Raw genomic sequence first — 57,382 nt, forward strand, 5'->3', positions numbered from 1 at the left:
TGTGTACCATTCAACCCAATGGGCGCAACAGGTACCACTCAGGCACAACTTGATTACATTTCAACAACAGCCACACGTTTTGCAAGACATGACCAAGCAGTATTTGGCGCAACGGTTGATGGTGTATTATTCGAGCTTCCAGCAGGTTACGTAAGCGCGGCATTCACAGCAGAACACCGTCGTGAAGTTGCAAAGATCCGTCCATCTGAAAACATGGAAAAGGGCTTAATCAAAGGTAACTCTAGCCTACCAATGGATGGCGAAATTGAAGTGAAAGAATTCTCTGCAGAGATCTCCGTACCACTTCTTATGGATGAATTCCTTGCAACTGACCTAACTCTTGAAGGTGCATACCGTTACATGGATTACTCTGTAACAGGTGGCGATGATGCTTGGAAACTAGCATTAAACTGGGGTGTAACAGACGAACTTCGTATTCGCCTTAACCGTTCTAAATCAGTGCGTGCACCAAACTTAGGTGACCTATACACGCCAAACTCTAAAACATTTAGTTCAGGCCGTGCGGACGTCTGTCGCGCAGACTCAATTGCTGAACTTAGCAGCGATTACAAGTACAGAGATAACATCATCAATAACTGTCAAGCGGCTGGCCTAGCAGCAGGCTGGATGCCTTCAGATGAATGGTTATCTGGCGGCAGCCTACCTGGCTACATACAGGGTAATACTGACCTTGACAATGAAGTATCAAATGACTACACAGTTGGTGTAATTTACACACCAGAGTTCGTTGATGGTTTAGATCTCACGGTTGATTACTGGTCATTTGAAATTGACGGTGCAATTGAATACTTTGGGCGTAACAGCGTTAAGCTATGTTACGAAGCATCTTCTTTAGACAATCCTTTCTGTGGTAACTTTGTGCGTAACAAAGAGACAGGTGAAATCGAAAACTACTATGCGCGTCCAATTAACGCCGCTCAGATCACGAAAAAAGGCATGGACTTTGAATCTGCATACAAGTTTGATGCGCTCAACGGTGAATTCGCCCTTAAGTTAACTGCAACTTACTTAATTGAAGATAACCAGAACTCAACTGGCCGTGCAGAAGACTTCCGCAATTATATGGGTGAAACTGATGATGCACCACGTTGGAAAGGTCGTTTTAGCGCACTATACAGCCATGATGATTCAGCGTATGTAGTTACGGTTAACTACCGTCACAGCACAGTTGATGACAACGAGTGGACGCCAGAAGATAACAACTTCAATGACGTTTCATCATATACAACGGTAGACTTTATGTATAAAACTTACCTACTTGAAGCGCTACAACTACGTGTTGGTGTAAATAACGTATTCGATAGAGAGCCACCACGTACTCCTGAAACGTACGATAACGGTGAATTCTTTGATGTGAAAGGCCGTCGTCTATCACTGGGTATGAAATATAACTTCTAATCAGTCGTTATTTATACTGTAAAAGCCTCCAACTGGAGGCTTTTGTCTTTTATCGTATTTTCAAGCGATTTAAACAAACTTGAGTATTCACCTCTCCCCGCTTATGATTTAATACTCCTAACAAATTTTCTGACGATAACATTGTGTGGCAGGGCAGCTAAGTATCCATGAAAACAAGCAAGTTAAGTATTCGACTCCTTTGGTATATCACCCCGTTGGTGATCTTACCCTTGCTATTTCTTGGTGGGTTCACTCTCACAAACGTCACCAGTTCAACGCAACAACAAGCAAAGCTTATTGTTAGTCGCTTCGTCGAGCAACAACAACAAAAGATGTTCAATTATATTGAGATCTATCAATCTACAACCAAGCTGCTTTCAACCTCTCCTGTACTCAGCGACTTTTTAAATTCAAGCCACCTTGAAAGGATGGAAAAAACCAAACGCTTGGGGGCATTGATGGATGTTTTTGCCAGTTACAGTGAAGCGTATCCCGATATCATCAGCATAAACTTGTTGGCTCCCAGCGGTCAAAGTGCCGCGTTTTATTCTAGCAACTTGGGGGAAGCGCCTCATGCTTATCCTTTCGCAAAACAAATCTTACAAAGCAACTTGCGCCAGCATCAATTTATGGTGGCCTCAAGCGCTGGTACCCAACTGTACTTTGTCCAACAAGTTTATGGTGTTGACTACGAGTTAAAACAGCCGCGGCAACAAGGTTATATTGTTGTTCAAGTTTCTCCCACTTTACTCAGCACCAGTATTCTTGAAGCGCCGTATGATAATACCTTAAACTTACTAGTCGGTATTGACGGTGAAATATTATTTAGCTCCGACACCCACCTTATTGGTAGCTATTTAAGCGCAACGGAAATAAATGAAATCAGCAATATCGCAGATTTAGGTCGGCTAGACTCGATGCAAATCAGCAGCATCGATAACTCTGAACGAATGACTTATAGCGCTCAGCTAAGTGGCGGCTACTTTTATATCTCTACGATCCCCAAATCTTTACTGTACCGTTCTGGCAAAACGATTAGCCTTATCACTGCACTTATCGTCATCTTATCCGTTGTCACTTTACCAATATTAATTTTTATCGTTGTACGCAACTTACTACTCAACCCTATTGAATTACTTGGTGAAGCCAGTCACCGAGTTGGTGATGGTGATTTAATGGTCGCGCTGCCAGAACACAACTCTGATGAAGTAGGTATTTTGTTTAAAGACTTCAATCACATGATTTATCAGATCCGTACCTTTCAGCGCGAATTAGAAGACTACAAAGAGCATCTAGAGGAAAAAGTTGAGAACCGTACCAAGGAGCTAGAAAAAACAAACAGCAAACTTGAAGCTGCCATTATTGAAGCCGAGCAAGCTAATCAGCTAAAAAGCCGATTTTTAGCTAATATGAGTCATGAAATACGCACGCCATTGACCGCCATCATGGGATTTACCGAGCAACTCATACAACACCCGGACTCTCCTACAGCAAAGCAGCATCTCAACACCATATTACGAAACTCCAAACACTTACTAGAGCTAATTAATAACATTTTAGACCTATCAAAAATAGAGGCTGAAAAACTGGATGTTGAGGAATCAGAAGTGCAACTGATGCCACTTATCAGTGATGTTGAATCTATTATTGAACCGATGACAAATGAAAAATTACTCAGCTTTTCAACAGAGTTTGCTCTGCCTCTTCCGGATAAGCTATACACTGATATCACTCGCCTCAAACAAATTTTATTAAATATTGCCACTAATGCGGTAAAGTTTACGGAGTATGGTGGCGTGCATCTAAAAGTTGAGTTTGAGCCAACAGCAGAAAAGTTTATTTTCAGTATTAGAGATACTGGGATTGGCATGTCCCGTAGTGAACTAGAACGCGCTTTTAAGCCCTTTGAACAAGCAGATACCACCACAACCCGGCGCTTTGGTGGCACCGGTCTTGGGCTTTGTATCTCTAAAAACTTAGCGCAATTGCTCGGTGGTGATGTCCGTGTACGTAGTCAACAAGGTAGTGGTAGCTTGTTTGCTATAGAAGTAGCCGGCAACTTTCATGGTAGAAATTATGATTGGCTTGATGCGCTTGAACGCACTCAACCACAAGAGCTAGATAAGACCCAAGTGGCTGCGGTAAAAGAAATCGATGCAAAAGTCTTAGTTGCAGAGGATAACCCTGATAATCAAGAGTTAATTACCCTACTCCTGTCGAATTGGGGGATCATCCCTGATATCGCCAGTAATGGAGCTGAAGCGGTAGAAATGGCGCTTGTTGAGGACTATCAACTTATTTTAATGGACATGCAAATGCCTGTAATGGGAGGAGAAGAAGCTACACAGATGCTCCGACATGCCGCCTATGATGGCCCAATCATTGCCTTAACGGCTAACGTCATGAAGCATGATATTGATAATCACGTTGAGGCAGGATGTGATGCTACCCTTGGTAAACCAATAGATAAAGATCAGCTAGGTAAATTATTAATCCAGTACCTAGAAATTCAAAATGATAAAGCCTCTTCTTGGGATGCGTTACTACAAACAGAAAAGTTTTTACAGATCAGTCGTAACTATGTAGAAAAGCTCCCTGCACAGCTTACAGAGCTGCAAGCGCTCTACGATGAGCATGAATGGGAATCGTTAAGAGCCTTAGCTCATAGTATTAAGGGCAGTGCGGGCTGTTTTGGTTTTATGAATATTCATGAGGCGGCAGGAGAGCTTGAAAGCAGCCTAAAAAATGTTAAAAGCGGTGATCATCACTATTACTTGCTCAAGCTAACGGAAGCCATACGTTATACATTGCTAATGGATAAAGCCACCAGTAACGGTTAAAGGGTTAGCATTGGTAACGCCATTAATACAGCATCCTCACGACCATCTGTGCTTGGGTAGTAGTGCTTTCTCAACCCCATCTCAACAAAGCCAAAGTGTTGATATAGAGAAATCGCAGCAACATTCGATGCCCTCACCTCAAGAAAGATATTTTCGGCTTGTAATGCGTCAGCTCGCGCTAATAGCGCTTCCATCAATAATTTCGCATAACCACGACCTTGATGCTCGGGATGAATACAAATGTCCATTAAAGTGAGATCTGGCCCTGCTCGTTCAGCAATATAAAAACCAATCAATGTTTGCTCATCAGCAAGGCAAGCATTAAAGTAACGACCATGAAGACAAGACTGCATCGTCTTTTCAGTCCAAGGAAACGCGTGACAGGCGCGCTCAACCTGCATGATTTTCTCAAGCGGAAACTGTAATAACCCACCTTGCTCAATTTGCATTCTGTTGGTTCCAAATTAATTGCCACAATACACGCTTTTGTGCACTACTAAGCTGCGTGCTTGGCAGGCTCAGACACCCTTCAGTAAACTGAATATCCTCTCCCACAACCACTTCCACCGTGGCACCAACAGCAATTTCAATATCTTGCAAAAGCCTTGCTGGGATTTTGAGCTGCTCTACACCTAAAGAGGTATTTAGTTCAGACTGTTTAGCGTCTAAATGGGCAAATACTGGATTTAACTTAAGTGGTACTATATCGAGAATATCTGCGTAAATTGGATTCATTGCTGTGCAGTTTACTTTTTAAATGGAGTTTACTTTGAAAGTGTACGAAGTGCAAAATAAGAAGTGGCAGGGGCGGCAGGACTCGAACCCGCAACCATCGGTTTTGGAGACCGCTGTTCTACCAATTGGAACTACGCCCCTGCAATGTCGACGCATTATAATGAGCTTTTTAAAAAGGTAAAGTGAAAAAACCACTTTTTTGGTTCAACTGCTTCTAAAATAAGCAAAAGGGCGAATATTTACCATATTCGCCCTTTCCTTTGGCTAAGTGTTAGCTCATTGTGGAAACATTATTCCCACTCGATTGTCGCTGGCGGCTTACCAGAAACATCGTAAACCACGCGAGAAATACCATCAATTTCGTTAATGATACGGTTTGAAACGTGGCCTAGTAGCTCGTATGGTAAATGCGACCAACGTGCTGTCATAAAGTCGATAGTTTCAACACAACGTAGTGAGATCACCCAGTCGTATTTACGTGCATCACCCATCACGCCAACAGAGCGTACCGGTAGGAATACGGCGAATGCTTGAGACACTTTGTGATATAGATCTGCTTTATGTAGCTCTTCAATGAAGATAGCGTCAGCACGGCGCAGTAAGTCGCAGTATTCTTTCTTGATTTCGCCAAGTACACGAACACCAAGACCTGGACCTGGGAACGGGTGACGATAAAGCATGTCATACGGTAGACCAAGCTCTAGGCCAATCTTGCGAACTTCATCTTTAAATAGTTCACGCAGTGGCTCAACCAGACCAAGCTCCATATCTTCAGGTAACCCACCGACATTGTGGTGAGATTTGATCACATGCGCTTTACCTGTTTTAGATGCTGCCGATTCGATAACATCAGGGTAAATCGTACCTTGTGCTAACCATTTCGCGTTTACGCGCTGGCTGGCTTGCTCATCGAATACTTCAATAAAGGTGTGGCCAATTGCTTTACGTTTGTCTTCAGGGTCATTTAAACCGTTCAGCGCGTTAAGGAAACGCTCTTCAGCTTCGACCTTGATGATGTTCAGACCAAACTTATCACCGAACATATCCATTACTTGCTGGCCTTCATTCAAACGCAGTAGGCCATTATCAACAAATACACAGGTTAGCTTGTCGCCAATTGCACGGTGAATAAGCATCGCAACCACTGATGAATCAACACCACCAGATAGACCGAGGATAACTTCGTCATCCCCTACTTTCTCTTTGATACGCTCAATTGCATCTTCAATGATTTGCTCAGGAGTCCATAACTTTTCACAACCACAGATATCAATTGCAAAACGCTCAAGTAAACGCAGACCTTGCTGAGTATGTGTCACCTCAGGGTGGAACTGTACACCGTAAAAACGCTTTTCTTCCCAAGACATTGCCGCATGTGGGCAAGTATCCGTTCTCGCTGAAGTTTTGAATGTATCTGGGATTTTAGCAACCTTATCGCCGTGGCTCATCCACACATCTAGATAACCTGCACCATCTTCGATATGATCTTCAATCGCTTCAAATAGCTTACAGTCACCCACTTTCTCTACTTTTGCGTAGCCGAATTCTTTTTTATCTGAGCTATGTACTTGACCACCAAGCTGCATTGCCATGGTCTGCATACCATAACAGATACCCAGTACTGGCACGCCCGCCTCGAATACGTAATCTGGTGCTTTCGGGCTACCTTCTAGTGTCGTTGACTCTGGGCCGCCTGAAAGAATGATACCTTGCGGGTTGAACTCACGGATCTGCTCTTCTGTCACATCCCAAGCCCATAGCTCACAGTAAACACCAATTTCACGTACACGACGTGCGATTAACTGAGTGTATTGTGAACCAAAGTCTAAGATCAAAATTCGGGAATCGTGGATATCTTTGCTCATTGATAATCTCGTTAGTTAGGAACTAAACAGGATAAAGCCGCATTGCGTCTCTATCAAAAGTAATAAGGGCTAGCAACTTGCTAGCCCAGAAACACGCCTTAAGGCTTAACCCATACGGTAGTTAGGTGCCTCTTTGGTGATCTGCACGTCATGTACGTGAGATTCACCCATACCCGCAGAAGTAACACGTACAAACTGCGGCTTAGTATTTAATTCAGTGATGGTTGCACAACCTGTTAGACCCATTGCACTGCGAATACCGCCGATTTGCTGATGGATAATCGTTGCGATTGGTCCTTTGTAAGCAACACGACCTTCGATACCTTCTGGTACCAGTTTGTCTGCTTCATTTGATTTTTGGAAGTAACGGTCAGAAGACCCTTCTTTTTGGTTCATCGCACCCAAGCTACCCATACCGCGGTAAGACTTGTAGTAACGGCCTTGGTATAGTTCAACTTCGCCAGGAGATTCTTCTGTACCCGCTAGCATTGAACCCACCATTACACATGCAGCACCAGCAACTAGCGCTTTTACGATGTCACCAGAGAAACGGATACCACCATCAGCAATAACAGGAATGTCACGGCCTTTTAAGCCTTCAACAGCATCAGAGATAGCAGTAATTTGCGGCACACCACAACCAGTCACGATGCGCGTGGTACAGATTGAGCCCGGACCAATACCCACTTTGACAGCGTCAGCACCAGCATCAGCAAGCGCTATTGCACCTTCCGCTGTTGCTACGTTACCTGCAACGATTTGTAGCTCAGGGTAAGCTTCACGGGTTGCTTTAACACGGTCAATTACACCTTGAGAATGGCCGTGAGAAGTATCGATTAGTAGTACATCAACACCCGCTTCAACCAAAGCTGCGATACGCTCGTCAGTACCAGCGCCAACACCAACCGCAGCCCCCACGCGAAGACGACCTTGCTCATCTTTACACGCGTTTGGTTTCTCTTGTGCTTTTTGGTAGTCCTTAACAGTGATCATGCCTTTTAGTGCAAATGCGTCATCAACCACAAGGATCTTTTCGATACGGTGTTCGTGCATTAGACCAAGGATCTCTTCGCGAGATGCCCCTTCTTTTACCGTAACTAAGTCATCTTTTTTCGTCATGACCGTTGAAACCGCTTTTTCAAGTTTAGTTTCAAAACGCATATCACGACTCGTCACGATGCCTTCAAGTTGATTGTTGGCACCAACGACAGGGAAACCTGAGAATCCTTTATCCTGAGCAAGCTCCATTGCTTCTGCAATTGTAAGATCAGAAGTTACTGTCACAGGGAAAGAGATAATACCCGCTTCATACGTTTTTACTTTACGTACGTTACGAGCTTGCTCTTCGATAGTCATGTTTTTGTGGATAAAACCAATACCACCTTCTTGTGCCAGAGCGATCGCTAAGCGCGCTTCTGTCACCGTATCCATTGAAGCGGAAACAAGCGGTAGATTTAATTCAATCCCACGAGTCAAACGCGTTTTCAGGTTTGCTGTGTGAGGAAGAACAGTTGAATGAGCTGGTACTAAAAGTACGTCGTCAAAGGTAAGGGCTTCTTTTGCAATTCTTAGCATGTTCGCGGCTTCTCTCAAGTGAACTGAGTATAAGGAATTGCGTGCGAATTTTATCAGCGTTCCTTATGCGAGTAAATAAAATTTAGCAAAAAATATGATAAAGTAACTGTGAATTTTTTATGGAGGCCAACATGGGATACCCCAATAATAATAAAACCTATTCTGTATCAAGACTTAACAGAGAAATACGCTCACTCTTAGAGCAAGGTTTTGCCTCTGTACAACTCACCGGAGAAATTTCAAACTTTGTTGCTCCGGCCTCAGGGCATTGGTATTTTTCTCTGAAAGATGAAAAAGCACAGATAAAAGCGGCCATGTGGAGAGGGAATAATCGCTATTGTAACCACCGCCCAAGCAACGGTCAGCAAGTAGTCGTACAAGCAAGAGTCTCCGTCTATGAGCCTCGAGGTGATTACCAATTAATTGTTGAACAGCTCGCGCCTGCTGGTGAAGGACTGTTAAAACAGCAGTTTGATGCACTTAAAATGCAGCTTGCTGCGCAGGGACTATTTTCAGCCAGTCACAAAAAGCCACTACCCAATATTATCAATCGCGTAGGTGTCATCACCTCTGCCACGGGTGCGGCCATTAAAGATATTTTAACGGTACTAAAACGCAGAGCGCCACAATTACAAGTTGTCATCTACCCAGCACTTGTACAAGGCGAGGAAGCCAAGCAACAAATTTGCAAACAAATTGCGCAAGCCAATGCAAGGCGCGAAGTCGATGTCTTGATAGTTGGCCGTGGTGGCGGCTCATTGGAAGACTTGTGGAGCTTTAACGAGGAATCCGTCGCACAAGCTATTTTTGCCAGCTCGCTCCCCATAATCAGTGCGGTAGGCCATGAAATCGATACGACAATTAGCGACTATGTTGCGGATGTAAGGGCTCCGACCCCCTCTGCAGCTGCTGAACTAGTAAGCCCTGATTCAGAAGCACTTAAGCAGCGTGCTCTACAGCTACTACAATACTTACAGCAAGCCTTTGATCGCCGACTTGAGCAAGCATCACAGCGATTAGCAAACTTCGAAGCACAACTACAATTGCAGCACCCCAAAAACCAGCTGATGCAGCAAGCGCAGCGTATTGATGAATTAGAGCAGCGGTTGACCCGTGCGCAAGGTCACCTGCTGCGCCAAAAACAATCCCAGTATCATTTACTCCAGCACCGTTTCGATAGGCTGCATCCGGAACAAAAAATTACTCACTATAAACAAGTGGTGGACTCGTTGAGTGACAAGCTTTATTCCGCTATGGAGCAAAAGCTTAACCTGCAAAGGCATCGACTTGCCGTTAGTAGCGCCAAGCTTGATAGCGTCAGCCCATTAGCCGTGCTTGCTCGTGGTTACAGCATCGCTAAACAAGCCGATACTGTCATAAAATCAGTAAAAGATGTCGACCCAGATAAGCCAATTACCACTCAGTTGGCAGATGGTGAAGTGATATCGCTGGTAAAGAAAATTCAATAAGCAGTTAGCAAGATGGGGAAATAACTCCCCATCTTATCGTGTGATAACCTTACAACATTGCTGAGGTGATTGACTCATTTTCGAGCCGGTCTTCATCTTCAAGGAAATTCTGATTCATACTTTCAGCAGGACATGGGCAAGAGGGCTTGCCAACAACCTTGGCAGGAATACCCACCACCGTCGTATGTGGTGCTACCGGACTTAATACTACAGAGCCTGCGCCAATGCGGGCTCCCTCTCCCACTTCGATATTGCCAAGCACTTTGGCACCTGCACCAATCAGTACACCTGCACGGATTTTAGGGTGACGATCACCTTGTTCGTTCCCTGTACCCCCTAAGGTTACAGATTGAAGAATAGACACATTATCTTCAATAACCGCAGTTTCACCAATAACTATACCAGTCGCATGGTCAAACATAATACCATGACCGACTTTACAAGCAGGATGGATGTCAACACCGAATACTTCAGAAGTTCTGCTTTGGATAAAACGAGCAAGTTCTTTTCTGTCTTGGCGCCAGAGGCAGTATGCAAGTCGATGTGCTTGGATTGCATGAAAACCTTTCAAATTTAAAATTACGTTGAGATAACTATCGGCAGCAGGGTCACGATCTTTAACTGCTTTTATGTCATGCGCAACATGAGTCAACATGGTATCGCAGTGTACAAAGGCCTGATCGAACAACTCTCGGATAGTAAACGCAGATACGACGGCATCGGCAAGTTTATTTGCAACAATAAAACTTAACGCTGCGCCAAGACACTCATGGTTTAAAATACTCGAGTATACGTGGCTTGCCAGTAATGGCTCTCGCGCAACTAGCTCATTGGCTTCTTCGCGTAACTTGTTCCAGATCTCATGTCTCATGTAATGTACTTCCGATAATACTGATGCTTAATATAGTGTAACGCTTAGATTGATTCAGTGTCATGTATTATAAAAAATCAGGCTTCAAACACTTGGTTATATCTAATAACCAACATATTTAAATGCGGTTTAGATATACCAAGTAGACCATAGATTCTTACAATTTAGTACTGTCGAGCTAGACAGTTCTTCGTATAATACGCCCCATTGCATACTACCAACGCAGGATCGAGAATATGTCGATAAAGATCAAGACCACGGATAGCAACAAACCAAATGGCACAGGGCTTGCCCGACTTATCAAAGCAACCCATTGCTCAGTGAAAGGGATGAAAGCGGCGTACAAAGAAGAGTCTGCATTTAGACAAGAAACTTGGTTGCTAATAGTGAGTATTCCTTTATCCATTGTGCTAGCGCAAAGCATTGCTCAATGGGCACTGTTAGTCGGTAGTGTGCTGTTAATATTAGTGATTGAACTTATCAACTCAGCAATTGAAGCACTTACAGACAGAGTGAGTACCGAACATCACTTATTATCTGGTCGTGCAAAAGATATGGCTTCAGCTGCCGTGACACTAACATTACTAATTGCATTTCTAATTTGGGTAACCGCAGCGATAGAGTGGTTCAACACCATTACCTAAAATTATCCGTGACTTTGACACAAAAAATGGCGGCTAAAAACTTAGCCGCCATTTTCATTACTCAGTGCACTGATTATTTAAACACTTTTTCTACATCTAGCGTTTTAATATTCTGACTTGGAATATTCAGTGGATACGTGGCAATTTCAGCATCTTCTGCCAACAGTGCTTCTGGCTTTTTCGTGTTATAGGTCATAGGTGATGACTGCTTATCACTTAAACGTTTTGCCATGTCTTTGGCGTCACCCGTGATAAATACATAGTGAATATTGTCGGTCTGCAAATTCTCTTTGATAACACGGTTGATGTCATCAACAGATAGAGACTGCAATTGCTCAGTCACATACTTCACAAATTCATCGGTATTGTAGAATTGACTATCTAACGCATAGCCTAGCTGCCTATCTTGGCTCGCTACCATTTGCGGCACAAAGTTAATTAAGAAGTTACGTGTCGCCTCAAAATCGGCTTTGCTCATCCCTTCTTTGATCAGCTTATCTAGCTCAAATAAGGCAGTACGTGTTGCAAAGTGTGCGTCATTATTAGAGCGCAGTGGGCGTAACCATACTTGGAAGATCTGCTCACTACGGCCTAAGTTTGCGTCAGGCTTGGTTTGGAACATCCCGCGAGGGAAGTATTCAATATACGCATAATCGCCATAGTTCATGCCACGAACTTGACGAATGCGTTGGTACAAGTGACTGTTAGCGCTGCGGTGCTCACCAAAGTATGAGCGCACCAACCAAAGTGCAGCCCAGTCTTTGTTGCTACGAATAGTGTCAATTGGGAAACCAAAAGAGACAGCTGTCGACTTGGCATTTTTCTCTACAATCGTCGCATGACGCCCTAACAATGTTGGCGCATCAGGCACTTGTAAACGTGCTTCTTGGCCTTTTGGCAGTGTCGCAAGATCACTGAACATTTCTTCTTTTAGCTGTTTATCAAGCGCACCTGTAATACCCACGTTAAGTTTTGCTTGGGTAAACTGCTGAGCATAAAACGCTTTCACATCATCCAATGTAATCGCTTCTAGGTCAGATAAATCACCAAAATTGTAGCTTTCGTATGGGTGACCTTGATACAACTCATGATATAGCACTTCTTTACCTAACTCTTCGTCATTCGATGCTTTTAGGCCAGCTTTGATGCTATCGATAAGCTCTTTTTTCAGTCGATTAAAGTCGTCCTCTCTAAAGCCTGGTGCCAGCAACTGCTGACTCACAATGCCATACCACTGCTCTGCATTGTCTTTGTGAATACGGCCTTGTAGAGAAATCATTTCTTTATCAATTTGATAGCCAAAACTACCCGCAATTGGATAAAGCGCTTTTTGAATCTCTTTGTAAGATTGTGATTCACTACCACCTTTGGCTATCATTGCAGCCGTCAACGCAGCAAGCCCTTTTTTGCCTTCAGGATCAGCGGCAGCACCGGTATAAAACAGGAAGTTTACATCCACCAGTGGAGAGTTATTGGTTTTATCTAGTACATTAAAATGACGTGTTGCAGGCTTGTCCATTTTTGCAACTAACTTGTCTAGCTCGACTTCTTTATCAAAGCCTGATACGGACTCAAGCGCCGACATAGTCACCGTAGTACGGCTACTATCGACAAAGTATTTATTGGCAATATCACGTATATCTTTTGCAGTTACTTGGTCAGCTGTCGCATACAGCTCATTGATAACCTCAGGATCTCGCTCAAAATGCACATAACGTGCAAGTGTAGAAGCAATTGCTTGCGATGAGTCAAGGCCGTTAATAAAGCTATACTTTGAGTTAGATTTAAGCGCTGCCAACTTATTTTCGTCGACTAATTCTGTGCGAGCTTTTGCATATGTATTGTTAATCGCATCACGTACTGTCGCTAAATCTTTTTCGTTTTCCACTTTAACAAATACATGCAAAAGCCCTGGATCTTTAGTCTCAGGGTTGTAGGTAAACATTTGACTTGCCAGCTGCTTGTCTACTACCAACTCCTGGTATAACTCAGAGTTACTAGAGAAATAAAGCTGCGAGATCAGATCAAGTGCTGCACGATCTTTTTTCTTCGGCTCCCATGCAGCTCCTTTATAAGAAACAAGCAACCAGTGCCCTGGCAAGCCGTCATATTTCTCGTGCACATAACGTGCTTGCTCTTGCTTTGGCTCAACTGGAATATCGGCTTGATAATCACCTCTTTTCCAGTTGCCCCAATGCTTTTTCACCATCGCTATGGTTGCTTTAGGGTCAACATCGCCCACGATCACCAGTGATACATATTCAGGCTTATAGAAGCGCTCAAAGAATGTTTTACCATAGGCCATTTGATCAGGCATTGCCTCAATGTCCTCAAAAAAGCCCATCGTGGTATGTTTATAAGTATGTTTGTCGAATGCTTCTTTTCTTACCGCAGAAAGTAACTTACGCACAGGACTTGCGTTGTTTTTAAGGTACTCTCCTTTGACAGTGAGCGCCTCGGTACGGAACTGCTCTTCACTGTACGTTAGGTTTTGGAAAATATCAGCTTCAATTTCCAACACTTTATCTAAGTGCTGTTTAGAGAAGTTTAAATGATAGTTGGTAAAATCATTGGTTGTATAAGCGCGATTATCAACACCTGAATTTTTCAAAATATCTGAGTACACATCTTGAGGATATTTTTCTGAGCCTTTAAACATCATGTGTTCAAAGAAATGAGCAAAGCCTGTTTTTCCGGCTTCAACTTCATTGCGAGAGCCAACTGATACTGGAATTTGTAGTGATACTACATCAGGGTAATTGGTTTTTACTACCATGACACGAAGACCGTTTTCTAACTCTTCGAGTACGTAATCTTGGGCAAATACTTTATTTGACTGAGCGGCTTGAGCACCAGCAGCTGCATTCTGTGTACTATCGGCATTAGTCATAGCACAACCACTAAGCGCTAGGCTCACGGCAAAACTAGTTGCTAGTAATTTGAATTTCATGGATTGGTTCCTAATCATATTTTTATTCTAAATAAGTAGTGATCACTTACTTCAGCAAACTTCTTGATTATGCCCCAAAGCGATACTCATTCGCTAATTTACGAGATGATTTACCCTCTTAATATGTAAACAATTATGACATTTTACCTTTGGCACTTGAGAGAAATTCATAATTATTGAAATTCTTTCATTAAAAAAATCTATCTAGACGTCTAAATGGCTGCTATATTAGTAAAGAGATACTGAAATGCTTTTGTGGACGCAGATTATGGCTTTAACGCTTCAAGAGAAAATCATTGACCCTAACCAAGGGGTATATTTAATTGGTACCACACCACCAAAGATAGGCACCACACCCGAGCAGCTCAAAGCAATCGCAGCTAAGTTGCTAGGACGTTTACATGAAATCGAATACGATGGTGTGATAATTTACGATATTCAAGATGAAAGCAGCCGCACTCAGGTACCGCGCCCATTCCCATTCAAGCACACCGTTGACCCTTGTGAGTATAGTCAGTTGATCCGTGAATTATCGCACCTTGATGTTATTACCTATAAAAGCGTAGCACAGCGTGACGGAGAAGCATTCAGTAATTGGCTTAACAGCACTAAACGACAACATGGATTGAACAATCTGGTGTTAGTTGGAAGCCCTTCTTCAACAGGCGATATTAAGCTGCCATTATCAGAAGCTTATAAGGTGTTAAAGCACCATCAAGAGGAGTTTTTCTTAGGTGGTGTAACCATCGCGGAGCGTCATGCTAGTAAGCGTAATGAGCACGAAAGATTGATTGATAAAACAGTCCAAGGCTGCCAGTTTTTTGTCTCTCAAGCTGTCTATGATGCCCAAGCAACCATAGATCTGATCACAAGCTATGCTCGTACTTGTAAGCAACAGGGCACGACACCAAAACGTATTATTTTAACTTTTACTCCTTGTGGTGGAGAGAAGACTTTACAGTTTATGCAGTGGCTGGGTATATCCGTACCAGAGGCGACTAAGTGGCGTATGTTAGATGCAGAAAATACACTGAGCGAGTCCATTAGAATTTGTAGAGAAAATCTAGATCAAATCTTAAAAAGTTGTTCACACTTAGATATTTCTCTTGGTTTGAATATTGAGAGTTTAACGAACCGTAAAGAAGAAATTGATGCCTCTATCAACCTGTATCGCCTACTCAAAGCAACCATGGAATTGAGCCTTGCAGAAAAACAAATTGCTTAATCATTATATAAATGAAAAAGCCAGCTTGACTCCACAAACTGGCTTTTACCTAACCGGACTAGAAAGATTAGCTAAAACTTAAGAAAGCGATTAGCCCTACTCCAAGTAATAAACGATATATAACAAATGGCATCATACCCATACGTTCGATAATTTTTAGAAAGAAGAATATACACGCATAAGCTGAAACAAACGACAATACCGCGCCACTTAGGAGGGCATTCCAATCAACCACTTCATCGCCCATTGCCAATTCTAAACTATAGTAAAGCCCCATCATCGAAATCACAGGAATAGACATCAAAAACGAAAATCTTGCGGCACTTTTCTTATCAAGCCCTAGCAATAATCCGGCTGTAATTGTGATCCCAGATCGCGATGTTCCAGGAATAACCGCAGTAATTTGCGCCAGTCCAAGTATCAATGCACTTTTCCAATTTAGCGCAAACTCGTCTTTGATCTGTTTTGCTTTCACATCGGCATACCACAGCAATAAACCAAAAACGATAGTAGAGATTGCAATAACCCACGCACTGCGTAAGTAGATTTCGACAATATCTTTTAATAGAGGCGCCAGTAATACAAATGGAATTGTCGCAACAACAATACACCATGTCAGGCGGCTCTCTTTTGAATGCGGACCTGAAAACGATTTAAACCAGCCAGATAATAAGCTTACTATGTCGTGCCGAAAATAAATAACGACGGCAAGCAAGGTTCCTACATGAACAGCAACATCAAAAGCCAGCCCCTGATCTTGCCATCCGAGTACCTGTGAAGGCAGTAATAAGTGTGCTGAACTAGAAATAGGTAAAAACTCAGTGAGACCCTGAATGATTGCAAGGACAACAATCTCGATAAAACTCATAACTTGGGAAACTCCACTTTCCATAATTTTTGACTTGGGTTGTGATATTCCTGCCACAACTGAGCGATTGATTTCCCCTCAACAGGGTGAATAAAATCAGCGGCAAGTTCAGCTAATGGCTGAAGCACAAAAGCATTTTTGGTTATTTCATCCCTTGGCAGCTGAGCTGGTGATGAACAAATAAGGTGATCATAAAAAAGAATATCGAGATCTAAGGTACGCGGGCTAAACTTTTTTTCGTTACAGCGACGACCATGATCGTACTCTATCGACTTAAGTCGCGTATAAACCTCATTTAAAGACATTGGCGTGTGTGCAGCAAATACTGAGTTATAAAAATTACTACCGGTAAAACCGACAGCCTCACTCTCAAATACACTTGAATGTCGGTAATTTGGAAAATGCTTTATGAGTGTTTGTAAACCACTTAGTAAGTTTTTTTCTTTCTCAATATTGGAGCCAAGGCTGATAAAAATTTGTGCCATGATAATGCTACTTCTTACGCACAATTTCTACACCCACCGTTTGTGCTTGCGCCACGGCTGCGGGTTTGCTTACTTTTATAAGTACTTGCTGTACATTAAATTCATTTAAAATCATTGCCGCTAGCTGCTCGACTAAAGTTTCGAGTAATTCTACTGGCTTGGCTTGAGTATGCGCGATAATACGTTCACTGACTTTGGCATAATCCACGGCCAAATTAATGTCGTCGAGGCGCGCTGCGGCGCTAATATCGGTCAACATCTCAACATCAAAGTAAAGGCTTTGTTTACTTTCTTTTTCAAAGTCGTACACTCCTATTATGGCTTCGACGTGTAGCTGTGAGATATAGACTTTATCCATGTAAACTCCAAACATGTTTATCGCTTTTATCTTCCCGCATTAAATAAAGCGCAAGTGCGCTAAATTGCAGGACTTAAGACCGCCGATCATAGCCCAAAACAACGCAATAAAAAATAAGGAAGACAGTGTTAATCAGTTTAATGTGCGTATGTGCTTATTTATTAGGATCGATTTCCTCCGCAATTCTGGTGTGTCGACTGTTCAAGCTTCCAGATCCGCGCTTTAGTGGCTCCAACAATCCAGGTGCGACCAATGTATTGCGGTTAGGAGGAAAGGTCCCTGCTGTGCTAGTGCTTATCTTTGATATTTTAAAGGGCACCATTCCAGTATGGGGTGCCTATTTCTTAAATATAGAGCCTCTTTGGTTAGGCGCTATTGCGGTGAGTGCATGCCTTGGACACATTTACCCTGTGTTTTTTCACTTTAATGGCGGTAAAGCAGTGGCAACAGCGTTTGGAGCGCTCTTACCTATTGGTTTATCACTTGGTGGATTGTTGATAAGTACTTGGCTTGTAGTACTGGCGCTAACGCGTTACTCGTCATTGGCAGCAATCGTCGCGGTCGCTGCTGCGCCACTTTATACTTGGTGGATAAAACCATTATATACGTTACCGGTGAGCTTTTTGACCGTCGTCATTATCTTTCGTCACCGAGCTAACATCAAAAGGCTCCTTGCAGGTAAGGAGCCAAAGGTGGGTAAAAAGTCTAAAGATTAACGTAAGATAGCCTACACTTTTTCAAGGCTATCTAAAGGCCAACGTGGCTTAGTTTTCATATCAAGCGGCGCATACTGCCCGGCCTTTAAGCGCTGCATACCAGCATAAGCAATCATAGCTCCGTTGTCTGTGCAAAACTCAGTTCGAGGATAATACACACGACCTTTCATCCCCTGCATCATACGTTCAAGCTTTTGTCTTAGTTCGGTGTTAGCACTAACACCACCAGCAATCACAAGGCTTTTAATGCCCGTTTCTTTTAAAGCACGCTTACATTTTATCGCTAGCGTCTCGACCACAGCGGTCTGAAAGGCATGAGCAATATCCGCTTTGGTTTGCTCATCATCTCCTTCGTTACGGATGGTATTTGCAGCCGCTGTTTTTAAGCCACTAAAACTAAAATCTAATCCGGGTCTATCGGTCATCGGTTTTGGAAAGGTAAAACGTCCCGGCTGACCTTGCGTCGCCATTTTAGCCAGCATAGGACCGCCCGGATAATCAAGACCCAGTAATTTGGCTGTTTTATCAAATGCTTCGCCAGCAGCATCATCCACTGACTCACCAAGCACTTCATATTCACCAATACCAGACACCTTAACCATCATCGTGTGACCACCAGATACAAGTAGCGCAACAAACGGAAACTCCGGCTTATCATCTTCAAGCATAGGTGCCAGCAAATGACCTTCCATATGATGAACAGCAACAGCTGGTACTCCCCAACCAAACGCTAACGAGCGACCGATTGAAGTACCCACCAGCAATGCCCCGACTAAACCAGGACCTGCGGTATAAGCAATCCCATCTAGATCTTCAGGGCCACAACCTGCCTCTGCAAAAGCAGCTTCAATAAGCGGGATAGTCTTGCGCACGTGATCGCGAGAAGCAAGCTCTGGTACCACCCCACCATAATCTGCATGCACCTTCACCTGAGAATATAATTGATGTGCTAATAGCCCTTGCTCATCATCATAGATAGCAATACCAGTCTCATCACACGAGGACTCTATACCTAAAATACGCAAGTTACTTTCTCCAAACTCTTTACTGCAATCGCTGATTATACGAAATCAGTTACTCAAGTTCCAAACCTATATTAGTTTGTCCGTCAGCAAGAGCTAATTCCTTCAATGACTTCACTGAATCGCTGCTAATTCGCCCCATTTTCTCTACATGCTCAATAAGCTCTGCCAGTATTTCAATTTCGTATTGCATTTGTGGATGTTCGCGTATCAATTCATTTGTCGGTAATACATCCTCAGCCATCAACATAAACTCTATATATTTTGCTACTGTGGCTTGTGAGATTTTAGCGACACTAACAAACTCGTGTTCATCTTTAGCCATTAAGCCTTGCAACATGCCAAGCAGCGCTGTCGCAACATCAATCGCGGGATAGGTACCAAACATATCAAAGTCGCTCAGCTCAGGTACATTTGGCTCAACCTTTTCGACTAGCTTCTCCAAACTGATTTTACTTTTTGGGATCAGAATTTTTTCCCAGATCAAATTCAGCGTATTTCGTAAGACTTGCTCATCGCCAAAGCCTGTTGCTTCGCTAAAAAGCGAGTAATTAGGCAACATTCGCTCAATAATTGCAGCGCCTAACACTGCTTTTTGAAGATAATTTAACTCTCTAATACGTTGAAAGTTATTTGCTTTACTCATGCTTACTTCCACATTGCCAGCAGTATTCAAATGCCGGTCCATTTATTTCAGTACTATGATGACACTGCCAGTCGGCTTGTTTCACAGCACTGTGACGACGTAATTTGTTATAGTTTACCAATAATTTCTCAGCCTCGGGTAACTTTATTGCATAAACAAGCAGCTTGATTGCAGCCTGCTCTAAGGGGATCTCCCCCATAGCGCCAGATAAATGTTCACCTTGTAGGCGCACTTGAATATTCGCTTGCTCTAACATCCCTTTGAGCAAATGCGCTTCAACAAAATCAGTGGTCGAATACACCTGCTGCCAACGAAAAGATGCTACGCTCATATCGCTATACTCATACTAAAACCTCACCCCACTTATTTGTTGCTTGATAAAATAGCTTATTATCATCACACTTAGTTACTCTGTTATTCAAAATTAGTACTATTATGACGTTAACCACACCTGGCTTGTTATTTCCGGCCATTTCACTACTACTGCTTGCTTACACCAACCGGTTTTTAGTACTAGCACAGCTTATTAGAGAATTAAATGCCAGAGAAGGCGATACCATAAGACCCTTAGTAAAAGCACAAATTGAAAATTTAAGAAAACGAATAAGACTGATAAGACGCATGCAAGTTTGGGGAGTAATTGCATTTTTATTATGTACACTATCAATGTTTGCGCTATTTCTTGAGGTGTCTTTACTGGGCGTCACGCTATTTGGAGCAAGCCTTTGCAGTTTAACGCTATCGCTTTTGTTATCTCTATATGAGATCCATATCTCGTGCGATGCAATAGAATTAGAATTGCGAAATATCGAGAAAAAGCCACAACAAGATTAGCACCATCAATACTGCCGACTATACTAACGTTGAGTCAGCATAAAAAGAGGAGCAATCTGTGAGCGGATTTTTGTTCTCAGATGAAGTGCCAGAAAGCCCTACAAACAATATCGTCGATACCTATTGGGATATACTCGTGGTAGATGATGAAGAGGATATTCATCAAGTCACAAAGTTAGTATTATCTGGCTTTAAATTTGAAGATAAAGCACTTCGTTTTCATCACGCTTACTCTGCACAAGAAGCAAAAGAAATTTTGGCATCACAACAAAACATTTCAGTAGGGCTGATAGATGTTGTGATGGAAAGCAACCATGCCGGGTTAGACCTGATCAGGTATATCCGTAATGACTTAGAGAACTTTGATATCCGACTCGTTTTACGGACGGGGCAACCTGGCGAAGCACCTGAAGAGTCAGTGATCCGAGATTATGATATTAATGACTACAAAAATAAAACCGAGCTAACTGCTGTTAAGTTAAAAACACTACTTTATTCTGCTTTAAGAGCACATAGGGATATTCAAACTATAGAAAAGCATAAAATGGGACTTGAACGCATTATTGATGCGTCATCCAATTTTTTACAGTGTAGCAATATTCAAGATTTTGCATCAACCATATTATCTCATGTATCCGCAGTAATGGGATTATCAGACTCAGAAATTTATTGTGCCGCAGCCGTTAACCACCAAGCGAATGCCCCGACAAAATTTAAGTTATTGGCCGCGTCCGGTGAGGGGGTTGAACCACACAATGGATCAATACCTGATAATGTACAAAAGCTCTTTGTAAAAATACATAACAACAAAACTTCACTCAAAACGCGTAATGAATATATAGGTTACTTTCCCTCTCAAGAGGGTAACGAAACAATGATTTATGTGAGTAAAGAAAGTGACTTACATACAATGGACTTTCAGTTACTAGAGTTCTTTGCTAACAATATCGCACTGGCTTACGACAATCTGAAATTGCGCGAGACCGTTAAAGATTCTCAAAAAGAGCTTTCTTATATTCTTGGCGAAGCAGTGGAAAAGCGCTCTAAGGAAACCGGCTCACATGTCAAACGAGTCGCACATTATAGTATGTTGTTGGGGCAGCTATATGGGCTCTCTCATTACCACGCTGAAATCATTAAACTCGCCTCTCCCCTACATGACATTGGTAAAATTAGCATACCTGATCACATACTCAATAAACCTGGAAAGCTTACCGATGAAGAATGGTTAATAATGCAGACCCACGCCCAGCAAGGCTACGAAATCTTGAAAAATTCAACAAATGAGATTTTGCAATGTGGTGCACTAATTGCACATCAGCATCACGAAAAATGGGATGGTTCTGGGTACCCACAAGGGCTAAAAGGTGAACAAATTAACATTGTTGGCAGGATCACGGCATTGGCTGATGTGTTTGATGCATTGGGCAGCGAACGCTGCTACAAGCCAGCTTGGCCGCTCGAGAAAATAATTGAGTTAGTCAACAATGAAAAAGGAAAACAATTTGATCCCAAGTTGGTTGACCTTTTTCTAAATAATCTGGAACAATTTATTGAGATACGTGATAGGTATCCTGACTAACTTTGTAATCAGAATGTAAAAACTTCACTTTCCTTTTCCCGTTTTGTGTATTATTATTGGGAAAAGACGTAATAAATGTGTTTTAGTTGAAATTAAAAGGAATTTCACATGAGATTTGAACAACTCGAGCAGTTCGTTGCATTAGGCAATTTAAGACATTTTAGACAAGCTGCGGAACAAACCCAGATCAGTACCTCAGCCTTAACGAGGAGCATCCAAACTCTTGAAGATGAGATAGGGTGTGAACTTGTGAAGCGCTCCACTCGCTCCGTCAAGTTGACCGAACAAGGTGAACTCTTCTTAAAATATTGTAAAACGACGCTTTCAGAATTGGAGTTGACCAAGAAAACGATTAAGCAAAGTTTATTTGGTCGTGACAACCAAAAGTTAATTATTGGTTACACAAACCAAGCAAGCAGTATTGTCCCGGTTTCTTGTGGTCAGTTTCTAGCGCAATACCCTAATGTCAAAATTGAAATGCAATTGCAAGACGAGCTAGAACTCACTCGTAAGCTACAACTTGGTGAAATTGACATCAGTGTATACCTTCAAAGCGCTAACAGCATCGTGAGTGACATACATTTACCAGATCAGTTAGTTCTATTTGTTTCTAGAAGTCATCCACTTGCTAATCAAGATAGTATTCGTAAAGCAGAGTTAACTCAGTATCCAATGTACGGCTGTTTTTCTCAGTCGAAACAAGTACAAAGCATGCTAAATGAAGCTGTTGAGTCGCTGAATAAATCGACTGGGGTGAAAATAGGTAGTATTGAGCAAGTTATTGCTGGCCTGAAAACAAGCAATAGTTTCGCTATCGCGAGTATTGAACATTCAAAATCGATAGCACAAGACCCAAATCTAGTGTTACTGAAGACAAATAAGGCATTAGATAGGGAGCAATTGATCGTACAAACTAATCACCAAATTGGTACCAACGATCATATTAATCATTTGCTTGAATTGATTGAAGATGCTGCATCCTCAAAGAGTAAGCAAACAATCACTTACTAATAAGTATTTAATCTTAAACTTGAATAAGAGGTGGCTAGCTTGTTTTTAAGTCCATCTTGGATGATTTCTCAATCTATAGCTGTCACGCGATAGACGCGCATTACCTATCCATATTTCAAGTTTTTTAATCTAATGAATACTTGAGCTAGGGTGAGCCAAATTACTTTGTTTAAAGCTCGCCCTTAATTGCCCTTTGTATAGGTTAAGCGTGTTTAAGAAACCACCTCCCCCACTTTATGCTTTCAAAGAGCCAACGCCCTACCCGCCAAAACTGACAGAGAAAAGATAGCCATTAGTAAAAACCTACCTTCCACTGCTCACTCATATTAGCGCTCTACAGTGGCATAAAACCAAAGACGACACCTGCAAAAATAGCTAATCCAACATAGTTGTTATTAAGAAAGGCCCAAAAACACGCATCACGCTCTCGATTTCTTATCACATATAGCTGCCTAATTAGCAACGCGATAGCAACGCTTAAACCAAGCCAAAATAAGTAATTCAATTCATATGCGTAACCAATCGCAGCCATTATTGCTATAAAAAGTACGTTTAACATAGCAATGATATGTCTGTCCCATTGACCAAATAGAATAGCTGTAGACTTAACGCCAATTTTTACATCATCATCCCTATCTACCATTGCATACATAGTGTCATACGCGACAGTCCAAATTAGGTTAGCAGCGAAAAGTATCCAAGCAAGCACAGGGACGTGCTCATTAGCAGCCATGAAGGTCATTGGGATCCCCCAACTAAATGCAGCACCGAGAACAAATTGTGGCAAATTTGTATAGCGCTTCATCAGCGGATAAACCGACGCTAATGCTAAGGCACCCAAAGATAGCGCGACCGTTTGCCAATTAAGCAATAAAACAAGTGCAAAAGCTAACACAATCAATACAAAAAATAGTGATAACGCTTCTTTACTTGTGACAGCGCCTGTTGCAAGCGGTCTTTGTGACGTCCGCTTGACCGCACCATCCACCTTGCGATCCGCAAAGTCATTAATCACGCAACCGGCGCTACGCATGATAAAAACGCCGAGTGCAAAAGTCACAATTAAAGACAGCGTAGGAACACCTTCGGCAGCAAACCATAACGACCATAATGTTGGCCATAGTAAAAGGAGCGTACCAATGGGTTTATCCAAGCGCATTAGCTGGCTGTACGCTTGCCACTTTTGTTTATTAATCATAAAAACTTTCCGATATAAACACTTCGCAAACTAGAATTTTGGCGTTGCCATTTTTAAACCAGCTCTTTCTGGCAAAAAGCTCGGTTGGGGAAGAGAGCGAAGCTCCCATTAAGCCAGCCAGTGATAAATACTCAGATGCTCTAAGTCGTATGTATTCAAGTTCACCTCTGTGCCAGTTTAAGTCCGAGAAAAGGATTTCTCCCAACGGGGTATCTCCTATCAGGTGGACGCCAGTATTACAAGCTTGTTCGTTAAGCCAACTTTGACCATATATTGCCGCTCTACCGTTGCAATTAAGTGTGACTTCACGGCACCAAGCGACGCTTGAAAGATCAGCTTTCAACGTATCTGGCACATCTTTTAATTCATCACTCAAAACTGAAACAGAAAAGCTATCACAGCTACTTTTTAGCTTTGCAGTAAGCGAATGGGTTTCATATAAGTAAGGTGCCAATGCAGCCTCTACATTCACTAACTGAGTATTTTTATGCCAAGGAAGTTCTAAAGGTAATTGCAAAAGCAATGTTCTATATCCATTTTAAAAATTCGCCGCCATCATAGCAGAGCGAGCGCTATCTAAAAAGTTTATGTTTGTGTACAAGCCAGCTGTAAAAGCAACGCAATTATGTATAAACTAAGTAAAAAGTAATTTGCACTAGGATACCTAACCAAATATGAGATTGTTAGCTGTTGTACTTACTGTATGCTTAGCACTATCTGCGGCTTTCCCCGCTAAAGCGGACTCGAATATTGGGTATTTTGGGTTTGAGCCAGATATTATTACTAACTATATCGGCCAATCTAATAAGAAGCTGGGCTATGTTCGTGTTACAGTGGATCTGATGCTGAATGATGTGTCGAATATTGCAGTTGTTGAGCACCACACCCCCCTACTCAGAGATGCAATAGTTCAAATATTAAGTAAAGAGAATGAAGAAACGGTCAAATCATTAACAGGTCGAGAAGAAATCAGAAAGCGTTGTGCCGAAAAGTTAAAAACCCTATTAAAAGAAGAAACTGGACAAGAAATTGTCCGTGATGTGCTATTTACTAAGTACTTGTATCACTGATTTTAATACCAATTTGCTTACTTAAGTGGTCTATTTTGAGGCGGGAAAATCTTGTCGATAACTAGGCAAAAATTTAGTTGTCCTAAATGTGAAATTTTTAACACTGTTAGCGTCAGATTTACTCCTCTAAATTGAGCAAGTATTAAGTCAAATTGGTATAAGCTACAAAGTCAATAAGGAAGCGTCGGCATTAACGCTTCCATGTAAGACACGCTCAATGCTATTACATGCCCCTCATAACACAAGAAGACCGCACCTTTTTATGCTTCCCTTTTATCTTGATTATTCGGCCAGCACGCGGCAATAAACATACCTGATAACAAACCAAACAAATGAGCCCAATTAGCCATACTAATGAAAAATGTATCGGTGAAGCCAAACAACATCCACAGCAGCATAAAACCAACAATTGGTTTGGATACTAATGGTAGTTGTTGCGGGTTTTTATGACCAATAATCCAGCAAAAGCCTAGTAACCCATAAACCACACCACTTAAACCACCAAAGTTAGCATCTACAAATACAAACTGCATAAAGTTACTGGTAGTACCTGTCACAAAATAAATACAGATTAAAGACCAAAGTCCAAAACGTTTGCTAACTTGAGCGCCAAGGTGTAACCACCAGCTTAAATTAAAAATGAGATGTATTGCACTAAAGTGGATCAGCGTAGGAGTTATCCAAGCCCATGGTTTATCCAAAGAAAAGCGAAATAATGAAAAGATATGGTTAGCATCACCAAACAGCATAGTGATGAACACTATGATACTGACAGCAAATACCCCTTGAAGTAACCAGTTCAGAGTTAAAAAACGCTGGACTAGGTTAAGCTTTTGTCCTTGATAATTAAATAGCCCTGCAGTACTGCCCGTTTGCCAAGACGCGGCTTGATACCGTTTAGCCTCAGGGTTGGCTATAAATTGCTGCCATAAATATATCGCTTGCTGCTCATCGCCACGCTCAAGCCACACTTCAACTTGTTGCCCATCATGACTACGTAAAATACACTCAATCCCCTGAGTCTTTATATAGTCAACAGCCCCTTGAGCAAGTCGAGGGTTGTGATAATGGGCAATTAATTTCACTTTTCGATCTCGTTAGGCAGTTCACTTGCCCACTGTGTGAAGCCACCGTCCATGCTATAGACTTCCTCAAAACCTTGTTCTACCAAATAGTTTGCAGCGCCTTGTGATGAAATGCCATGGTAACAAACCACTATTATTGGCTGATCGAACTCTTTTTCCTGCATAAAGTGTGCAAGGTTGGCATTTGATAAATGCTCAGAGCCAGGAATATGCCCCTGAGTAAAAGTGTTTTCATCGCGTATATCTGCAATAACCACTTCTTCATTACTTAAGAGTGCATGTGTGTCTGCTACTGAAATATGTTTAAAGGACATGTGCTACCTATTTTAATACCTAAAAAGTAAAAGACGACTAAACCCAATGTGGGCTTAGCCGTCTTTGTATTATAACTGCTCATTGATGCTGGGAGCAAAGGTCAACAGACCCTAATCCCAGTTCAAAATAACTTTACCCGATTGGCCAGAAATCATCGTATCAAAGCCTGTTTGGTATTCATCAATGTGGAATTGATGTGTGATAATTGGGTCAAGGTTCAAGCCAGATTGGATCAAACTTGCCATTTTATACCAAGTTTCGAACATTTCACGACCATAGATACCCTTGATAACCAAGCCTTTGAAAATCACTTGATTCCAATCTACAGCCATATCCGAAGGTGGAATACCTAACATGGCAATTTTACCACCGTGGTTCATGCTATTTAGCATACCTTTAAAAGCAGAAGGCACCCCCGACATTTCAAGACCCACATCAAAGCCCTCGGTCATACCAAGGTCTTTCATTACTGTCTCTAAGCTTTCATTGGCAACATTTACTGCCCTTGTCGCTCCCATCTTAGTTGCAAGCTCAAGGCGGTATTCGTTTACATCGGTGATCACCACATGACGCGCGCCAACATGTTTAGCAACCGCGGCGGCCATAATTCCTATTGGGCCAGCACCTGTAATTAATACGTCTTCACCCACTAAGTCAAATGACAATGCCGTGTGTACTGCATTACCGAATGGGTCAAAGATAGACGCTAGCTCGTCAGAGATATTGTCTGGGATTTTAAACGCATTATAAGCAGGAATAACGAGATACTCCGCAAATGACCCTTCGCGGTTTACGCCTACCCCAATAGTATTTCGGCATAGGTGTACACGTCCTGCACGACAGTTGCGACAATGGCCACAGGTAATATGGCCTTCGCCAGATACCCGGTCGCCAATGCTAAAACCTCGCACTTCTTGTCCCATATCGACGACTTCACCAACATATTCATGACCAACTACCATTGGAGTTGGAATCGTATTTTGCGCCCACTCATCCCACTTATAGATGTGTACATCGGTACCACAAATGGCCGTTTTACGGATTTTGATCAAAAGATCATTGTGCCCAACTTCTGGTTTTGGCACATCCGTCATCCAAATTCCTTCTTCTGCTTTCAACTTGGATAATGCTTTCATAGTATTCGCTCGTTAGCTGCCCCAATTAAAAACTGGGTGCAAAATTAAATTACGCCTAAGTCTTTACCGATACGGGTGAAGGCTTCGATTGCTTTGTTTAGCTGCTCAGTGGTGTGTGCAGCTGAAATTTGTGTACGGATCCTTGCCTGACCTTTAGGTACTACTGGATACGAAAACCCGATAACATAAATACCTTCATTTAATAATCTGTCAGCCATTTCTGACGCTACTTTTGCATCTCCTAGCATAACTGGAATAATGGCATGATCCTTACCTGCACAAGTGAACCCAGCAGCTTCCATTTTGGTGCGGAAGTAAGCGGCATTATCCCAGAGTTTAGCACGCAGAGCGTCGCCCTCTTTCATCATATCTAATACTTTGATTGAAGCGGTAACGATTGAAGGAGCTAAAGAGTTTGAGAATAAATAAGGACGTGAGCGTTGACGTAGCCACTCTACGATTTCTTTTTTACCTGAGGTGTAACCGCCAGACGCGCCACCAAGCGCTTTACCAAGTGTTCCAGTAATAATATCTACTCGGTCTAGAACACCACAGTACTCAGGAGTACCACGACCATTTTCACCTACAAAACCGACAGCATGCGAGTCATCAACCATCACAAGTGCATTGTATTTATCAGCTAAGTCACAAACAGCTTCTAAATCACAGATAACCCCATCCATTGAAAAAACACCATCTGTCGCGATGAGTTTCGTTTTTGCACCAGCAGCATCCGCAGCAATAAGTTGCTGCTCTAAATCTGCCATATCATTATTAGCGTAGCGGAAGCGTTTAGCTTTACAAAGGCGAACACCATCAATGATTGAGGCATGATTCAGTGAATCTGAAATAATAGCGTCTTCAGGGCCTAAGATGGTTTCAAATAAACCCGCATTGGCGTCAAAACATGAAGAATAAAGGATCGTGTCTTCTGTTTTTAGAAATTCGCTGATCTTCGCTTCAAGCGTTTTATGAATATCTTGTGTACCACAGATAAAGCGCACAGAAGCAACACCAAAACCATGATCTTCTAGGCCGTGTTGTGCCGCTTTGATAAGCTCTGGGTGGTTAGCTAGGCCAAGGTAATTATTTGCACAAAAGTTAATAACACTTTCGCCTGTAGATACCGCGATCTCAGCTTGTTGCTGTGAAGTAATAACACGCTCTTTTTTATATAATCCTTCAGCTTTTACTTCTTCAATTTGTTGCTGAAGCTGGCTGTAGAAGGCCGATGCTCTCATCTGGGAGTCTCCATTATTTGCACGGTGATAGTCAATTGTATACTGCTTGTACAGAATAGTGCTTAACTATCAGAAATTTACGCTTGAATGCTGTTATTAACGCCTTCAAGTTTTTGGCAAGCAGCAGCCAGTGTATGGCAGCTACTCAAAAGATACCTGTATTTTAAAAGGTTCACACAATAAATGCACGATTTGCGACGGTTAGCAGCAAAGTTTCTTTACTATAAGATAGATAATGCTTGCGGCACTGATCCCAACGATTTGCACACATAATCAGCTAACTGTTTTTGCGTATCAGTGAAGCGCTGTCCTGATTCGACTAACACTGTGGTAGCCAGCCCAGCAGCATGGGCAGCTTGAATATCTGAAACTTTATCTCCTACCATGATACTTTGTGCTGGATCTAAATTATGCTCTGCAATCGCTTGATGCAACATCCCAGGCTCTGGCTTCCTGCAACTACACTCAACGTTATAAGGTGCGTTGGCTTTCTCAGGGTGATGAGGGCAAAAGTACACCCCTGTGATTTCTATACCACGAGCCATAAATTGTGCACACATCCAATCACTTAATAGGTGAAACTGTGCTTCATCATAATAACCTCTGCCAATACCCGACTGGTTGGTCACTACTACGATTTTATAACCGGCTTGAACAAACTGTTTGCACGCATCGAATACTCCATCGATAAATTCAAAATCGGCGATTTGATGCACATACGCATGATCTTTGTTAATCACACCGTCTCTATCTAAAAAGATTGCTTTGTGCATTATGAATTAAGCTCCTGCTCTTTAACCACGCGGTCGAACATTGCGATAACGTCTGCCACTTCTATCTGCGACATTAACTCGCGCCCTTTTACACGAGTCCCCCAAGGTAATTCATCAGCAGTTTTCCCTTTTTGCGCCACTAAGTTTTTGTGATAAACCTCAACCACATAATCTTGGTACAAGTAAGGGCCTGTTCGCTTGGGGTTTGAATGTGCATACAAACCAATAACGGGAGTATTTACAGTCACAGCCATATGTGCAGGGCCTGTATCTGGCGCTAACACTACATCGGCTTGATCAAGTATACATAAGAGCGTTTTTAAGTCTGTTTTCCCAACAAGATTTAACAGTGCAGATTGAGTATGCTTTTGAATGTCAGCTGCTAAGTTCTGTTCCAGCTCGGTAGGCCCACCAGTTATAACGACGTTGAAGCCGCTTTTCATTGCATGATCTGCAAGCGCAGCATACCGTTCAGGTAACCAGTTGCGCTCGGCTTTACTCGCTGCAGGTGAAATAACAAAGATTTTCCCCTCTGGCAGTAATGCTTTGGCAGACGCTTTATGATCATCGGTGACAGGCATATTCCAGCTTGGTTTCGCGCACTCAGCACCGATTGCACGAGCAAAATTTTGAAAGCCCTCTAACACATGAGGCGACTGTTGTGCAGCGATACGTTTATTAATAAACAAACTATGAAGCTCTTTTGAGCGCCCCTTATCAAATCCAATTTTTTGCTTTGCAGGGATAACACGAGCAACGAGGTTCGCTCTTAATGCAACTTGCATATGTAGCAAAACATCAAATTTTTGTCCTTTAAACTTCGCTTTCAAAGCTTTGAGCGCAGCTTTCCCCTGTTTTTTGTCAAATACCACCAACTCAACACCAGGTAAACCGGCTAGCAACATGGCTTCTACCTTTCCTATTACCCAGGTAATTTTAGCCTGTGGGTGCGCTCGTTGAATTGCTTGCACCGCGCTAACAGCATGGCAAACATCACCAATCGCTGACAGTCGCAAAATACAAATAGAGGATAAGGAGTTGCTCAAAATATTTGCTCTCATGGAAAGTTATAGGCGCTTGATCTTAAATTAATCAAACAAGTTTGCAAGTTTCACTGACCGAGAAAAGTCGTTAGAATAAAACAATTAGTCACCAAGAACTCTGACACTGTGCAAATCTCTAAGCAATCACATTATTTTTTACTTACCCCCACTCACTCTGCGTTGACGGTGTCAGCAGAAATGTTTGAACCGGAATATTGGCAAAAAAATAATGCGATTGTCGGCTCTAAACAAGGTAGAGCGACCGCTTGGTTTGTAAAACTTCATGATAAGGTTGTCGTGCTCAAGCATTATTATCGTGGTGGCTTAATTGGTAAATTACTAAGCGACCAGTATTTGTTTTTTGGTTTGAAAGATACCCGAGTATATCAAGAGTTTGAATTACTTGAGCACCTAAAACAACAGGACTTACCTGTGCCCGCACCAATCGCAGCTAGAGTCTCAGCTAGGTTTGGTGTTTACCGTGGAGATATCATCACTGAAGCGGTAGAAGATGCGATTAGTGTTTGTGAAATTCTACAATCCCGCGCTCTTCAAAACATCGAATTAGAGAAAATAGGTCAAACAATCGCTAAATTTCATCAAGCAGGTGCGTACCATGATGATTTAAATATCAACAATATTTTGTTTAGCGGTGATGGCGAAGTCTTTCTCATTGACTTTGATAAAGGTAAAATTCTGGCACCGGCAACGCCATGGCAACAGGCAAATATCGAACGCTTGCAGCGCTCTTTTAAAAAAGAGGCCGGCAAATGGCCGACCTTTCATTTTGACGATAATCAGTGGCAAGCACTGCTTCAAGCGTACCGCACGTCAGTTTAACTTTTTTGCAGCTGTGCTTTTTTAATCACGTTCGAAGTCGAGCATCCATCCAGAAATGGCAACACCTCGACTTTACCGCCTTGATTAAGAACATGCCCAGCTCCTGCAATATCTTCTACTTTGTAATCACCCCCTTTGACTAAAATGTCGGGACTGATCATCTCTATGAGCTTAGCTGGCGTATCATTTTCTTCGATACTGCCAAATGGGATAACCCAATCTACCGAGGCGAGGGCTGACAGCACCATAGCGCGCTCCTGTAGCGGGTTTATTGGACGCTCAGGCCCTTTTAGACGAGCTATAGACTCATCGTTATTCAGACCGACAACCAATCTGTCACCCATTGCTTTTGCTTGTGCTAAGTAACGAACGTGTCCGGCATGGAGAATATCAAAGCAACCATTGGTGAAAACAATCGTTTCACCATTTTGTTTCGCAAAAGAAATATGCTTCAACACTTCCTCAAATGGTGTTTGGTAATGTTCGCCTGTTTCGCGTAGATATTGACCTAGCTTGCGGCTTAGCTCTTCTGGTGACACTGTCGCAGCCCCAAGCTTACTCACGGCAATCCCCGCTGCAATATTCGCCACTTCTACCGCATCTTTAGCTGGCATACCAGCCCCAAGCATAGTCGTGAGTGTGGCGATCACCGTGTCACCCGCGCCCGTTACATCACTTACTTCTTGCACTTGAGCTGGAAAGTCATGCTTCTGCGTTGCTGTGATCAAAGACATGCCCTGCTCTGAACGCGTCAGTAACATCGCACCAATCCCAGCCGTTTTAAGCAACTTACGGGCACTTGAGGTTAATGCATCTTCTGAGCTTGCATCGCCGCCAGCTAACTTAAATTCGTTTAAATTGGGTGTTATAAAGTCAGCGCCTTGATATAGGCTTAAGTCACTATTTTTGGGATCAATAAGCACAGTTTTACCTGCAGCTTTTGCTACTGCTATCATCTCTGAAATAGCGGATAATGCGCCTTTGTTATAATCACTGAACAGAACGAAGTCGTAGTTGTCGATTTCTTGTTTTAAGCGCGCAAGCAATAATTGGCTATGTGACAACTGAAAAGGTTCTTCCAAATCTAGTCTCACCACCTGTTGATGACGGCTAATCACGCGCATTTTGGCAATCGTTGGACACTCAATCACACTGACCAAACTCGATGCTATGTTGTCCTGTTTTAGAATAGCTTCTAGCGTCTTACCATTGTCATCTTCACCAATGAGTCCAAGTAATCCAACCTTGCCATCAAGGTGGGCGATATTTTTCGCAACGTTTGCAGCGCCGCCCGCCTTATCTTCCAACGCACTCACTTTAACCACCGGTACCGGTGCTTCAGGAGATATTCGGCCTGTATCTCCATGCCAATAACGGTCAAGCATCACATCGCCTACGACTAACACGCTGGCTTGGTTAAGTTGTTGTAGTGCCGCTAGGTTCATGCTTGTTGCTCCGCTTCAACTAGCATATCTACAGCTTCACACAGCCAATGACCAATGAACATATGTGCCTCTTGAATACGTGCAGTTTCATCATTAGTGATAATGATAGGTAACTTAGCGATATCCTTCACTTTGCCACCGGTTCGACCGGTTAGCGCAACAGTATAAGCACCTATATCATTGGCCGCTTGTAGCGCTAAATTAATATTTGGACTGGTGCCTGAAGTGGTTAAGCCAATCACCATATCTTCCGGCTTACACAATGCTTGTACCTGACGCTCAAATACCGAGTCAAAATGGTAGTCATTACTATGTGCGGTAAGAATAGACGTATCTGTAGTTAAGGCAATTGATGCTAAAGGTCCACGCTCAAGTTTATAACGCACGACAAACTCCGCCGCCAGGTGCTGTGCATCCGCAGCGCTACCACCATTACCAAACCATATAACCTTTCCTCCGGCTGCCAATGTACTCTGGCATGCTTCTAGTAATGCTATACATTCTTGATGGTAGTTAGCCATAGTTTCGAACACGTCGACATGACGCTGTAAACTCGCTAAGTAACTTTGTGCTACTCGTTCATTCAATGACATATTTTTTCCTAAACTCTTCTTTGCTCAGCCCGTGTATACCTACCAGTATACATGTACTGATAACCAAGTGTAATTCTCACCAAAGACATCTTTACCTAAGGTTAATTTGGTTTCGATTTGCTTATTGTATGCTTCACCGATGTGGGCAAGTTCTAGTTCATACCCTCGCTCATACTCAGCTCCTGTTTCACCTAGCTCATTAAAATAATTGCTTTCATTATCAATCACAGAAAGCTTAGCACGCCACAGTGAGCTATAGTCGGCTTGATAGGTACCTTCTAAAACATGAACTTGAGTGGGTGCACCATCATCAAACTGGCGATGATTACCTGCAAAGTGACCGACAACGAAACCATCAATACTATTTCCCTGTGTTTCGTATATTTCATTCACATACCATAGACTTTCCATGTCGGTATATTCATACCGTAACGAAGTGGTGGATGTTAGTTGTGGCAAATACACGCCAAAGCTAGTCGCAGTGTTACCAAATAAGTAGTTTTTGTGGTTGTTTGTATCCTCACCACCATACTCTAAATACCACTGCGCTCGCGTGCCATAATTGGTAGTAAAGCTTGTCGTAATTGTGGCCCACTGATCTCCAAGCTCATCGTCTTGTGTCAAATCATCGGTTTTATTATCACTTCCTGCTGGGTCTATATACGCTTTTATAAAATCCTTAAAGTCGACCTTTCTAGGGCCGCCACCAAATTGCAAAACACGATTTAGCCCTATTTTCCAACCATCAATCGGCTCTATACTAAAGTGAGTACCCGCTACTTTTGGCGTTCCATCATGCAAGGTACCTTGGTATTTAATCCCCTTATCGACACTTTCTAGTTCCGAGTAAAACAGCTCAAAATCAAAATTCCACCAATTTTTTATTGGTACAACCAGCCCTAGAGAGACTGACAGTGGTGGTTTTGCATTATTTGAGTAAACCTGTGCTGAGTGTTTAAATGGCGAGAACCAATGTTCTTTGTAACCTAAATTCAGTTGTAAGTTACCAAAAGACATACCGTAAAAAGTATTGTATGCCACCAGCTTGTTTGCTTCTGCTCGATACTCAGCGCCAATTTGCAAAATACTCGAGTCGCTTCCGCGCCAAACTCCAGCTATGCCTAGCTCAGCATATTCGCCACTCATGTTCCCTCTATCATTGGCAATTTGCTGCTCTTCACCACTATCTACTCGCAGTGTAATAGACTTTTGAGTGATCCCATCATCTTGCAGATACGGTGCAATACCTTGGCTAATACTGTGTTGTAAGGCCGGATCTATGTGCCTTAATTGCAGCAAATTCATCTGGATCTCACTAATGCGGTAAGGCTTTGCCATAGGTGTTCCTACCGTCATTGCAAACATTTTGTCTATTTGGTATTCCAAAAGTGGGTCTTGACCAATTGGCAAATAAGCCGTAGGACTTGCTACAACCAGACTTGAAGCAAATATCCCACAACAAGCAAGTACTTGAGCTAAATTCATTTTTGTCATTCCATTACATTTAATAGATTAAATATTACCAAACCAAAGGCACAGAGGCATCTGTTGAACTGTGTAAAATTGTGTTGTTCATTCTAATTTAGGTGAGAACAAGGTAAAATCATGATTTTACAAACTGAAGCGATTTTCATGGCGCGCCAATTTTACTCCCTACTGTTGCTTGTATTAGCACCTATTCTATTAAGTTATTTATATTTCATTCGGGGTAAAAAAAACCTTGGCTATCGCGCCAACTTTACCGAGCGTCTTGGCTGTGGCCTTACGAGCTTACCACCACACAGTATTGTGATCCATTGTGCCTCAGTTGGTGAAGTGCTTGCTGCAACCCCTCTCATCAAGTCAATATTGAAAACACGTGAGAATACACCTGTTATTATTACGTGTAATACACCAACAGGCAGAGCAGAGATTGTAAAAGCACTCAACAATATTGCTCAAGTACATACCTGCTATCTTCCTATTGACTTTGCCTTTGCCACGAGACGGTTTTTTTCAATTCTAAAACCCCAACTCCTGATTGTGATGGAAACTGAGCTGTGGCCAAATCTTTTTCACTACGCCAAACAAAGTCAATGTAAAACCTTGGTCGTCAATGCCAGACTCTCAGAAAAATCATACCAAGGTTATAAAAAGCATGCTTGGTTAACTAAAGGCCTGATAAATAACATAGACGGACTCGCAGCCCATAATGAAGAAGACGGCGAGCGTTTCATCAAACTCGGGCTTGTTCAATCTAAACTTCACATTACCGGCTCAATCAAGTTTGATATCTCAATCACTGAAGAAGAAATTACAAAAGCAAGACAGTTTCAAGCAAATTACCCCGAGCGAGTAATTTGGCTTGCAGGATCTACACACCCTAAGGAACATGAGCAAATTATTGCTGCACATCAGCGAGTATTAAAGCAAGTAAGTAATGCCTTACTTATTATCGCGCCTCGTCATCCCGAGCAGTTTCAAGCAGTTGCTGACCACCTCAGTGAGCAAGAGATCACTTTTACCAGAAAGAGCAGCGACAACATAAACACAGAAGCCTCGGTCTTGTTAGCGGATACTTTAGGAGAATTAAAGTGGCTATTTGGAAGTGCCGATATCGCCTACATTGGTGGTAGCTTGATTGAGCGCGGCGGTCATAACCCACTAGAAGCCGCGGCTCACGGTGTGCCTATTTTAACCGGCCCACATACCTATAATTTTGCGCATATATATCCTCAACTTATCGCGCAACAAGGTGCCATCGTAGTCGATGATGAGGACAAGCTTGCCGCTGAAATTATTACGCTATTTAAAGATAAATCGCTTCGAACGCAAACCGGTGCTAACGCTAAATCAGTACTAGTTGAAAATACCGGGGCTATTGCTAAAACCATGAAACTAATAAATAAGAGCTTGGAATAATTCATGAATACAGTCATCTCTACAATGCAAAACTGGGTTAGCCAAGTCATTGTGAAATACAACTTTTGTCCATTCGCTCGAAAAGAGGTAGAAAGTAATAGCATTCATTATTTCGTGTCTCAAGCGATAAGTTATGACGATGCCGTAATGGATATGCTAGAGCAGTGCTCAGAGTTAAACCACCATCCAGAGCGAGAAACAACGCTAGTTATATTTGATAAAGGTTTTAGTAATTTTGACGACTTTTTGGATCTCGTCGACCTTGCCAACGCGTTATTAGTCGCGCAAGGGTTTGAGGGGACTTATCAAATTGCAAACTTTCACCCAAATTATGTATTTGCTGATAGTGATGAAGATGATGCGGCAAATTACACGAACCGCGCACCATACCCAACACTTCACTTGATCCGCGAAGAGAGCATGGCTCAAGCATTAGCTGAATATGACGACCCTGAGCAGATCCCAGAAAATAATATTCGTCTGGCAAGGCGAAAAGGGGAAGCGTTCTGGCAGCATTTGCTTCAGCAATGCCACAAGGGTAAATAATCTAAGCTCCGGATAAATAGCCAAAAGGCTGGCAAAGTCAGCCTTTCCTTATGAGACTTTGGGAGAGTTACTTTTTCACCCAGCGGCCACTCACCTGAATATAGTGGCCCGATTGCGTTTTGTTATACGCTTTTTTAGCCGCTAGAGCCTCTACTTGCTCTAGGGTAATACCGTTCTTTTTCGCTAACTGTTGATATTTCTGTTTGCGCTTTTCATTCACTTCATTGACTAACTGCTGTACACCTTGGCCATTTTTTACCACACCAAGATAGCCTGATGTAGTTTCACCAACCAGACCCTGTGATTTAGCATCGTCAATAGAAATTGCGAATGCGGCGAAGCTCATACTGAGTCCAATAATTAGGGTAGAGATTGCTTTAAGCTTCATAAATCCTCCTTAGAATAGCTCACTGTCTTCGCTGAATAAGTTGTCGAGTTCTTTATCCACTTTCACACGGATCTCGTGATCGACTTTTACATTTAAGTTGATCGTTATGGGCTCTTTGGTTTCTACTTGCACCTTATGAGTACAAGCACTTAACACCAATAAAGCTGATATCACTAGCATCCATTTCATTCACTAACGCTCCTCTTTATTTAACGCATTTTCCACTTCGCGCGTGATCTCGTCGCTCAAGCGTAAGGCTCGTAATAAGGTAAACACATTTTCTGAGTGTGTATAGTTAAAGTTTACTGGTTGTTGTTGGCGTTTGTTAATTCCTGTAATTTTAACATCTAAATCCAACCAACCATCTTCACTTAAATTTACACCACTGTTCAACTGTTCAATCGTTAATTCGTCAAGTACACCTATCACCGTTTGTAAGCTGGGCTGCTGTGCTTTTAACGCATTAATTGACGCATTATTTTCAACCTTTAATAGCCCCTCACTAACATTATGAATATGACCAGAATCAATGCGTACCCCAGATGAAGAAACTTGTACTGGTAGCTTGCCCGAGATCAGCCCTCTGAGCTCAACACCAGCATCATGTCCAGAGGCGGCAATAAGGTCTAAACTCAGTTTATCTAACGATACCTGAACCTCCTGCGGCGTTGGTATAAGCTTAACTTCTTCAATGTTGATGCTACCGGCAAAAACTTGTGCACCAATATCTTTGAGTTTTACTATGCCAGCTTCACTGAGAAGTTGAGCTTGTATTGCTTGGACAATAACCCCAGCTCTCAACTCTTCAACACTCAGTGTGGTTGGTTTGAGTTGAATATTAGCTGAACCTAATTGGGCGGAGACATCAACCGCTGCATTTTGAATAAGCCGCTCATTAAATAACGCAGAGCCGTTTTGAATGCCACTATCTAAGGTAAATATGCGCGTGGATAAATCCCCTTCGAGTACTGCATAGAAGTTTCCATTCGTCATCTTTAATTCGGGTAAAAGGGCATCAATGTATGGCTGAAGCTGAGTGAGTTGCTGCGTGGGCACATGTAATTGTGCTGGATGTTTTAAGTTTGAGTATTGATGCTCAAACAACGCCTTTACACCATCAATATTAATCACATGTGACGCCATTAATCCGCGACTTTGCTGCCCTTTACTTTCAATGCTCACATTTTTCAAATTAAGATCAGCTAAGTTAACCTCTGCTACCTTAGTATTGCCCGACAAGGTTGAAAAGATCTCACCTGTCGCGACCGAGCCTTGCCAACGGAGTGTCTGCACTAACTCATTCAGTTTGTAATTCTGCTGTTGTATCTGTGCACTCATTAAGTTGAGGTTGATATCAAAATCGTGTGTAGGCTCTAACACCACTCGCCCGCTCAACGTGCTCTGCTCTGCAGTTACATTTTCGACATTCAGGTTTTGCAGTGTTGAATCAAGCGTTATCGCAAAACTCATTCCCTCAGGTAAGACTCTGTGTAGACGATGTTCACTTTTGAGTTTTGGCACATCTAGCTGCGCATGTAAATCAAGCTTCAGAGATGGATTATCAATCATTAAACCTGATGTCGACAACTGGGTTGAGAATATAGTCGGCTGAGCTTCAACTTTAATTAGCTCGGTTGGATCACCCGATATTTTGAAGCGGCTATTGAGCTCAAGGTTCTCAGCAATAACACCTTGCAGTGTAAGCTTTTGAAGGTCACTTGTGATTTCCCCGCTCATATCAACAAAATTTGGCCGCGCACTAAACGCTCCAGCCAGTGTATGCGCGCCCCACTTTTCATCGGCAAATTCAAGGCGAATATCACCATTGACGAAAGGCTCAGTTAAGTCGAATGCCAACTCGTTAACTTCAAGCTGTAACGACTTATCTTCCCCTATTACTTCGAGCGAACCTGTCGAGGCTGCTTTCGCAGAAATAATAATTTCACTCGGTAAACGAAGCTGCCAAGTACTAGGTAGCAGTTTGCGATATTCAGAATCAAAGCAATCAAGCGTTGATTTCGCTGAGATAGGCTCGGCAAGTGCTATCTTCCCCTGCTGGCTGGTTAAATCATACCGCCCTGACACAGCGCCAATATACGCAGCACTACCTTTACACTCAGCCTGTTCAAGCGCTAGTAAAGTCTCAAGCTCCATCTTTGCATCCAGAGCCACGCCATTGAATACAAGTTGGCTAGCTCCTGAAAGGGCTTGGATCTGAGGAGGTAGCAAAGTTCTAAGATACTCGCCACTTAGCTCAACATTTGCGGCAATACGCTCTGGCTGTAACGTAACTTCTGCAACGATGTCACCTGATACTACAAATTGATTCAGCTCGGTCTCTGAAATCGACACGATTAATGGCTTTGGTAATGGCTCACCAAATATGGATAGTTTGGCAACACGTATTTTGGGTCTGGCGATATCGAGTGGCAAAGCAAGGCGCTGTGGTTGAGCTGCATCTAACTTTTTGGGCGGAAGCAGTTGTATGTCAGCTTTTTCAATATTGACTTGCTGCATGCTTAGTTGCGCATCAAAAAGCTGGGCATTAAACGTCTCTGTCTGCACACACGCTTTTGTAATATGGATACGATTGAAGCCCGATAAGCGCCAGTCAAGACAGCTGATCTGAACTTCATTATCAGGCATAAAGTGTTTTATAGCCCAGAGCGACAAAGGAACTCTGGCAAGGTAAACACCCACTAAAACACTGAGTATCAACACTAAGCTCCAAAGCCACTTTTTCATTCGTATCCCTAAAATATAATTGCTATTTTCCTTTCAGTTTACCCGATAGAAAATTATCGAGCCATGAATAAAAAAGGCCACCGAAGTGACCTTTTCTAATTTCTGCGTTAGCCTACTAGCTTACGCGCATTGCGGAACATGCGCATCCAAGGACTATCTTCTTGCCACTCATCAGGGTGCCAAGAGTTTGCCACTGCTCTGAATACACGCTCAGGGTGCGGCATCATCACAGTTGCGCGGCCGTCTGTTGAGGTCATACCGGTAATACCAGCAGGAGAGCCATTCGGGTTAGCGGGGTACTGAGTAGTTGGATTGCCGTAGTTATCAACAAACTTCACAGCAACTGAACCTGAATCCAATGCCGTTTGTACCGCTGCTTCACTTGCAAACTCAGCATGGCCTTCACCATGTGATACCGCGATTGGCATACGAGAACCAGCCATACCATCAAAGAAGATTGATGAACTTTGCTGCACTTCAACTAAGCTGAAACGCGCTTCAAAACGCTCTGATTTATTAGTGACAAAACGTGGCCAGTTTTCCGTGCCAGGGATCAGCTCTTTCAATGTAGAAAGCATCTGACAGCCATTACACACACCTAAACTGAAGGTATCTTGGCGTTGGAAGAAACCTTGGAATTGCTCACGTGCAGAGTCATGGAATAGGATTGATTTAGCCCAGCCTTCACCAGCACCTAAAACGTCACCGTATGAGAAGCCACCACATGCCACTAGGCCTTTGAAATGCTCTAGTGTTAAGCGACCTTCAAGGATATCACTCATGTGTACGTCGATTGCCGCAAAGCCAGCACGGTTAAATGCTGCAGCCATTTCAAGATGCGAGTTCACCCCCTGCTCACGTAAGATAGCAACTTGCGGCTTCACCCCTTTTGCAATGTAAGGCGCTGCGATGTCTTCATTTAGATCAAAGCTCAATTTAACGTTAAGGCCCGGATCTTTGTTATCGAACTTAGCGTCAAACTCTTGCTTCGCGCAATCTGGGTTATCACGTAGCGCTTGCATCTGGTAAGTGGTTTCAGCCCAAATAGTACGAAGCTCAGTGCGAGTATTTTCAAGTACCGTTTGACCATCACGAGTAAAGATAATTTTATCTTCACTATTTAGCGTACCGATGCGATGTGCAATATCAGCAATACCGTGCTCGGCAAATACTGCTTCAACCGCTGCAATGTCATCATTGCGAACTTGTAATACCGCACCTAGCTCTTCATTGAATAGTACTTCTATATCAGTACCTTGCAGCGTATCTAATTCAATGCTCACACCTGTGTGGCCAGCAAATGCCATTTCCGCGGCAGTGGTGAATAGACCACCGTCAGAGCGGTCGTGGTAAGCGATAAGCTTGCCAGATTCAACCAACGCTTGTACTGCATTGTAGAAGCCTTTTAATAGCTCTGGGCTGTCAACATCAGGGGTCTTGTCGCCAAGTTGCTTGTACACTTGCGCTAAGCTTGACGCACCAAGGCGGTTTTGACCAGCACCTAAGTCAAGTAGGAATAGACTGGTTTCACCCTTATCAGTACGAAGCTCAGGCGTGACTGTTTTGCGAATATCTTCAACACGACCAAATGCAGTGATGATAAGTGACAACGGCGCAGTCACTGACTTTTCTTCGCCATCTTCATCCCACTTTGTCTTCATCGACATTGAGTCTTTACCAACTGGGATTGTAAGACCTAGCGCAGGACATAGCTCTTCACCAACCGCTTTAACTGCTTCGTAAAGACCAGCATCTTCGCCTGGGTGACCCGCAGCCGCCATCCAGTTTGCAGAAAGTTTAATGTTGTTGAGGCTACCGATATTAGCACCAGCGATATTGGTTAGCGCTTCTGCTACTGCTAGACGAGCCGATGCTCCATAGTTAAGTAGTGCCGCGGGGGTGCGCTCACCCATGGACATCGCTTCACCGTGGTAAGTATCGTAAGTTGCCGCCGTTACCGCACAGTTAGCCACTGGTACCTGCCAAGGGCCAACCATTTGGTCACGTGCAACCAAACCCGTTACGGTTCTGTCACCAATCGTGATAAGGAAGGTTTTCTCAGCAATCGTTGGTAGGCGAAGTAAACGCTTAGCTGCATCGTCAAGTTCAATACCTGCGGTATCTAATGCTTTACCTTCTACATGCTTTGACTCAACATCACGGTGCATTTTAGGCGGCTTACCAAGCAATACGTCTAGTGGTAAATCAACCGGATTATTATCAAAGTGGCTATCGGCGACGGTTAGGTGACGCTCTTCTGTCGCTTCACCAATCACCGCATATTGTGCGCGCTCACGCTTACAAATTGCTTCAAAGCGAGCAAAGTCTTCCGCTGCAACTGCCAATACATAACGCTCTTGTGACTCGTTACACCAGATTTCGTGTGGTGCCATGCCTGGCTCATCATTCGGGATATTACGCAGCTGGAATTTACCACCACGGCCGCCGTCGTCGACAAGTTCAGGGAATGCGTTTGATAAACCACCCGCGCCCACATCGTGAATAAACGCAATTGGGTTATCATCACCAAGTTGCCAACATTTGTCGATCACTTCCTGACAACGACGTTCCATCTCAGGGTTTTCACGCTGAACAGAAGCAAAGTCTAAATCTTCGTTTGATTGGCCAGATGCCATTGATGAAGCAGCCCCGCCGCCAAGGCCGATGTTCATTGCAGGACCACCAAGTGCGATTAGCTTAGCACCTACAGGGATTGAGCCTTTTTGCACGTGATCTTCACGGATGTTACCTAAACCACCTGCGATCATGATTGGCTTGTGGTAACCACGTACTTCAGCGCCGTTATGGCTTTCTACTTTTTCTTCGTAGGTACGGAAGTAACCCAAGAGGTTTGGACGACCAAATTCGTTGTTAAATGCTGCACCGCCAAGAGGGCCATCAAGCATGATGTCTAAAGCATTAACAATGCGTCCTGGTTTACCAAAGTTAGTTTCCCAAGGTTGCTCAAAACCTGGAATACGAAGGTTAGAAACGGTGAAACCAACTAAACCTGCTTTTGGCTTAGAACCTCGACCGGTTGCACCTTCATCGCGGATCTCACCACCGGAACCTGTTGATGCGCCAGAAAATGGCGCAATCGCCGTTGGGTGGTTGTGCGTTTCCACTTTCATCAGAATGTGGATATCTTCCTCGTGGTAAGCGTACTCCCCGTCAGTATTTGGGAAGAAACGGCCAGCTTTAGAGCCGGTCATAACCGCAGCGTTATCTTTATACGCCGACAATACATTGTCGCTATTGGTTTCGTAGGTGTTTTTAATCATTTTAAACAGCGACTTAGGCTGCTCTACACCATCGATAGTCCAATCGGCGTTGAAAATTTTGTGACGACAGTGCTCAGAGTTCGCTTGAGCGAACATGAAAAGCTCAATGTCGTTAGGGTTACGACCAAGCTTTTCAAAGCTTTCGACTAAGTAATCAATTTCGTCATCAGCAAGTGCAAAGCCCTGCTCAACATTCGCAACCGCTAATGCTTCACGGCCGCCGCCAAGAATATCCACTGAAGACATTGGGCGAGGCGTTTCGGTGCGGAATAATTTAGCTGCATCATCAAGTTCTGTATGAACCGATTCTGTCATGCGGTCATGAAGTAACTGCGCAACTTCTTCAAACTGAGTTTGTGTTAGTTCACCCTCAACATAATAAGCAATACCACGTTCAACACGGTGTACTTGTGTAAGACCACAGTTGTTTGCAATATCTGTCGCTTTAGAAGCCCAAGGAGAGATAGTGCCGACTCTTGGTGTGACCAAGATCAGTTTGCCCTCAGGCTTATGCTCAGTAATAGTCGGTCCGTACTTTAACAGGCTGTTTAGCTTGGTTAATTCAGTCTCTGAAAGCTCAGCCGTTAAATCAGCAAAGTGCATGAACTCGGCATAAACATTGGTAACTGGTAATTGAGCTGCAGCGCAGGTTTTAAGGATCTTTTGGACTTTGAAATCTGAAAGTGCAGGTGCACCACGTAGGATTAACATAGGTATTTTCATCCGGGGTTAAGGATTGAACGATATCTTGGGCGCTCATTATAGTGGAAATAGCGCTTGGAATTAACACTAATTTGTCAAAACTAGAAAATATCATGCAAATCTATCATTACCTTAAGTTAATTCGGCTTTTGCAATTATGATTTTGCTGCGGTAAGTTGATAATTCGAGCGCACAAGAGATCTGGGCCATGTTAAAATACATCTTTATGTGCTTTGTTGTCCTCTTTTTAGTTGGGTGCGACAAAGCCCCACTTAATCAATTACAGCAGATAAAACAAAATAAAGTATTGCGTGTTGGTACGCTTGCGGGCCCGGGAAACTACTATCAAGGTACCGCTGGAGAGCAAGGCTTTGAGTATGAACTGACGAGTGAGTTTGCTAATGAGCTTGGCGTTGCATTACACATTGTCCCCTATTTTAGTTTAGATGAACTATTCGCAAGATTAGACGCTGGAGATCTCGATATCGTCGCTTCAGCGATTAGCTTTCACCCATCAAGAACAGCGCAATATCGCTTTGGCCCAACCTACAGAACGATCAGTCAGAAGCTTGTCTACAAACAAGGCAGAGACTGGCCAAGAGACTTTGATGATATTAACGCACCTATCACAGTACTGGCACATAGCAACCATGTCATTGCATTAGAGGAAGCCAAAATTCAATATCCTCATTTAACATGGGATGTTGTGTCTGATAAGGGAGAAGAAGAGTTACTACAAGCCATCATTGATGGAGAGATTGACTATACCATTACAGATTCTCACTCATTAGCTTTATTTCGTCGTTATCACCCAACAGTGAGTATTGCTTTTTCTGTTACCCAAGATGAGCACGTAGCATGGATGATGCGCAGTGAAAAAGATGACTCTCTTTATGCCTTACTGCCCGCTTTTTTTGCTCGTGCAAAAAAAAATAACTTATTAGCAACTTTAGAAGAAAAGTACTTTGGTCACGTTGAAGAATTTAATTATGTTAACACTCTAGCATTTGTAGAGGCTGTTCACAGCACCCTCCCCACATATCTAAAGTGGTTCAAAGAATATTCTACACAACACAATATAGATTGGCGCCTGCTTGCGGCAGTAAGTTATCAGGAGTCGATGTGGGATCCAAAAGCAAAATCGCCCACAGGAGTCAGAGGGATCATGATGTTAACTCAACCTACAGCTAAACAAGTTGGAGTAACGAATCGCCTCAACGCCAAGCAAAATATAGAAGGTGGAGCAAAATATTTGCGTATTCTATTTAATCGTATGCCCGACGAAATACAGCAACCAGATAGCACTTGGCTCGCATTAGCCTCATACAATGTTGGCTGGGGACATGTCCGTGATGCGCGCGCTATCACAAAAGAGCAAGGGGGGGATCCAAATAACTGGGCTGACGTTAAAAAACGACTACCACTGCTTACTAAAAAGCGCTACTATCGAAATACAAAATATGGATATGCTCGTGGTGATGTTGCGGTTACGTATGTAGATAATATTCGCCGCTATTATGACGCGTTAGTATGGCTAGAGGAGAATGGCGCGCTCCTTCCTGATGACAACATAACTTCTTCGCAAGCAATCCCTGAAACAAACCAAAAACAACCTCATGATGTCGCTAAAAAATAGTGACTAATAATTACTGTTGTGGCTTGATAAATGCACTAAGCGGTCATAAATCTGTCACAGGCATCACGTATTAATACTAAGTTACTGTTGGGGAATAGCCCCATTTAATCTCTCACATTCGGAGGTTCTATGTTGAGAAGACGTCGGAATCATCAGTTTAAACGCAATACCAAGTACACGTCACCAAATCGCCGTCGTGTAATGATGAAAAATGCACACAGAAAAATGCTGCTTCGCCATCGTATTTTTGCTCTTATTCAAATGGAAGAGCAAAGAGAAACAAGTACAGCATCGACGGTAGTACAACCCTAAGTACTACCTTGTTTCAACTTCTTTGCAGCCTTAATCTCTTTTCGTCTGCGCTTAAAAAAAGCAGACAGCTTGTTTCCACACACCTCTGCTAGCACGCCAGATGTCACCTCTATTTGGTGATTCAGTTTCTCATGCTGTAATAAGTTCATAATTGAACCCGCAGCGCCGGTTTTCGCGTCTGGGGCACCAAACACAACTCGCTTTAAACGGCTATGAACAAGCAAACCTGCACACATAGGACAAGGTTCAAGTGTCACGTATAACGTACAATCAATAAGTCGGTAGTTTTCGATGACTTTACCTGCTTCTCGAATAGCCACCATTTCAGCATGTGCAGAAGCATCATGGCAGGTGATGGAACGATTCCAGCCAGCAGCTATCATTTCCCCCTCTTTCACCACTACCGCCCCCACAGGGATTTCATTTTCCGCTTCAGCTTTGTCTGCATATTTAAGCGCTAACTGCATCCAATATTCATCGTCTTTTACTTCTGACATGATTTGCCTAACCGTCTATTCACTTAAAATCAGAGTATACCACCTTCAGCGTTGGCACGGTTAAGCTGCTATTCTTAAATAAACTTAGTCATAGATAAAGCTGCTTTTATAAGCAAACTCAAGATGTTACCAACATTTTTTTAATATTTTACGGAGTTTATTAGTAATTTTCGCAATTTTGCCGTGGCTCATAGGGTAGGATTTACGCTATAATTCGCCGCTTTTTTTATTTCGTAAGCTCAAAAACACACGGGTAGAATATGAAATTTCCGGGACGCCGTAGGCATAAACACTATTTTCCGGTGGAAGATAAAGATCCGCTTATTAACCAGTTACACGCTGATGATCGGCTAAAAAGGAGCTATATCTGCGGTATAGACCAAATCGTCGTTGATATTGAGGCCAAAGTGGATCAAGCATTTCTTGATGAGTTCCACTTACAGCGCGGTATGTCACAAGTGATAGACAATGATGTCACCAACGCCCTATACGATAGGCTAAAACGTGATGACATGATCGACTATGAATTTGCTGGCGGTACCATTGGTAATACCATGCACAACTATTCAGTTTTAGCGGACGACCGTTCTGTTTTGCTTGGGGTTATGAGTGAAAACATTAAAATTGGTAGCTACGCCTATAAATTTTTATGTAACACCTCAAGCCGAGTAGACTTGGACTACCTACAACCAGTAGATGGGCCTATAGGTCGCTGTTTTACACTGATCGATGACAGTGGCGAGCGTACTTTTGCTATCAGCGCAGGACTGATGAATCATCTACGTCCAGAATCTATCTGCCAAACGCTTATCCAAGAATCATCAGCGTTAGTGATCAGCGCTTATTTGATGCGCACCAGTGGCGATGAAACAATGACTCAAGCCACCATGCAAGCGGTTGAGTATGCAAACAAAGCAGGAGTTCCAGTAGTACTCACTTTAGGAACTAAATTTTTAATTGAACAAGATCCTGTTTGGTGGGCTGATTTTGTAGCGAAACATGTCGACATTTTGGCAATGAACGAAGAAGAAGGCGAAGCGATTACAGGGCATAGCGATCCGCTCCTTGCTGCTGATAAAGCACTAGATTGGGTTGATCTTGTCATTTGTACAGCAGGCCCTAAAGGATTGTTTATGGCAGGTTACGTCGATGATAGCTGTAAACGAGAAACTGAGTACCCACTTCTGCCAGGCGCAATTCCAGAGTTTAATCGTTACGAATTTTCTCGTGCAATGAAAAAGTCACTATGCCAACAGCCTATTAAGGCATACAGCCATACGGCACCATACATGGGTGGGCCGGACATTATCAAGAACACTAATGGTGCTGGCGATTGTGCACTTGCCGCAGTATTGCATGATATTTGCGCTAACGAATATCATAAGTTAAATGTACCAAACTCAGCAAAGCATGAACAAAGCGCGATTACCTACTCATCCCTTGCACAGATCAGTAAATACGCTAACAGAGCAAGTTATGAGGTTTTGGTTCAGCATTCACCAAGGCTCTCCAGAGGACTTCCCGAGCGAGAAGACTCACTAGAACAATCGTACTGGGAACAGTAACTCTCAAAATAAAAATGGCGACTCAGGTCGCTATTTTTATTTTGGCTTAGATTGGTAGCTAGCAAAATATGATTATTTAAAGCTTTATTTTTTACTTTAGCGACTTAAAAAATGGCAGTGCCAAGTTCATTGGATAAATATTCAAGTGCAGCAATCCCAGCTAATGAGTTACCAACTTTATCTAAACCAGGCGACCATACTGAGATAGTAAAGCGATTAGGCACTATTGCTATTATTGCTCCTCCTACACCTGATTTACCCGGCATGCCAACTCGATAGCCAAAGTCACCCGCAGCATCATAAAGGCCGCTTGTGAATAGTAGAGAATTCATTTGCTTAGTTTGCTTTTTAGAAAGTATGTGTTGTCCTGATATGCTGCATTCCCCTTGGTTGGAAAGGTATGAAAATGACCTTGCTAGCTCTGTCGTATTCATTTCAATCGCACAGAAGTTAAAATACGACCACAGCACATCTTCTACTTCATTATTGAAGTTACCAAACGATTTCATTAAATAAGCCATAGCCGCATTGCGATAGCGATGATCGTACTCGGACTGGGCAACAATCTTATTAATGCATAATTTATTGTTACCTGACATTGCTCTATAGCTCTCCAACATCGTGTGGATCGGTGCGGATAACCGAGAGTAGAGTGCGTCACAAGTAACAATAGCACCTGCATTTATAAACGGATTTCTGGGGATCCCATTTTCAAACTCAAGCTGAGTTAAAGAATTAAATGCAGTGCCTGAAGGCTCTTTTCCAACTCGCTGCCAAAGTTCATCACCATAACGTTGTAATGCCAAAGTCAGAGTCATCACTTTAGAAACTGACTGTATTGTAAATCTCGCAGTGACATCACCTGCACTATATGTTTCACCATCAATAGTGTGTAAAGCAACAGAAAACTGCTCAAGCGGCTGCTGAGCCAATGCGGGTATATAGTTTGCTACTTTACCTTGACGTAGTAACGGCTTAACACGCTGGACAGCCTGCTCTAAAATATCTTGATAATTTGACATAGATTCTAAGATTTACACATACGACGATTAGTGGGATTGTATCAAAAAAGGCCCCGAGGGGCCTTGTGGATAATCTGAATTTTACTTAAGTTCCATTTCTTGAATGATCTCATGCGCAATAGGTGGGGTGGTGCTCACTGGCTTTTGGTGTTTATTTGCTTTGAGCTGACCCTTACGATGTTTTAAAGCTGAATCCAGCTTTTTAGACGCTTTAGCTATTGCCGGATACATTACTTCATCCTCGCCTTTTACCGATATTCGGCTTCCTGCGTAGTTTGTACTTATCTCCGTATAAAATTGTTTGTGTTCTTTACTGACGATGATGTCAAGGGATAACAACGATGGAAAGTGGTTAGCAATTTTGGCAAACTTTTCATGAACGTGGTTTTTAACAGCATCGGTTACATCTACGTGATGGCCAGACAAATTAATCTTCATATGCAATCCTTCTTTTGCGTTTACCCTTAACAATAGTATTGGCACGATTGTGTTATTTCTCAAGAGCCTTAACAGAAATTTATTACAAAAATTGGAAGGAAACTGATTCTTATCAAAAGAAGTTATAATAAAATATTTTATTAGCCAAGACTCTGGCATGGCTTGCCTAGTGCCCTAATAGGCTTGAGCCGTGACTAAAAAGTAGGATTATTCATTATTCTTCAGCTTGGCTTAATACCAATTATCTTAATTAAACGAACTACTTTAAAGCGAGAAAAGCTTGTCGATAACTCCACTACCGCGTCCTGCTATCGCTAAGGTGCCTACATCCAGATAAGCAAGACAAAAATTTTGCTATTTAGTTATTCTAAATAAGAAATTTTTAACACTGTTAGCGTCAGATTTAGTTCTTCCAATTGAGCAAGTATTAAGACAAATTGGTATTAGGTGAGGTACATAGCGGTGTATGAATTAGTTAGGTATAAAAAAAGCCCAATTAAGGGCTTTTTATCATATGTTTTTTGAATTAAAGGCCCGCACGCTCTTTGATAACTGCAATTAGAGGTGAACCACCATGGTTTGCCTCTGCCCACGCTAGGTCTTTACCATCCTCTAATGCACTTTTAGGAATACTTTTAACAATGTACTCACCAGCATCACTCGCATTGCTAGCGATAGCATGTCTTAGTAGATTATTACCGTTACACTGAACACCATCATAAATATTACGCATTTTAAGACGAGCAGTTTTTAGCGCCTTACGAATACGGTTTTTGTCATCAGCAGCAATATATTCACATAGAGAGAGCGCCAACTGATCGTTTGCACTTGCTGGTTTGCTAAAAGAAAAAGCTGCAACAGCAATAGATACTGACAGTAGCACGGTAGTTAATTTCATTACACAGACCCTTTAATACTTTGTTCGTAGCATATAACTGACTATATTTTAGCAACCTAAACAATTGTTAGCAAGAAACTCATAGTTTTTTGTGTAGAGTTACGAATTTATAACTATGGTTATTACGCTCGTCAGGTTCGTTACACTCTGTTTCGACCTCGCGCCACTCTCCAAACTTTTTGTAATCAGGAAACTGCGTATCCCCCTCTACATCAAGGTCGATAAAGGTCAAATAGAGACGCTGAGCATACGGTAAAAATATGTCATAAATATGACCACCACCAATTATCATAATTTCTTCATAATTAGAGACTACTTTTAACGCAGCCTCAGGAGTAGAAACTACTTCTATACCTTCATGTGTGTAGTCACTATTTCGTGAAATAACGATATTTCTTCTACCAGGTAAAGGCCTACCAATGGACTCAAATGTTTTTCGTCCCATGATCACAGGTTTCCCTAGAGTGATTTTTTTAAAGTGCTGAAGATCAGCAGGTAGATCCCAAGGCATATCGTTATCTTTTCCGATGACACGATTGTTTGCCATTGCTGCTATCATTGAAATTACCACAATGTACCTTATTAGTATTTTAGTATTAGTTTTTGAAACGCTATTTGGTATTACGAACAGTATAACACCTAATATCAATTTGCTTAATTAAGTGGTCTATTTTGAGGCGAGAAAATCTTGTCGATAACTAGGCAAAAATTTTGCTATTTAGTTGTTCTAAATGAGAAATTTTAACGCTGTTAGCGTCAGATTTACTCCTTCAAATTGAGCAAGTATTAAGTCAAATTGGTATAACAATCATGATACAGAAAATGGAAAAAGAAATAGCAAAAAGGCCCTGAATGGGCCTTTCAAACTAATCAATGAGAATTGGAGCGATATAACTAACGCTCGTAGATGACTTCTACATCATAGTCATCGTCGTCCCAGTCATCCCAATCATCATCGTCATTGTTGTCGTTTTTAGTTGCATGCCTGTGATAGGTATCCCACTTAAACTCAACTTCTTCTTGCTGCTCTTCCTCAAACTTGTCTTTTGGCATGCTTTCAAGCAAATTCATAATATCAAAGCATAAAGGTTGCGTATTAAGCTTATTTGCTGCGGAGATCATGTAAAAGTTTTCTGCGTCTAGCTCGTGTGCAATACGCGAGCAAACTTCTTCTCTTTCTTCCTCAAGCAATAAATCAACTTTATTCAACACTAGCCAGCGTGGCTTTTCTGCCAATTTAGGGCTGTATTGATGTAATTCGTTAATGATTGCAAAGCCATTTTCAATCGGATCACTACCATCAACTGGCATCACATCAATAATGTGCAATAACACTCGACAGCGCTCTAAATGCTTTAAGAATCGAATACCAAGGCCAGCACCATCAGCTGCACCTTCAATCAATCCCGGAATATCTGCAATTACAAACGACTTACTCGCTTCTGGGCGAACAACACCTAAATTAGGCACAAGCGTGGTAAACGGGTAATCTGCTACTTTAGGCTTTGCAGCTGAAACACTACGAATAAATGTCGATTTGCCAGCGTTGGGCAGACCTAATAGACCAACATCGGCCAAAAGCATAAGCTCTAGACGTAGATTACGAACTTCCCCTGCGGTACCTAATGTCTTCTGTCTTGGTGCACGGTTTGTACTGGACTTAAATCGCGTATTTCCAAGGCCATGAAAACCACCTTTAGCAACAATTAACTTTTGTTCATGCTTAGTTAAATCGCCAAGACATTCTTCGGTATCAACATCAGTAACACGAGTACCGACCGGTACTTTGAGTACCAAGTCTTGACCCTTCTTACCGGTGCAATTTCTGCCTTGACCATTAGTGCCGCGCTCAGCTCGGTGAAAACGTTCAAACTGATAGTCGATAAGCGTATTTAAGTTTTCATCAGCCTCAAGGAATACACTCCCGCCATCACCGCCATCACCTCCGTCTGGGCCGCCATCTGGCACAAACTTTTCGCGGCGGAATGAAACGACACCACTGCCCCCATCTCCGGCTTCCGCTCTAATTTCTACTTCATCGACAAACTTCATGGTTTAAACTCTTTAACTCTGTCTGAATTCTCTTCGCTATTATAGCAGTAGCGACAAGTCGCTCCTAATATCAATTGTATTAATACAACTTGATATAGCTAAATTTGGTAATTAATGCACTAAAAACAAAAAAACCCCGCCTAAGCGGGGTTTTTAGTATTTAATACCGATTACTCAGCTACGATGCTAACGTATTTACGGTTTAAAGGACCTTTCTGCTCAAAAACAACTTTACCGTCTGCTTTTGCGAAGATTGTGTGGTCTTTACCGATACCTGCGTTAGTACCAGCGTGGAACTTAGTACCACGTTGACGAACGATGATGTTACCCGCTAAAACTGATTCGCCACCAAAACGTTTAACACCTAAGCGTTTACTTTCTGAATCGCGACCGTTACGAGTACTACCAGCTGCCTTCTTATGTGCCATCTATCTGTACCTCTAAAAAATTAAGCGCTAATGCCAGTGATTTTAACTTCAGTGAACCACTGACGGTGGCCCATCTGCTTACGAGAATGCTTACGACGTCTAAACTTAACAATCTTAATCTTCTCGCCACGACCGTGAGAAACAACTTCAGCTGTTACTTTGCCACCGTTAACGAACGGTGCACCGATCTCGATCTTTTCACCATCAGCAATTAGAAGTACTGAATCAAATTCAACTGCTGCACCAGTTTCAACGTTTAGCTTTTCTAAACGAATAGTTTGACCTTCAGTCACACGGTGCTGTTTACCACCACTTTGGAAAACCGCGTACATAATTAACTCCGTCTGTGCGCCCTCAAATCGACGCAACTTAATATTCTTCAATAGGGCGCGAAGTTTACGCTAATGCGTATCTTGGCGCAAGTGTAAATTTGAAGAAAGTGAATAAAATTTAGCTCGCATGAGGGCAATCAAATATTTTCCCCTATTCTAGTCAAAAAAATGTCAAAGCCAAGCTATTTTTTATCCGAACTACCCTCCTAACGTATGGTCATTTCAATTACCTAAAACTGATACTCTGGATAAATTCCACACCAAAAGAGGTATCTTCTTTGAGTGATAAAAAGAACAAAAATTAAGCATAAAAACGTTTTTTTATAAGCAACTACGACAATTTATCGAGTCGATGGTTTTTTTGTAGTACAATCGCTGCGTTTATTCATTTTCGGTTAATAGATTGGCTCGGAGCACAATGGATATAAAAACTATCCAAAATTTGGTTGAGCAAGACATGCTTGGTGTCAACCAACTTATACATGAACAAATGCAATCTGATGTTGCGCTTGTAAAGCAGTTAGGTTTATACATTGTGAACAGCGGAGGTAAGCGCATCCGTCCGATGTTAGCCCTTTTGGCCGCCAGAGCATTAGGTTATGAAGGTGATAAACACATCACATTGGCGACAATTGTCGAGTTCATACACACGGCAACCTTACTCCATGATGACGTAGTTGATGAATCGGCGTTGCGCCGTGGAGAGCCTACCGCGAATGCCGAGTTTGGTAATGCTGCCAGTGTCTTAGTCGGTGACTTTATCTACACCCGCTCATTTCAGCTTATGGTTGGCCTTGGCAATATGGAGGTGATGCAGATCCTTGCTGATGCTACTAATATAATCGCCGAAGGTGAAGTGTTACAGCTTATGAACTGTAATGACCCAGATACCAGCGAGCAGAGTTACATGCAGGTTATTTACAGCAAAACCGCAAAACTCTTTGAAGCAGCAACCCTGTTGCCAGCCGTTGTATTAGAACAATCCGATGAGATAAAAACAGCGCTCAAGCTATACGGCATGCACCTAGGCACCGCCTTTCAGCTTGTAGATGACATTCTTGATTACAGTGCTAACGCAGAGCTTTTGGGTAAAAATATCGGTGATGACCTTGCTGAAGGAAAGCCGACGCTGCCGCTAATTTATGCTATGAAGCATGCGAATGAGCAGCAAACTGCGCAAATTCGCACAGCAATCGAAAGTGGTAATGGGCTTGAGCACCTCGAAGAAATATTAGCCACTCTAGCAGAGACAAAAGCGCTCGATTTTACTATGGAAAAAGCACAAGAAGAGGCGCGTAAAGCAATAGAACAACTTGATGTGCTGCCTGATTCAGACCATAAAGAAGCGCTTGTTGCGCTAGCAAAGCTATCAGTAGACAGAGAGTACTAATTCACTGTTAAAGACAAAACCGATTAGTAAAAAGGTCGCATAAGCGACCTTTTTACTTCTCTGGAGGCCTATAGCCTTCAATTTCAACGTCTTTATTTTCAAACAAAAAACCAACCATCTGCTCTTCAAGTAGCTGTCTGTGCTCAGGATCCATCATATTTAAGTGTTTTTCATTGATAAGCATGGTCTGCTTGTGCTGCCATTGTTGCCATGCTTCTTTGGAGATATTATTAAAAATACGCTCTCCAACCTCACCTGGATAAAGTTGGAAGTCCAATCCTGGCGCCTCTTTTTGTAACTTTTGACAAAATACGGTACGAGCCATAAGTTTCTACCTCTTCAATTTTATTTGTGCACTTTCAATTTGTGGCACAGCTGATGTCTTCAGTTTACCCTATTGCAGCTAAGACTTTAACCAACTTTTTAGTCGGTGCCGCTAACCCGACTTCTGGAGGATTATGAAGGTCAAACCACAATAACTGATGATCATGCACACAATCTGTTGGGTGAGTCACTTCGATAACAACTGGTGTGATGGTTAATTCAAAATGCGTAAAAATATGCACAAAGGGCTCTAAGGTATTAATGCTAGCCGCAACTATGTCTTGCTGGGCGATAAAAGTATTAACCTCAGCAGACTCTGAGAATTCAAAAAACCCAAATAAGCCTCCCCAGATCCCACTTGAAGGGCGTTTTTCCATCAGTACCTTTTCACCGCATTTAATAATGAGGTGATGAGCACGCTTTTTTGGCTTGTCTTTTTTGGGTTTAGGATTTGGAAACTCTTTCACCCGATTATTTTTGAACGCTGAACACTCTTCAACTAACGGGCAAACATCACAGTTTGGCTTGCTTCTTGTACACACGCCGGATCCTAAATCCATCATAGCCTGATTAAACGCTCTTACATCACCACTTGGTGTGACAGCATCACTCAAAGACCACAATTGGTTTTCGACTTTTTTTACTCCGTACCAACCTTCAACCATATAAAACCTAGCTAGTACTCGCTTTACATTACCATCGAGTATTGGGTGGTGCTGACCAAGCGCAAGGGAGAGAATTGCGCCAGCTGTTGAGCGACCTATTCCTGGTAAATCTATAACGGCTTCTAATGTTTCTGGAAATTTGCCATGATATTTATCTCTGATCACTTTGGCGGCTTTGTGAAGGTTTCTCGCGCGAGCGTAATAACCTAAACCAGTCCAATGGTGTAGCACTTCATCTTCTGGCGCATCAGCCAGTTCAATTACCGTTGGGAAGCGCGCCATAAAGCGCTCAAAATAGGGAATAACCGTAGTTACTTGAGTCTGCTGTAACATTACCTCAGAAATCCATACTTTGTACGGTGTTTTTCCGAGTTGCCACGGCAGTGTTTTTCTACCATGAAGGTGATACCAAGACACAACTTGCTCACCAAACCACTTAGCTTGTTGCTGGCTAACGTTCATAAACCTGACTAGTACTTGCTACAAAAGCCGCCAGTGTAATCACAATTGCTTTAATAGTCACCACGTAAAATTTCACTCTATACTTGTTTATTGCCAACTGAATGACGATAATGTGCGACCATTTTCACCAGCATAGAAATGACCATGAACGAATCAAGCAAAAATGCGCTCGAACAGGCGCAGGAAGAAGGCAAGTACATCAGAAAAGTGCGTAGCTTTGTTAAGCGTGAAGGACGTCTAACTAAAGGCCAGGCAGCTGCATTGGAAAAATGTTGGCCGAGTATGGGGTTAGAGCATACACAAGGCTTGCTTGACTTTACTGAGGTGTTTGGAAATAACAATGAAGTCGTTCTGGAAATTGGCTTTGGTATGGGTAAATCACTAGTCGAAATGGCTAAAAATAACCCTCAGCAAAACTTTATTGGTATTGAAGTCCATCGTCCAGGTGTTGGCGCGTGCTTGATGGATGCAGATGAGCAGGACATCAAAAACTTACGTGTATTTGAACATGATGCTGTCGAAATTCTCGCTGACTGTATTGCCGATGGCAGCCTTGCTAAACTACAGCTATTCTTCCCTGATCCGTGGCATAAAAAACGCCACCACAAACGCCGTATTGTCCAACTTGAGTTTGCTGAGAAAATTCGTCAAAAATTAAAAGTTGGTGGCGTGTTCCATATGGCAACGGACTGGGAAAACTACGCAGAGCACATGCTTGAAGTGATGAGTACGGCACCCGGTTATAAAAATCAGTCGCAAAGCAATGACTATGTTCCTCGCCCAGACTTTAGACCTCTGACCAAATTCGAGCAACGTGGTCACCGCTTAGGGCACGGTGTTTGGGACTTGATGTTTGAACGCATCGATTAATTATTGTGGAGCGTATTTTCGCTCCTTTCATTTCTCTCAATACAGCACTCACAGCTTTATCTAGGAGTTAGCGT

The 57,382-nt window shown here is 42.6% G+C and carries 56 protein-coding genes and 1 tRNA gene (2 of these 57 cut by a window edge); 19 read left to right on the plus strand and 38 right to left on the minus strand.

The features are described 5' to 3' along the window. Together J8Z24_RS13595 and J8Z24_RS13600 are read left to right on the plus strand one after the other, a co-directional pair. Nucleotides 1–1,419: the final stretch of a TonB-dependent receptor domain-containing protein gene (locus tag J8Z24_RS13595; RefSeq protein WP_176033520.1), read on the plus strand. 1,509 nt of this gene lie to the left of the window's left edge; the window shows 1,419 of its 2,928 coding nt (coding positions 1,510–2,928); its start codon lies beyond the left edge, outside the window; its stop codon occupies nt 1,417–1,419. A 167-nt stretch (nt 1,420–1,586) separates the two neighbouring features. Beyond that, the gene (locus J8Z24_RS13600) at nt 1,587–4,259 is read left to right on the plus strand and encodes an ATP-binding protein (protein WP_176033521.1); all 2,673 of its coding nucleotides are present in this window, start codon (nt 1,587–1,589) and stop codon (nt 4,257–4,259) included. On the opposite strand, the gene rimI is transcribed toward J8Z24_RS13600, so the two are convergent. The 5 genes from rimI to guaB form a co-directional block, all read right to left on the minus strand. Then, nucleotides 4,256–4,708: a ribosomal protein S18-alanine N-acetyltransferase gene (gene rimI, locus J8Z24_RS13605; RefSeq protein WP_128730030.1), complete on the minus strand. Its 453-nt coding sequence runs from the start codon at nt 4,706–4,708 to the stop codon at nt 4,256–4,258. The genes J8Z24_RS13600 and rimI overlap by 4 nt on opposite strands. Then, a complete protein-coding gene (locus J8Z24_RS13610; RefSeq protein WP_128730029.1) occupies nt 4,698–4,994 on the minus strand; it encodes a hypothetical protein in 297 nt (98 codons plus the stop codon). The genes rimI and J8Z24_RS13610 overlap by 11 nt, the downstream gene beginning before the upstream one ends. Before the next feature lie 64 nt (nt 4,995–5,058). Further along, nucleotides 5,059–5,135: transfer RNA gene (locus tag J8Z24_RS13615), tRNA-Trp, on the minus strand. A gap of 149 nt (nt 5,136–5,284) precedes the next feature. Further along, nucleotides 5,285–6,859: a glutamine-hydrolyzing GMP synthase gene (gene guaA, locus J8Z24_RS13620; protein WP_088529796.1), complete on the minus strand. Its 1,575-nt coding sequence runs from the start codon at nt 6,857–6,859 to the stop codon at nt 5,285–5,287. 105 nt (nt 6,860–6,964) lie between these two features. Next, complete coding sequence (guaB, locus tag J8Z24_RS13625) at nt 6,965–8,434, minus strand: IMP dehydrogenase (RefSeq protein ID WP_125253248.1); 1,470 nt, start codon at nt 8,432–8,434, stop codon at nt 6,965–6,967. 131 nt (nt 8,435–8,565) lie between these two features. Here guaB and xseA point away from each other — a divergent pair, with 131 nt between their 5' ends. Continuing rightward, nucleotides 8,566–9,903: an exodeoxyribonuclease VII large subunit gene (xseA, locus tag J8Z24_RS13630; protein ID WP_252094863.1), complete on the plus strand. Its 1,338-nt coding sequence runs from the start codon at nt 8,566–8,568 to the stop codon at nt 9,901–9,903. Nucleotides 9,904–9,952: 49 nt separating this feature from the next. On the opposite strand, the gene cysE is transcribed toward xseA, so the two are convergent. Then, the gene (gene cysE, locus J8Z24_RS13635) at nt 9,953–10,774 is read right to left on the minus strand and encodes a serine O-acetyltransferase (RefSeq protein ID WP_125253250.1); all 822 of its coding nucleotides are present in this window, start codon (nt 10,772–10,774) and stop codon (nt 9,953–9,955) included. 236 nt (nt 10,775–11,010) lie between these two features. Between cysE and J8Z24_RS13640 the strand changes: the two genes are divergently transcribed. Further along, nucleotides 11,011–11,418 carry a diacylglycerol kinase gene (locus tag J8Z24_RS13640; protein WP_125253251.1) on the plus strand — a complete coding sequence of 136 codons (408 nt, stop codon included), beginning with the start codon at nt 11,011–11,013 and terminating at the stop codon, nt 11,416–11,418. Nucleotides 11,419–11,491: 73 nt separating this feature from the next. On the opposite strand, the gene J8Z24_RS13645 is transcribed toward J8Z24_RS13640, so the two are convergent. Continuing rightward, entirely contained in the window at nt 11,492–14,368 is a 2,877-nt protein-coding gene (locus J8Z24_RS13645) for a M16 family metallopeptidase (RefSeq protein ID WP_252094864.1), read from the minus strand. A 268-nt stretch (nt 14,369–14,636) separates the two neighbouring features. Here J8Z24_RS13645 and J8Z24_RS13650 point away from each other — a divergent pair, with 268 nt between their 5' ends. Further along, the gene (locus tag J8Z24_RS13650) at nt 14,637–15,593 is read left to right on the plus strand and encodes a methylenetetrahydrofolate reductase (protein WP_176033524.1); all 957 of its coding nucleotides are present in this window, start codon (nt 14,637–14,639) and stop codon (nt 15,591–15,593) included. 67 nt (nt 15,594–15,660) lie between these two features. Here J8Z24_RS13650 and J8Z24_RS13655 read toward each other — a convergent pair whose 3' ends face one another. Genes J8Z24_RS13655 through folB form a run of 3 tightly spaced genes read right to left on the minus strand, consistent with a single transcriptional unit; the run spans nt 15,661 to nt 17,304 of the window. Then, the gene (locus J8Z24_RS13655; protein WP_252094865.1) at nt 15,661–16,461 is read right to left on the minus strand and encodes an undecaprenyl-diphosphate phosphatase; all 801 of its coding nucleotides are present in this window, start codon (nt 16,459–16,461) and stop codon (nt 15,661–15,663) included. Beyond that, nucleotides 16,458–16,946, minus strand: coding sequence for a 2-amino-4-hydroxy-6-hydroxymethyldihydropteridine diphosphokinase (gene folK, locus J8Z24_RS13660; protein WP_125253255.1), 489 nt, complete (start codon nt 16,944–16,946; stop codon nt 16,458–16,460). The genes J8Z24_RS13655 and folK overlap by 4 nt, the downstream gene beginning before the upstream one ends. A gap of 7 nt (nt 16,947–16,953) precedes the next feature. Next, nucleotides 16,954–17,304, minus strand: coding sequence for a dihydroneopterin aldolase (folB, locus tag J8Z24_RS13665; protein WP_128730021.1), 351 nt, complete (start codon nt 17,302–17,304; stop codon nt 16,954–16,956). A 125-nt stretch (nt 17,305–17,429) separates the two neighbouring features. Between folB and plsY the strand changes: the two genes are divergently transcribed. Further along, nucleotides 17,430–18,020, plus strand: a complete 591-nt coding sequence (gene plsY / locus J8Z24_RS13670; RefSeq protein WP_125253257.1) for a glycerol-3-phosphate 1-O-acyltransferase PlsY — start codon at nt 17,430–17,432, stop codon at nt 18,018–18,020. An 11-nt stretch (nt 18,021–18,031) separates the two neighbouring features. Here the strand turns inward: plsY and tsaD are convergent, their stop codons facing one another. The 3 genes from tsaD to J8Z24_RS13685 are packed head-to-tail and all read right to left on the minus strand — an operon-like array spanning nt 18,032 to nt 20,019. After that, nucleotides 18,032–19,045, minus strand: a complete 1,014-nt coding sequence (tsaD, locus tag J8Z24_RS13675; RefSeq protein ID WP_147390896.1) for a tRNA (adenosine(37)-N6)-threonylcarbamoyltransferase complex transferase subunit TsaD — start codon at nt 19,043–19,045, stop codon at nt 18,032–18,034. A 49-nt stretch (nt 19,046–19,094) separates the two neighbouring features. Continuing rightward, nucleotides 19,095–19,688 carry a YjaG family protein gene (locus J8Z24_RS13680; RefSeq protein ID WP_125253259.1) on the minus strand — a complete coding sequence of 198 codons (594 nt, stop codon included), beginning with the start codon at nt 19,686–19,688 and terminating at the stop codon, nt 19,095–19,097. Further along, complete coding sequence (locus J8Z24_RS13685; protein ID WP_176033526.1) at nt 19,681–20,019, minus strand: putative signal transducing protein; 339 nt, start codon at nt 20,017–20,019, stop codon at nt 19,681–19,683. The genes J8Z24_RS13680 and J8Z24_RS13685 overlap by 8 nt, the downstream gene beginning before the upstream one ends. 104 nt (nt 20,020–20,123) lie before the next feature. Between J8Z24_RS13685 and J8Z24_RS13690 the strand changes: the two genes are divergently transcribed. The 3 genes from J8Z24_RS13690 to J8Z24_RS13700 all read left to right on the plus strand — a co-directional run bounded on the left by J8Z24_RS13690 (nt 20,124) and on the right by J8Z24_RS13700 (nt 23,115). Next, the gene (locus tag J8Z24_RS13690; protein WP_125253261.1) at nt 20,124–20,522 is read left to right on the plus strand and encodes a DUF2721 domain-containing protein; all 399 of its coding nucleotides are present in this window, start codon (nt 20,124–20,126) and stop codon (nt 20,520–20,522) included. Nucleotides 20,523–20,580: 58 nt separating this feature from the next. Then, the gene (locus J8Z24_RS13695; protein ID WP_176033527.1) at nt 20,581–22,104 is read left to right on the plus strand and encodes a DUF3369 domain-containing protein; all 1,524 of its coding nucleotides are present in this window, start codon (nt 20,581–20,583) and stop codon (nt 22,102–22,104) included. A 108-nt stretch (nt 22,105–22,212) separates the two neighbouring features. Then, nucleotides 22,213–23,115 (plus strand): LysR family transcriptional regulator, encoded by a 903-nt coding sequence (locus tag J8Z24_RS13700; RefSeq protein WP_128730016.1) that lies wholly within the window; start codon nt 22,213–22,215, stop codon nt 23,113–23,115. 334 nt (nt 23,116–23,449) lie between these two features. On the opposite strand, the gene ubiA is transcribed toward J8Z24_RS13700, so the two are convergent. Beyond that, the gene (ubiA, locus tag J8Z24_RS13705) at nt 23,450–24,313 is read right to left on the minus strand and encodes a 4-hydroxybenzoate octaprenyltransferase (RefSeq protein WP_252094866.1); all 864 of its coding nucleotides are present in this window, start codon (nt 24,311–24,313) and stop codon (nt 23,450–23,452) included. Continuing rightward, entirely contained in the window at nt 24,306–24,830 is a 525-nt protein-coding gene (locus J8Z24_RS13710) for a chorismate--pyruvate lyase family protein (protein WP_241651564.1), read from the minus strand. The genes ubiA and J8Z24_RS13710 overlap by 8 nt, the downstream gene beginning before the upstream one ends. Before the next feature lie 157 nt (nt 24,831–24,987). Here J8Z24_RS13710 and J8Z24_RS13715 point away from each other — a divergent pair, with 157 nt between their 5' ends. After that, entirely contained in the window at nt 24,988–25,383 is a 396-nt protein-coding gene (locus tag J8Z24_RS13715) for a flagellar basal body-associated protein FliL (RefSeq protein WP_128730013.1), read from the plus strand. A 260-nt stretch (nt 25,384–25,643) separates the two neighbouring features. Here the strand turns inward: J8Z24_RS13715 and glpG are convergent, their stop codons facing one another. The 6 genes from glpG to J8Z24_RS13745 form a co-directional block, all read right to left on the minus strand. Next, nucleotides 25,644–26,468: a rhomboid family intramembrane serine protease GlpG gene (gene glpG / locus J8Z24_RS13720; RefSeq protein WP_176033528.1), complete on the minus strand. Its 825-nt coding sequence runs from the start codon at nt 26,466–26,468 to the stop codon at nt 25,644–25,646. Next, nucleotides 26,465–26,782: a thiosulfate sulfurtransferase GlpE gene (glpE, locus tag J8Z24_RS13725; RefSeq protein WP_125253268.1), complete on the minus strand. Its 318-nt coding sequence runs from the start codon at nt 26,780–26,782 to the stop codon at nt 26,465–26,467. Before glpE ends, glpG begins: the two co-directional genes overlap by 4 nt. Before the next feature lie 111 nt (nt 26,783–26,893). Next, nucleotides 26,894–27,919, minus strand: coding sequence for an L-threonine 3-dehydrogenase (tdh, locus tag J8Z24_RS13730; protein ID WP_125253269.1), 1,026 nt, complete (start codon nt 27,917–27,919; stop codon nt 26,894–26,896). A 44-nt stretch (nt 27,920–27,963) separates the two neighbouring features. After that, nucleotides 27,964–29,160 (minus strand): glycine C-acetyltransferase, encoded by a 1,197-nt coding sequence (locus J8Z24_RS13735; protein ID WP_147390361.1) that lies wholly within the window; start codon nt 29,158–29,160, stop codon nt 27,964–27,966. A gap of 221 nt (nt 29,161–29,381) precedes the next feature. Then, nucleotides 29,382–29,933 carry a D-glycero-beta-D-manno-heptose 1,7-bisphosphate 7-phosphatase gene (gene gmhB, locus J8Z24_RS13740; RefSeq protein ID WP_128730004.1) on the minus strand — a complete coding sequence of 184 codons (552 nt, stop codon included), beginning with the start codon at nt 29,931–29,933 and terminating at the stop codon, nt 29,382–29,384. Then, a complete protein-coding gene (locus tag J8Z24_RS13745; protein WP_147390360.1) occupies nt 29,933–30,994 on the minus strand; it encodes a glycosyltransferase family 9 protein in 1,062 nt (353 codons plus the stop codon). Before J8Z24_RS13745 ends, gmhB begins: the two co-directional genes overlap by 1 nt. A 108-nt stretch (nt 30,995–31,102) precedes the next feature. Between J8Z24_RS13745 and J8Z24_RS13750 the strand changes: the two genes are divergently transcribed. Next, nucleotides 31,103–31,816, plus strand: a complete 714-nt coding sequence (locus J8Z24_RS13750) for a 3-deoxy-D-manno-octulosonic acid kinase (RefSeq protein ID WP_147390359.1) — start codon at nt 31,103–31,105, stop codon at nt 31,814–31,816. Here J8Z24_RS13750 and hldE read toward each other — a convergent pair. Genes hldE through J8Z24_RS13765 form a run of 3 tightly spaced genes read right to left on the minus strand, consistent with a single transcriptional unit; the run spans nt 31,813 to nt 35,339 of the window. Beyond that, on the minus strand, nt 31,813–33,261 hold the full coding sequence (gene hldE / locus J8Z24_RS13755) for a bifunctional D-glycero-beta-D-manno-heptose-7-phosphate kinase/D-glycero-beta-D-manno-heptose 1-phosphate adenylyltransferase HldE (protein ID WP_147390358.1): 1,449 nt from the start codon (nt 33,259–33,261) through the stop codon (nt 31,813–31,815). The two genes, J8Z24_RS13750 and hldE, sit on opposite strands and share 4 nt — an antisense overlap. Beyond that, the gene (locus J8Z24_RS13760) at nt 33,258–33,854 is read right to left on the minus strand and encodes an SIS domain-containing protein (RefSeq protein ID WP_128729999.1); all 597 of its coding nucleotides are present in this window, start codon (nt 33,852–33,854) and stop codon (nt 33,258–33,260) included. Before J8Z24_RS13760 ends, hldE begins: the two co-directional genes overlap by 4 nt. Before the next feature lie 39 nt (nt 33,855–33,893). Further along, the gene (locus J8Z24_RS13765) at nt 33,894–35,339 is read right to left on the minus strand and encodes a capsule assembly Wzi family protein (protein ID WP_176033529.1); all 1,446 of its coding nucleotides are present in this window, start codon (nt 35,337–35,339) and stop codon (nt 33,894–33,896) included. A gap of 147 nt (nt 35,340–35,486) precedes the next feature. On the opposite strand from J8Z24_RS13765, the gene waaA reads away from it, so the two are divergent. Then, nucleotides 35,487–36,755 (plus strand): lipid IV(A) 3-deoxy-D-manno-octulosonic acid transferase, encoded by a 1,269-nt coding sequence (waaA, locus tag J8Z24_RS13770; RefSeq protein WP_176033540.1) that lies wholly within the window; start codon nt 35,487–35,489, stop codon nt 36,753–36,755. 3 nt (nt 36,756–36,758) lie between these two features. Then, nucleotides 36,759–37,301, plus strand: a complete 543-nt coding sequence (locus J8Z24_RS13775) for a DUF1415 domain-containing protein (protein WP_176033530.1) — start codon at nt 36,759–36,761, stop codon at nt 37,299–37,301. A 67-nt stretch (nt 37,302–37,368) separates the two neighbouring features. Here the strand turns inward: J8Z24_RS13775 and J8Z24_RS13780 are convergent, their stop codons facing one another. From J8Z24_RS13780 to purL, 4 genes are all read right to left on the minus strand, one after another. Next, nucleotides 37,369–37,689 (minus strand): YdbL family probable chaperone protein, encoded by a 321-nt coding sequence (locus tag J8Z24_RS13780; protein WP_125253278.1) that lies wholly within the window; start codon nt 37,687–37,689, stop codon nt 37,369–37,371. Between the two features lie 9 nt (nt 37,690–37,698). After that, complete coding sequence (locus tag J8Z24_RS13785) at nt 37,699–37,878, minus strand: YnbE family lipoprotein (protein ID WP_010374602.1); 180 nt, start codon at nt 37,876–37,878, stop codon at nt 37,699–37,701. 3 nt (nt 37,879–37,881) lie between these two features. Next, nucleotides 37,882–40,434, minus strand: coding sequence for an intermembrane phospholipid transport protein YdbH family protein (locus J8Z24_RS13790; RefSeq protein WP_176033531.1), 2,553 nt, complete (start codon nt 40,432–40,434; stop codon nt 37,882–37,884). 107 nt (nt 40,435–40,541) lie between these two features. Beyond that, nucleotides 40,542–44,426: a phosphoribosylformylglycinamidine synthase gene (purL, locus tag J8Z24_RS13795; protein WP_176033532.1), complete on the minus strand. Its 3,885-nt coding sequence runs from the start codon at nt 44,424–44,426 to the stop codon at nt 40,542–40,544. A 199-nt stretch (nt 44,427–44,625) separates the two neighbouring features. On the opposite strand from purL, the gene mltF reads away from it, so the two are divergent. Together mltF and J8Z24_RS13805 are read left to right on the plus strand one after the other, a co-directional pair. After that, the gene (gene mltF / locus J8Z24_RS13800) at nt 44,626–46,053 is read left to right on the plus strand and encodes a membrane-bound lytic murein transglycosylase MltF (RefSeq protein WP_225740677.1); all 1,428 of its coding nucleotides are present in this window, start codon (nt 44,626–44,628) and stop codon (nt 46,051–46,053) included. A gap of 129 nt (nt 46,054–46,182) precedes the next feature. Continuing rightward, nucleotides 46,183–46,365: a hypothetical protein gene (locus tag J8Z24_RS13805; protein ID WP_125253281.1), complete on the plus strand. Its 183-nt coding sequence runs from the start codon at nt 46,183–46,185 to the stop codon at nt 46,363–46,365. On the opposite strand, the gene tadA is transcribed toward J8Z24_RS13805, so the two are convergent. After that, nucleotides 46,362–46,862 carry a tRNA adenosine(34) deaminase TadA gene (gene tadA / locus J8Z24_RS13810; RefSeq protein ID WP_128731857.1) on the minus strand — a complete coding sequence of 167 codons (501 nt, stop codon included), beginning with the start codon at nt 46,860–46,862 and terminating at the stop codon, nt 46,362–46,364. The genes J8Z24_RS13805 and tadA overlap by 4 nt on opposite strands. Nucleotides 46,863–47,122: 260 nt before the next feature. Here tadA and J8Z24_RS13815 point away from each other — a divergent pair, with 260 nt between their 5' ends. Continuing rightward, nucleotides 47,123–48,427 carry an inosine/guanosine kinase gene (locus J8Z24_RS13815; protein WP_125253283.1) on the plus strand — a complete coding sequence of 435 codons (1,305 nt, stop codon included), beginning with the start codon at nt 47,123–47,125 and terminating at the stop codon, nt 48,425–48,427. 104 nt (nt 48,428–48,531) lie between these two features. Here the strand turns inward: J8Z24_RS13815 and glsB are convergent, their stop codons facing one another. The 7 genes from glsB to rplU all read right to left on the minus strand — a co-directional run bounded on the left by glsB (nt 48,532) and on the right by rplU (nt 53,597). After that, a complete protein-coding gene (gene glsB, locus J8Z24_RS13820) occupies nt 48,532–49,449 on the minus strand; it encodes a glutaminase B (RefSeq protein ID WP_147390352.1) in 918 nt (305 codons plus the stop codon). An 81-nt stretch (nt 49,450–49,530) separates the two neighbouring features. Then, entirely contained in the window at nt 49,531–49,887 is a 357-nt protein-coding gene (gene hpf, locus J8Z24_RS13825; protein ID WP_125253285.1) for a ribosome hibernation-promoting factor, HPF/YfiA family, read from the minus strand. A gap of 526 nt (nt 49,888–50,413) precedes the next feature. After that, complete coding sequence (locus tag J8Z24_RS13830) at nt 50,414–50,785, minus strand: DUF3718 domain-containing protein (RefSeq protein ID WP_125253286.1); 372 nt, start codon at nt 50,783–50,785, stop codon at nt 50,414–50,416. A 79-nt stretch (nt 50,786–50,864) separates the two neighbouring features. Beyond that, nucleotides 50,865–51,356 carry a type 3 dihydrofolate reductase gene (gene folA / locus J8Z24_RS13835; protein ID WP_353506998.1) on the minus strand — a complete coding sequence of 164 codons (492 nt, stop codon included), beginning with the start codon at nt 51,354–51,356 and terminating at the stop codon, nt 50,865–50,867. A gap of 323 nt (nt 51,357–51,679) precedes the next feature. Then, on the minus strand, nt 51,680–52,837 hold the full coding sequence (gene cgtA, locus J8Z24_RS13840; RefSeq protein ID WP_176033534.1) for an Obg family GTPase CgtA: 1,158 nt from the start codon (nt 52,835–52,837) through the stop codon (nt 51,680–51,682). A gap of 170 nt (nt 52,838–53,007) precedes the next feature. Next, nucleotides 53,008–53,265, minus strand: a complete 258-nt coding sequence (gene rpmA, locus J8Z24_RS13845) for a 50S ribosomal protein L27 (RefSeq protein ID WP_105169123.1) — start codon at nt 53,263–53,265, stop codon at nt 53,008–53,010. A 20-nt stretch (nt 53,266–53,285) separates the two neighbouring features. Continuing rightward, nucleotides 53,286–53,597 (minus strand): 50S ribosomal protein L21, encoded by a 312-nt coding sequence (gene rplU / locus J8Z24_RS13850; RefSeq protein WP_125253290.1) that lies wholly within the window; start codon nt 53,595–53,597, stop codon nt 53,286–53,288. Between the two features lie 418 nt (nt 53,598–54,015). On the opposite strand from rplU, the gene ispB reads away from it, so the two are divergent. Next, nucleotides 54,016–54,987: an octaprenyl diphosphate synthase gene (gene ispB / locus J8Z24_RS13855; RefSeq protein ID WP_125253291.1), complete on the plus strand. Its 972-nt coding sequence runs from the start codon at nt 54,016–54,018 to the stop codon at nt 54,985–54,987. Between the two features lie 52 nt (nt 54,988–55,039). Here ispB and J8Z24_RS13860 read toward each other — a convergent pair whose 3' ends face one another. Together J8Z24_RS13860 and mutY are read right to left on the minus strand one after the other, a co-directional pair. Then, nucleotides 55,040–55,312, minus strand: a complete 273-nt coding sequence (locus J8Z24_RS13860; RefSeq protein ID WP_125253292.1) for an oxidative damage protection protein — start codon at nt 55,310–55,312, stop codon at nt 55,040–55,042. 64 nt (nt 55,313–55,376) lie between these two features. Further along, on the minus strand, nt 55,377–56,438 hold the full coding sequence (gene mutY, locus J8Z24_RS13865; protein WP_176033535.1) for an A/G-specific adenine glycosylase: 1,062 nt from the start codon (nt 56,436–56,438) through the stop codon (nt 55,377–55,379). A gap of 144 nt (nt 56,439–56,582) precedes the next feature. Between mutY and trmB the strand changes: the two genes are divergently transcribed. Together trmB and J8Z24_RS13875 are read left to right on the plus strand one after the other, a co-directional pair. Next, nucleotides 56,583–57,308, plus strand: coding sequence for a tRNA (guanosine(46)-N7)-methyltransferase TrmB (trmB, locus tag J8Z24_RS13870; RefSeq protein WP_176033536.1), 726 nt, complete (start codon nt 56,583–56,585; stop codon nt 57,306–57,308). Nucleotides 57,309–57,381: 73 nt separating this feature from the next. Next, on the plus strand, nt 57,382 holds a 1-nt sliver of the coding sequence (locus J8Z24_RS13875) for a methyltransferase (protein WP_176033537.1). 1,028 nt of this gene lie beyond the right edge of the window; only 1 of the gene's 1,029 nt is visible here; its start codon straddles the right edge of the window (only 1 of its three bases is visible, at nt 57,382); the stop codon falls past the right edge of the window.

This window comes from Pseudoalteromonas sp. SCSIO 43201, assembly GCF_023716725.1.
Taxonomy (GTDB): domain Bacteria; phylum Pseudomonadota; class Gammaproteobacteria; order Enterobacterales; family Alteromonadaceae; genus Pseudoalteromonas; species Pseudoalteromonas peptidolytica.

Excerpts from the sequence above, each read along its gene's own strand:
- J8Z24_RS13600 (WP_176033521.1), top strand. The coding sequence starts at position 1,587 with ATGAAAACAAGCAAGTTAAGTATTCGACTCCTTTGGTATATCACCCCG.
- rimI (WP_128730030.1), bottom strand. The coding sequence starts at position 4,708 with ATGCAAATTGAGCAAGGTGGGTTATTACAGTTTCCGCTTGAGAAAATC.
- J8Z24_RS13610 (WP_128730029.1), bottom strand. The coding sequence starts at position 4,994 with ATGAATCCAATTTACGCAGATATTCTCGATATAGTACCACTTAAGTTA.
- guaA (WP_088529796.1), bottom strand. The coding sequence starts at position 6,859 with ATGAGCAAAGATATCCACGATTCCCGAATTTTGATCTTAGACTTTGGT.
- guaB (WP_125253248.1), bottom strand. The coding sequence starts at position 8,434 with ATGCTAAGAATTGCAAAAGAAGCCCTTACCTTTGACGACGTACTTTTA.
- xseA (WP_252094863.1), top strand. The coding sequence starts at position 8,566 with ATGGGATACCCCAATAATAATAAAACCTATTCTGTATCAAGACTTAAC.
- cysE (WP_125253250.1), bottom strand. The coding sequence starts at position 10,774 with ATGAGACATGAGATCTGGAACAAGTTACGCGAAGAAGCCAATGAGCTA.
- J8Z24_RS13640 (WP_125253251.1), top strand. The coding sequence starts at position 11,011 with ATGTCGATAAAGATCAAGACCACGGATAGCAACAAACCAAATGGCACA.
- J8Z24_RS13645 (WP_252094864.1), bottom strand. The coding sequence starts at position 14,368 with ATGAAATTCAAATTACTAGCAACTAGTTTTGCCGTGAGCCTAGCGCTT.
- J8Z24_RS13650 (WP_176033524.1), top strand. The coding sequence starts at position 14,637 with ATGGCTTTAACGCTTCAAGAGAAAATCATTGACCCTAACCAAGGGGTA.
- J8Z24_RS13655 (WP_252094865.1), bottom strand. The coding sequence starts at position 16,461 with ATGAGTTTTATCGAGATTGTTGTCCTTGCAATCATTCAGGGTCTCACT.
- folK (WP_125253255.1), bottom strand. The coding sequence starts at position 16,946 with ATGGCACAAATTTTTATCAGCCTTGGCTCCAATATTGAGAAAGAAAAA.
- folB (WP_128730021.1), bottom strand. The coding sequence starts at position 17,304 with ATGGATAAAGTCTATATCTCACAGCTACACGTCGAAGCCATAATAGGA.
- J8Z24_RS13680 (WP_125253259.1), bottom strand. The coding sequence starts at position 19,688 with ATGAGTAAAGCAAATAACTTTCAACGTATTAGAGAGTTAAATTATCTT.
- J8Z24_RS13685 (WP_176033526.1), bottom strand. The coding sequence starts at position 20,019 with ATGAGCGTAGCATCTTTTCGTTGGCAGCAGGTGTATTCGACCACTGAT.
- J8Z24_RS13690 (WP_125253261.1), top strand. The coding sequence starts at position 20,124 with ATGACGTTAACCACACCTGGCTTGTTATTTCCGGCCATTTCACTACTA.
- J8Z24_RS13700 (WP_128730016.1), top strand. The coding sequence starts at position 22,213 with ATGAGATTTGAACAACTCGAGCAGTTCGTTGCATTAGGCAATTTAAGA.
- ubiA (WP_252094866.1), bottom strand. The coding sequence starts at position 24,313 with ATGATTAATAAACAAAAGTGGCAAGCGTACAGCCAGCTAATGCGCTTG.
- J8Z24_RS13715 (WP_128730013.1), top strand. The coding sequence starts at position 24,988 with ATGAGATTGTTAGCTGTTGTACTTACTGTATGCTTAGCACTATCTGCG.
- glpE (WP_125253268.1), bottom strand. The coding sequence starts at position 26,782 with ATGTCCTTTAAACATATTTCAGTAGCAGACACACATGCACTCTTAAGT.
- tdh (WP_125253269.1), bottom strand. The coding sequence starts at position 27,919 with ATGAAAGCATTATCCAAGTTGAAAGCAGAAGAAGGAATTTGGATGACG.
- J8Z24_RS13735 (WP_147390361.1), bottom strand. The coding sequence starts at position 29,160 with ATGAGAGCATCGGCCTTCTACAGCCAGCTTCAGCAACAAATTGAAGAA.
- gmhB (WP_128730004.1), bottom strand. The coding sequence starts at position 29,933 with ATGCACAAAGCAATCTTTTTAGATAGAGACGGTGTGATTAACAAAGAT.
- J8Z24_RS13745 (WP_147390360.1), bottom strand. The coding sequence starts at position 30,994 with ATGAGAGCAAATATTTTGAGCAACTCCTTATCCTCTATTTGTATTTTG.
- hldE (WP_147390358.1), bottom strand. The coding sequence starts at position 33,261 with ATGAACCTAGCGGCACTACAACAACTTAACCAAGCCAGCGTGTTAGTC.
- J8Z24_RS13760 (WP_128729999.1), bottom strand. The coding sequence starts at position 33,854 with ATGTCATTGAATGAACGAGTAGCACAAAGTTACTTAGCGAGTTTACAG.
- J8Z24_RS13765 (WP_176033529.1), bottom strand. The coding sequence starts at position 35,339 with ATGAATTTAGCTCAAGTACTTGCTTGTTGTGGGATATTTGCTTCAAGT.
- waaA (WP_176033540.1), top strand. The coding sequence starts at position 35,487 with ATGGCGCGCCAATTTTACTCCCTACTGTTGCTTGTATTAGCACCTATT.
- J8Z24_RS13775 (WP_176033530.1), top strand. The coding sequence starts at position 36,759 with ATGAATACAGTCATCTCTACAATGCAAAACTGGGTTAGCCAAGTCATT.
- J8Z24_RS13780 (WP_125253278.1), bottom strand. The coding sequence starts at position 37,689 with ATGAAGCTTAAAGCAATCTCTACCCTAATTATTGGACTCAGTATGAGC.
- J8Z24_RS13785 (WP_010374602.1), bottom strand. The coding sequence starts at position 37,878 with ATGAAATGGATGCTAGTGATATCAGCTTTATTGGTGTTAAGTGCTTGT.
- J8Z24_RS13790 (WP_176033531.1), bottom strand. The coding sequence starts at position 40,434 with ATGAAAAAGTGGCTTTGGAGCTTAGTGTTGATACTCAGTGTTTTAGTG.
- purL (WP_176033532.1), bottom strand. The coding sequence starts at position 44,426 with ATGTTAATCCTACGTGGTGCACCTGCACTTTCAGATTTCAAAGTCCAA.
- mltF (WP_225740677.1), top strand. The coding sequence starts at position 44,626 with ATGTTAAAATACATCTTTATGTGCTTTGTTGTCCTCTTTTTAGTTGGG.
- J8Z24_RS13805 (WP_125253281.1), top strand. The coding sequence starts at position 46,183 with ATGTTGAGAAGACGTCGGAATCATCAGTTTAAACGCAATACCAAGTAC.
- tadA (WP_128731857.1), bottom strand. The coding sequence starts at position 46,862 with ATGTCAGAAGTAAAAGACGATGAATATTGGATGCAGTTAGCGCTTAAA.
- J8Z24_RS13815 (WP_125253283.1), top strand. The coding sequence starts at position 47,123 with ATGAAATTTCCGGGACGCCGTAGGCATAAACACTATTTTCCGGTGGAA.
- glsB (WP_147390352.1), bottom strand. The coding sequence starts at position 49,449 with ATGTCAAATTATCAAGATATTTTAGAGCAGGCTGTCCAGCGTGTTAAG.
- hpf (WP_125253285.1), bottom strand. The coding sequence starts at position 49,887 with ATGAAGATTAATTTGTCTGGCCATCACGTAGATGTAACCGATGCTGTT.
- J8Z24_RS13830 (WP_125253286.1), bottom strand. The coding sequence starts at position 50,785 with ATGAAATTAACTACCGTGCTACTGTCAGTATCTATTGCTGTTGCAGCT.
- cgtA (WP_176033534.1), bottom strand. The coding sequence starts at position 52,837 with ATGAAGTTTGTCGATGAAGTAGAAATTAGAGCGGAAGCCGGAGATGGG.
- rpmA (WP_105169123.1), bottom strand. The coding sequence starts at position 53,265 with ATGGCACATAAGAAGGCAGCTGGTAGTACTCGTAACGGTCGCGATTCA.
- rplU (WP_125253290.1), bottom strand. The coding sequence starts at position 53,597 with ATGTACGCGGTTTTCCAAAGTGGTGGTAAACAGCACCGTGTGACTGAA.
- ispB (WP_125253291.1), top strand. The coding sequence starts at position 54,016 with ATGGATATAAAAACTATCCAAAATTTGGTTGAGCAAGACATGCTTGGT.
- J8Z24_RS13860 (WP_125253292.1), bottom strand. The coding sequence starts at position 55,312 with ATGGCTCGTACCGTATTTTGTCAAAAGTTACAAAAAGAGGCGCCAGGA.
- mutY (WP_176033535.1), bottom strand. The coding sequence starts at position 56,438 with ATGAACGTTAGCCAGCAACAAGCTAAGTGGTTTGGTGAGCAAGTTGTG.
- trmB (WP_176033536.1), top strand. The coding sequence starts at position 56,583 with ATGAACGAATCAAGCAAAAATGCGCTCGAACAGGCGCAGGAAGAAGGC.